Raw genomic sequence first — 54,194 nt, forward strand, 5'->3', positions numbered from 1 at the left:
ATGCGGCCAACCTTGCTCTCCAACCCCAGCACGGCCACGGTTGGCCGCATCAAGGCGCTGCTGTTCGTGCTGTGCCTGCTGCCGCTGGCCATCAGCCTGTGGCAGGCTCTTGGCGGCCAGGCGGTGAACCCGGTGGAAACGCTCACCCGCGACAGCGGCAGCTGGGCGCTGAACCTGCTGCTGGCTGGCCTGGCCGTTACCCCGTTGCGCCGCCTGGGCGCGCCCGGATGGCTGCTGCGCCTGCGCCGCATGCTGGGGCTGTATGCTTTCTTTTACGCCAGCGTGCACTTGCTGATCTACCTGTGGCTGGACCAGCTGTTCGACTGGCCCGCCATCGTGCACGACATCATCAAGCGCCCGTTCATTACCGTCGGCATGGCGGCGTTTGCGCTGCTATTGCCGCTGGCCATCACCTCGACCGACGGCTGGCTGCGGCGGCTGAAGCGGCGCTGGGGCCAGCTGCACCGGCTGGTCTACCTGCTGGCGGTGCTGGCGGTGATCCACTACCTGTGGCTGGTCAAACGCGATCTCACCGAGCCGCTGTTGTACGCGGCGGTACTGGGGCTGCTGCTGGGGCTGCGGCTGTGGTGGCGCTTGCGGCCAACCATGGGGCCGCGGGTACAATAGCGCCCTGTCTTACCCTGCCCTATCGATAGCCATGTCCAAGGAAAAAGCCCCGGTCACCCAGGCGGTGCGCATGCTGCGCGAACACCAGGTGGCCTATACCGAGCATCTGTACAAATACGAAGAAAAAGGCGGCACCCGCGTGTCGGCGCGCGAGCTGGGCGTAGACGAGCACGCGGTGATCAAGACGCTGATCATGGAGGACGAGCTGCGCAAGCCGCTGGTGGTGCTGATGCACGGTGACCGCGAAGTGGCCACCGGCGTGCTGGCCAAGCAGATCGGCGCCAAGAAGATCACGCCGTGCGACCCGAAAACCGCCGACAAGCACAGCGGCTACCAGGTAGGTGGCACCAGCCCGTTTGGCACCAAGAGCAAGCTGCCGGTGTATATGGAAGCCGGCATTGCCGGGCTGGAACGGATCTACATCAACGGTGGCAAGCGCGGTTTTCTGGTGGGCATGGCACCGGCCGAGCTGCAACGCGTGCTGCAGCCGGTACTGGTAAAAGCCTGCTGATTACACCGGCCGCAGGATACGGCGGCGATAAGCGCTGCGCAGCACAAAGCCCGCCACCAGGAAGCCCAGCATGGTCAGCGCCAGGCTCTGCACGCTACCCCATACCAACGGTGAAATCACCCCGGCCAGCAGCGTGGAAAACATGGTCTGCACAAAGCCCTGCACCGACGACACCGTGCCGCGCAGGTGCGGAAACTGGTCCATCAGCGTCAGTGTCATCGACGGTGCCGACATCGACATCCCAGTGGTGTACAGCGCCAGCGGCAATACTGCCCACGGCACCGACGGCGTCATCAGGAAAGCCTGCAGCAAGTTGGCCGCCGTGGCGGTAAACATCAGCACATAGCCGATATTGACGATGGTGCGGGTATCGCGCCGCCCGGCCAGCTTGCCGGACAGAAACGCGCCAAACATGATGCCGGACACGATGGGGCCGAACATCCACAGAAAATCGTTATGCCCCAAGCCCAGGTGCTGCATGACGAACACCGGTGCCGACGGGATGTACACGAAAAAGCCGGCAAAATTGCACGACACCGCCAGCGCCAGCAGCTGGAACTCGCGCTTGCGGCCAACCTCCAGATAATTGGCCAGCAGCTGTCGCCACGCAAATGGCGTACGCGCCGCCACCGGGTGCGTTTCCGGCAGGGCACGCCAGCACAAGGCAAAGATCACCACCCCCAGCAGGGCCAGGAACACAAAGATGGCACGCCAGCCCAGGGCCCCGAACAGCATGCCGCCGATCAGCGGTGCGATGGCCGGCGACAAGGAAAACAGCATGGTGACCTGCGACATCATGCGCTGCGCATCGTGGCCGTGGAAGGTATCGCGGATGATCGCCCGCCCTACTACCAGCCCGGCACCGCCACACAGGCCCTGCAGGCCACGGAACAACAGCAAGATACCCAGGTTGGGGGCCAGCGCGCAGCCTACCGAGGCCACGGCGAACACCAGCGTGGACGCCATAATCACCGCACGGCGGCCGACCGAGTCGGAAATGGCACCGTGCCACAGCATCATCACGGCATAGCAAAACAGGTAGATCGACAGGGTTTGCTGCATTTCGATGGGTGATGCCCCCAGCGAAGCCCCCATTTCGTGCATGGCCGGCAAAAAGGTATCGATGGAGAACGGCCCCAGCGATGCCAAAGCGGCCAGCATCAGCGCCAGCACGCCAAAACGGCGGTTAGATGAATCAGACATGTAAAAAAAGACTTTCTTGCCCAGAAAACTGCGATATAAAAGTGACACTCTCGCAGCACATGGAAAGCATCATGATTCGTTACTACCACAACCCGCGCTGCTCGAAATCCCGCGAAGGCTTGCAACTGCTGCAACAGCACGGCGCCCAGCTGGAGGTGATCGAGTACCTGAAAACCCCGCCATCGGCCGACGAGCTGGCCGCCATCATCGCCATGCTGGGGGGGGACCCGCGCAGCATGATGCGCAAGAAGGAAGAAGAATACGCCGCCCTGCACCTGGACGACGTGACACTGGAAAACAAGCACCTGATCCAGGCCATGCTGGCCCACCCCAAGCTGATCGAGCGCCCACTGGCGGTGAGCAACGGCAAAGCCGCTATCGGGCGGCCACCAGAAAACCTGCTGGCACTATTATAGTGTAAAGGGCGGCCAGGCCTGCCGCCTGCACCAGCCCATGGGCATACCTGCAGCCACCACCGGTGACAGCAACCAGAAAAACTATTGCAGTTCAAGCAGATAGAACAATCCCCGGCAAGCCGGGGATTGTTCTATCCAGCAGATCAGTGTGTTTACCGCCTTTTAGAACAGCTGGTCTTTCACGTTCTCCACTGCATCTTGCACAGGTGCCGCCGGCTCCTCGGCACCGGCACCGGATGCGTCACTATCTTCACTACGGTCAGCACCCGGTACCGAACCACGGTTATTGATACGCAGCTCAGGGTTGGTACGCTGGAATTCTTCCAGGTAATACTCATCATTGCCGCGCAAACCGGCCCCCGGTTTCACCACCACGCCGGCAGGCGGCGGCAGCTCGACATCCGGCACACCTTTCAGCGCATTGCTCATGTAATTGACCCAGATCGGCAAGGCGGCGGTGCCACCATAACCGTAACGCCCCAGGCTACGCGGCTGGTCAAAACCTACCCAGGTCACTGCCACCAGATTCGGATTGAAACCGGCAAACCACGCATCACGGAAATCGTTGGTCGTGCCGGTCTTGCCCGCGATATCGTTGCGACCCAGCGCCATGGCACGGTTGGCCGTACCGTAACGCACTACATCGCGCATCATGTTGCTGATAATGAATGCATTGCGCGGGTCGATGGCCTGCGGGGCATTCTGCCCGGCGATAGCGGGCAGTGTGCGCGCCAGCACACGGCCACCTGCGTCTTCGATACGGTCGATGAAGTAGGCGCGGGTGCGGAAGCCACCGTTGGCAAACACCGAGTAGCCTTCGGCAATTTGCATGGGCGTGGCGGTACCTGCCCCCAGCGCCATGGTGAGATAGGCCGGGATATTCTTGCCGTCAAAACCGAAATGCTGCACGTACTGCTGGCCAAAATCGGTACCGATGGACATCAGGATACGGATAGACACCAGGTTCTTGGACAAGGCCAGCGCCCGGCGCATGGTAATCATGCCCGCATAGCGGCCATCATCGTTTTTCGGGTCCCAGCTCTGGCCGCCTATGGTTTGCGGGTCTACCGTGATCGGCGCATCGTTGATCATGGTGGAAGGTGTAAAGCCCCGGTCCAGCGCAGCGGAGTAAATAAACGGTTTAAAGGTGGAGCCCGGCTGACGGATAGCCTGGGTCACGTGGTTGAACGGGCTGCGGTTAAAATCAAAACCGCCCACCAGCGAACGGATGGCGCCAGTACGCGGGTCCATCGAGACAAAGCCGCCTTCTACCTCGGGCATCTGGGTAATCTGCCAGCCACCCTTGGCATCCTGCACCACCCGCACATGGGCACCGGGGCGCAGGCGCTGTGCCGGTGTAACGCGCTCGGAGAGCGCAGAGCGGGCAAAGCTCAGGCCACTACCGGTGATGTCTACTTTTTTGCCGCCGCGCAGGTACACGCGTACGCGCGACGGGCTCGCAGCCAGCACGATGGCCGGCTGCATATTGCCGCTGTCGCGAATGGCAGCCAGCGACTCGTCCAGCGCCTCTTCCAGCTCATCCGGTGCAATGGCAGACAGGTCGGTAAACGCTTCCGGGCCACGATAAGCCTGGCGGCGGTCATAGTCTATCAGGCCGGCACGCAGCGAATCGAATGCCCACTGCTGATGCTTGCTGTCCAGCGTGGTGTACACGCGATAGCCCTCGGTATACGCCGCCTCTTTGTAGCGGCCATACATGGCCTGGCGCACCATTTCGGCCATGTACTGCGCAGGTAGACTGGCCTCCAGCGTGGGCTTGGCCAATACCGTGGGCTCGGCCTTGGCCTGCTCGTATTCGTCACCATTGATAAAGCGCAGCTCGTGCATGCGGCGCAACACATACAGCTGGCGCAAGCGCGCACGTTCCGGATTAACAACAGGGTTGTAGCTGGAAGGGGCTTTGGGCAAACCCGCCAGCATGGCCATTTCGGCCACGCTCAGATTGGCCAAAGGCTTGCCATAATAGGCTTGCGCGGCCGCAGAAAAGCCGTAAGCACGCTGTCCGAGGTAGATTTGATTGATATACAGTTCTAAGATCTGGTCTTTCGATAAAGTATGCTCAATCTTGAACGCCAGCAGCGCTTCATTGAATTTTCGCGTGAACGTGCGCTCGCTGGATAAGAAGAAATTTTTTGCCACTTGCATAGTAATGGTGCTTGCACCAGAGTGCGCGCGACCGGATACTATATTGCCAACTGCAGCACGCAACACGCCCAGATAATCAATACCGCCATGCTGGTAAAAGCGTTCGTCTTCTGCGGCCAACAGTGCCTGTTTCATATGCTGCGGCACATCCTGGATGCGGGTAAAAGAGCGGCGCTCTTCACCGAATTCGCCAATCAGGACATTATCGGCAGAATAGACACGCAGTGGCATCTTGGGACGATAGTCGGTCAGTACATCCAGGCTGGGCAAGCGTGGATAGGTAATCACCACGGCAATCAGCATCAGGCCCGCTACAATAACGGCCAAGCCGGCAAGCAGGCCTGCGGTAACGGTAAAAAAGCGCTGGAGCATCATTGTTCTAGCCTATAAAAGTGATGGCGCATTATAACCGCAAGGTGGCGCCTTAAGACGAATAGCAAACGTACACCCCGGTGTGCACTGCAACAAGGAGGTTGGTGACCAGCCGATTACGGCGGCACCTGATAATGATGCCTGGAGAAAAAAGTCGTTTCGATAGAAACCGCCTTCAACAGCTATTCAGCAGTTGGCTCCCCTCATCACGCCAATCCATGCTTGGCCTGGACATCAGCTCCACCTCCATCAAAATGGTAGAACTCAGCCGCAGCGGACGCACCCCGCAGCTGGAACGCTACGTGGTGGAACCGCTGGCCAAAGACCTGATTACCGACGGCAACATCAATAATATGGACGAGGTAGCCGATGCTATCCGTCGCGCCTGGCACCGCCTGGGCTCCCCGACACGCCGCGCAGCCATTGCCCTGCCTACGTCCATGGCCATCTACAAGAAAATCCTGGTACCCGCCGCCGCGCTGGGGGACGACCTGGAAATGCAGGTAGAAAATGAAGCCAACCAGTACATCCCTTTCCCGCTGGATGAAGTCAATCTGGACTATCAGGTGCTGGGGCCATCCAGCAATAGTGCAGACGACCTGGACGTCATGATTTGCGCTTCCCGCAAAGAGAAAGTGGAAGAACGCGTGGCGGTAGCCGAGATGGCCGGCCTGAAGGTAGAAATTGTCGATATCGACGCCTTTGCCATGATGACCGCCTTCGAGCAGATTCAGCAGCAGCTGCCTGATCAAGGCATGAACCAGACCTTTGCCCTGTTCGATATCGGCGCCAGCAAAATACACTGCTCGGTCATCCGTAACGGCCAGCAGCTTTACTACCGCGAACAGGTGTTTGGTGGCGTACAGCTGACACGCGATATCCAGCGCCGCTATGGCTATACCTACGAAGAAGCCGAAGCCGGCAAACGCAGCATGTCGCTGCCAGACGGCTACGAGGCCGAGCTGCTTTACCCATTTGTGGATTCGCTCGCGCAGGAAATCCAGCGTGCCTTGCAGTTTTTCTACACCACGGTAAGCGTGTCGCAATATCTGCGCGTGGACTACATCCTGCTAGCCGGTGGCTGCAGCATGCTGTCCGGCCTGGATGACGCCATTCTGAACCGTACACAGATCAGCACCATGATTGCCAACCCGTTTACCACCATGACACAGGCACCGGGCATACAGCTGAAGGCGTTACTACTAGACGCGCCATCGCTGCTGGTATCATGCGGCTTGGCCCTGCGGAGATTTGACTAGATGATCCGCATTAACCTGCTGCCGCATCGCGAACAGAAAAAGGCTGCCCACCGCAAACGCTTCCAGACTCTGCTACTGGGCAGCATCTTGCTCGCCTTGGGCGTGACTTACCTGTGCCACATGGCGCTGGAAGACCAGAAAGCCAGCCAGCTGGCGCGTAACCAGCGCCTGGAAACAGAAATCAACAAAATCAACAGCAAACTCAGCAATATCGAGTCGCTACGCCAGAAGAAAGCCGTTTTGCTATCGCGTAAGCAGCTGGTAGAAAAACTGCAGTTTGACCGAACCCAAGCGGTATACATTTTTGACGAACTCATCCGCCTCGTACCGGAAGGGGTGTACCTGAAAGACTTCCGCCAGACAGGCAGTAGCATTGCACTCAGTGGCTACTCTCTGTCCAGCGCGCGCGTATCGGCTTTCATGCGTAACCTGGCCGAGTCCGGTACCTTTGCCGAACCAGTGCTGATCGAGGTCAGTGCGGCCAACGTGGACAAGATACGCGCCAACCAGTTCAGCCTGAGCGTGGCGCTAAGAGCCCAGCACGCACCCAGCACCGGAGCACCACAATGACCCTAGACGACGTGCGCAACCTTGATTTCAAGGACATGCCCAACTGGCCGCTTCCCGGCCAGCTCGCGGCTCTGTGCCTGCTGGTTTTGCTGGTACTGGGTGCCGCCTACCTGGCGGTGTTTTCGTCGGTTCAGGATGAAATCGAACAGGCCCGTCTGCAGGAAGAACAGCTACGCCAGACTTTCGTCGACAAAAAGCGCCAGGCCAGCAACTTGGTCGCACTGGAAAACCAGCTAAAGCAGATTGAAGTCTCGTTTGGCACCCTGCTCAAACAGCTGCCTACCAAGTCCGAGATGGACTCGCTGCTGACCGAGATCAACCAAGCCGGTATTGGCCGCGGCTTGCAATTCGAGCTATTCCGACCCGCAGGCGAAGTCAAAACCGACCAGATGGCCGAGCTGCCCATTCAGATCCGCCTGACCGGCACCTATAACGAGCTGGCAGCATTTGTTACCGACGTGTCCCAGCTCTCCCGCATTGTCACCATCAGCGACATTTCGCTCACCCCGGTGGGTGATGCCAAACTCAGCCGTCTGGTCATGATGGCCACCGCTAAAACCTATCGCGCGCTGGAGGCAGAAGAGAAACTCTCTGCACCGAAATGATCATGACGCGACTCATTCCACTGCTGTTCCTGCTGGCAGGCTGCAGCTTTACCGAACAAGACGATCTGGAGCAATGGATGCAGCAAGCCGGCAGCGGCTTGCACGGCCAGGTGGAGCCACTGCCACAGATCGAACCCTACAAACCGTATCAGTACCGCGGGCAAGACCTGGTTTCACCGTTTGAAACCAACCGCCTGCAGGTGGCACGCAAGAATACGGCGGGTAATCTGCCCGATACTGGCAGGCCGCGCGAGATACTGGAAAATTACGAGCTGGACAAGCTCAAACTGGTCGGCACCATATTACTGAAATCGGAACGGCTGGGGCTGATCCAGACGCCGGAAGGGGGGATCTACCGTGTTCGCACGGGTAGCTTCATCGGCCCCAACTACGGCATCGTGCGCTCGGTGGCAGAAACCGAAATCAAACTGGAAGAAACAGTCGAGGATGTGAACGGCGAGTGGGTAAAACAGGACAACAGCCTCTACCTGCTTCAGGAACAAGGAAAAACACCATGAAAACAATGACCCTGACGCATCTCGCTTGTGCCCTGTTACTTGCCGGCCTCACCCAGGCCGTATGGGCTGCTAATGGTATTACCGGTATCGAGCTGGTCAAGAACAACCAGGATCAACAGGTTTTGTCGCTGACCTTTAATACTGCCCTGCCAGCGGCACCTAACAGTTTTGCCATATCGAACCCGCCACGTGTCGCCTTCGACTTCCCCGACACACGTAATCTCACCGGTAAGAATCAGCTACCCTTTGCCGCCAGCCTGCTTAACACCGCCACCTTGGTAGAAGGTCAGGGCAAAGCACGCCTGGTACTAAACCTGAGCAAATCCACCGCCTATACCAGCGTCGTGCAGGACAACAAGCTGCTGATCACCCTGAATGGCCCCAGCAACGCCAGCCCGCAGAACACAGCCGTGGGCCGCACAGAAACGCCGACCGAGATCCTGCCCCCTGTCGTCACTGCGGCACCACACGCCATTGCACCCAATGGCGTGGTGCAGAATGTTGACTTCAAACGCGGTGACAACGGCGAGGCACGCATCCTGATCGACCTGAACAGTGCCAATACCCCAGTCGATATCAAACGCGAAGGCAAGTCCGTCATCATCGACCTGGCAGGCGTGAAAGTACCGCGCCATCTGGAGCGGCGCCTGGACGTTACCGACTTTGCCACCCCGGCACGCCGAATCGACGCCACAAACCAGGGCAGTGGCAGCCGTATCGCCGTGCAATCCGAAGGCGACTGGGCCTACTCCTCCTACCAGACCGACAAACGACTGGTAGTCGAAGTGCGAAAGAGCTCGGCAGAAGAAGTGGAAACCGCACTCCAGGCCCAGGGCAAAGCCAACTACAAAGGCGAAAAACTGTCGCTGAACTTCCAGAACGTGGAAGTACGCTCCCTGTTGCAGGTCATCGCCGAGTTTACCGGCATGAACATCATTACCAGCGACTCGGTCAACGGCACGCTGACGCTGCGCCTGAAAGACGTGCCCTGGGACCAGGCACTGGACCTGATCCTGGCGCAGAAAAACCTGGAAAAACGCCAGATCGGCAACGTGGTACGCATCGCACCGCGTGAAGAGCTGCTGGCCATAGAGCGCCAGGCTGCCGAATCGCAAAAGCAGCGTACCACCAATGAGCCCATCATTACCGAAACCTTCCAGATCAAATACCGCGCCGCCGAAGAAATTCGCGAAGCACTGAAAGACCTGGCCGGCTTCTACAGTGAAAGTAGCACTTCGGCCCAAGGTAGCAGCAGCACCAGCAACAGCACCAAGGCCGCCATTCTGGTTGACCCGCGTTCCAACAAGATCATCATCCGCGAGCGCATTTCCGTGATCGAGGAAATCCGCAAGGTGATACAGACGCTGGACATGCCACTACGCCAGGTGCTCATCGAGGCGCGTATTGTCGAAGCCAAAGACAACTTCCAGCGTGACCTGGGCGTGCGGCTGCAATACACACGGGCCGGCGGCGACACCTCGGTAGGCTCGCTGGCCAATGGCACCAAGATCCCCCTTGGCGGCATTCCCGATGGAGACGTTACCTTCAACCCGAACGTCAGCCTGCCATCCTCGCTGTCTGGTGCGTCGATTGCAGCCATTTTCAAGGGCGCCAGCTCGATTATTGGCCTGGAACTTTCGGCCATGCAGGCTGAAGACCGCGGCAAGGTAGTCTCCAGCCCGCGTATTCTCACCGCAGACCGCACCAAGGCTACTATCACGGAAGGGACCGAAATCCCCTACCAGACCGTCGACGAAAATGGCAAATCGTCCACCACCTTCAAGAAGGCCAACCTGAGCTTGTCCGTCACCCCGCAGGTGACACCTGAAGATGATATTGTGCTGAAGCTGAATATCACCAAAGACACGCCCAACACCAAGCTGAAAGTAGGCGAAAACCCGGCCATCGACAACAAGACTGTCGATACCGAGGTGCGTGTAGAAAATGGCGGCACTGTAGTGATTGGTGGCATTTATATCCAGGAACAGAACACGGTAGAAAACCGTGTGCCTCTACTGGGCGACCTGCCTGTGGTAGGGGCCTTGTTCCGTAACAACTCCAATACCAGTAATCGCCGTGAACTGCTGGTTTTCATAACACCGCGTATCGTGGAGAATGAGTTCATCAGCCGCTAAGCTAGCAGACACGTCATGAAGTCATCCGATACAATGCCTGCCATGGAACTGGCAGGCAATTTTTTTCTGGTGGGCCTGATGGGCTCGGGCAAAACCACGGTTGGCCGCACACTGGCAAGGCACACGGGCAAAACCTTCTACGACTCTGACCATGAAATCGAGCGTCGTACCGGTGTGCGCATCACCACGATTTTTGATATCGAAGGTGAGCCGAAATTCCGCGAACGCGAACGCGATACCATCGCCGAGCTGTGCCAGCTGCAGGGCATCATACTGGCCACCGGTGGTGGCGCCATCCTGGCACCAGAGAATCGCCAGGCACTGCGCAAGCACGGCACCGTGATTTACCTGCGAGCCCAGATAGACGACATCCTGGCCCGTACCCAGCATGACAAGAGCCGCCCCCTGCTACAAACCGCAGACCCACGCAGTAAGCTAGAACAGCTATTTGCCGTGCGCGACCCGCTCTACCGTGAAATCGCCGACATCGTGATAGACACCTCGCACCAGAACGTCAACGTACTGATTCACCGGCTGGAACAACGGCTGCTATCCCTTCAAAGCAAAACCCGCTAAAACGCCATGATCACGCTCAACCTTTCCCTGCCAGACACTAGCTACCCCATTCACATCGGCCAGCACATCCTGGGCAATGCCGAACTGCTGCTACCCTACCTGAAGCAGAAGAAGGCGGTGATCATCAGCAATACCACGGTCGCCCCACTTTATCTGGCACCACTGAAAGCGGCACTGGAGCAGCACGGGGTCAGCATTCTCACCGTCACCCTGCCCGACGGCGAAGACTTCAAAACCTGGGAAACCCTGAACCTGATCTTTGATGCCTTGCTGAATAATAAGTGCGAGCGCAGCACTACCCTGATTGCTCTGGGGGGTGGCGTCATCGGGGACATGGTGGGGTTTGCTGCAGCGTGCTACCAGCGCGGCGTACCATTCATCCAGGTGCCCACCACCCTGCTCTCGCAAGTGGATTCGTCGGTCGGGGGCAAAACTGCCATCAATCACCCGCAGGGCAAAAACATGATTGGCGCGTTTTATCAGCCCAAAGTGGTGATCGCCGACATGATGCTGCTGGATACCCTGCCGGAGCGCGAGCTGTCGGCAGGCCTGGCCGAGGTGATCAAATACGGCCTGCTGGGCGACGCCGGCTTTATCAGCTGGCTGGAAGAGCATATGGCTGCGCTGCGGGCCAAGGATAAAACCGTGCTAGCCGAAGCAGTACGCCGCTGCTGTGCCATGAAGGCAGATATCGTGAGCCAGGACGAGCGCGAAAGCGGGGTACGTGCCTTGCTTAACCTGGGTCATACCTTTGGCCATGCTATCGAAGCCGGACTGGGGTTTGGCACATGGCTGCACGGCGAGGCCGTGGCAGGCGGCATGATGCTGGCGGCAGAAGCCTCCCGCCAGCTGGGCTATCTGAATGACAGCGACGTCAGCCGCATCGAAGCCCTGCTGCACGCCGCCGGCTTGCCTACCGTCAGCCCGAACCTGGGCTATGAAGCATGGCTGGAGCACATGAGCCATGACAAAAAAGTGAGCGACGGCGCCATCCGCTTCGTACTGATGCGCGAACTTGGCCATGCCATTGTCGCAGCGCTACCTGAGCCAGTACTTCACGCCACCCTGCATAGCCGCTTCATCGCCAAATAGCTGCGTATGGGTACTACGAATTTCTACGAATAGGCAGCGTCCCGTGAAGGCCGGACAATAGCAATACTCGCTCAGGAGATTGCCATGTTAGGCCTTGTCAAAAAACTTGCCGATAAAATGCAGACCAGCCAGGAAATGGGCCTGCTTAGCCATACCCCGTGGCGCTATGTACCACCACGAGAAAGGCTGATCGACCCCATTGGCGAAGCGGAAGTCTTCCTGGCTTACGGCAAACGCCGCGAAGCCTTGCAGGTCCTGAGCCATACACTGCGCCACGAGCCCGATAATCTGGCAGCAAAGATGCTGCTACTGCAGACGCTAGCCTACCTGCGTGATATACCGGCCTATTGCAAGCTGGCGCGTGAGCTGGCTCCACAATTGGCCGGTCAGGGATCGTGGCACACGATCTGCGCAGAAGGGCAAGCGCTGGCCCCCTATGAACCACTGTTTATGTACCGTGCCTGAGCTATAGCAAGCGGCAGCGCTCCTTGCTGCCATCGGGTGCGCAATATTTCATGATGCCGGTCTGCGTCAGCTCTACATAACCTAGCAGCCCATCTGTTGCCGTGGCCCGTAAAACAAAATAGCCGTTATCGGTATTCCGTGCCGTAGCAGCAAAGCCGATCGTGTAGCGCGCAGCACCCTGCTCCGGGTGCTGCGTGTACGGCAAGGCCGGCCAGCGCGAAGCGGTTTCTTTGTAACCACCCCGCTGGCTATAGTAGGCCTCCAGAAACACGGCATCATGCTGTAGCAGTGCCGCTACAGCGCCCCGGTCAGCGCGTACTTGTTCGTCCCGGTAAAGCCATGCAGACAACATGGTCAGAATGGCAGCGATCGCCAGCACCACCATCAGTTCCAGCAGGGTAAAACCGCGGCTCGCCATCAACAGTCACTCACTTGACGAAAGCCTGTGGCCCACACCTGCAAACGCCGGCACAAACCGCTACTCTTGCCGCGTGCGGTATAGCTGACGCCCGCATGAACGGATAGCACGCCACTAGGCCGTATACGGTAACGATCTACGCTACTGGAGAGTGCGACCTGTATGTCAGGGGGTAAAGTCAGCACATCCAGCGCTTCCTTGCTGTCGTACCCTCCCGCCACGCCACCAGCCTTATCGATGAAAAACAGCACGCCCTCGGCCAGCGGGTAGCCATCGGCTGCTCTGGCTACTACCTGGCAGCCCTGTACGTCCAGGTTAGCTTTCAGGTTGGCGATACAGATATGTACCGAGGTATTGCGGGTGATCGCCTCGCTGCGCATCCGCATCAGGCCAGAAGCAATGCGAGACAGCTGAGTATCCAGTGCCTGCTGCTCCTGGAAGCGGGCATACGGCGCCGCAGACCACGTCCATAGCAAGAGTAGCAAGGCCATCACCAGCAACAGCTCCAGCAAGCCTATTCCATATTGTGTACGAGACATAGCGCCCCCGCGTCACCACGGCAGCACAGGCTTAGCCGCAATGCCGTGTGAATGAGATGAGGCAGCTTAGGAAAGACTTTTTATGCATGTCAATGTATTTTTCACATCATGTAATATGCCCAGCTTTCATTCATTACAATGATTCACACAGCACGCTCAATTCAATAAGCAAGCCCCAATAAAAAGCCGCAGCACGTGGCTGCGGCTTGTTGCGTCCGAGGTAAGACTATTCGGTAAATTGCATACTGTGCAACCTGGCATAAAACCCCGCCGCGGCCAGCAGGGACTGGTGTGTGCCGCTTTCGACAATCTCGCCTTGATGCATCACCACAATGCGGTCGGCTTGCTCAATGGTAGACAGGCGATGCGCAATGACCAGCGTGGTGCGGTTCTTCATCAGGTTATCCAGCGCAGCCTGCACCAGACGCTCGGACTCGGTGTCCAGTGCCGACGTCGCCTCATCCAGAATCAGCAAAGGCGCATTCTTCAGCAAGGCTCTGGCAATGGCTAGACGCTGACGCTGCCCACCCGACAGGCGGGTACCGTTCTCGCCGATTTCGGTATCAAACCCCTGCGGTAGTGCCTCGATAAAATCCAGCGCGTTGGCCGCACGCGCCGCCTCGATAACCTCCTCGCGGCTGACCTGGTTCAAGGCGCCGTAGGCAATGTTGGCCGCAACCGTATCGTTGAACAACACCACGTCCTGGCTCACCAGGGCAATCTGCTGGCGCAGCGCTGGCAGCGCGTAGTCGGACAGCGGTTTGCCATCCAGTAACAGCAGGCCACTATCGGGTTCGTAAAAACGCGGCACCAGGCTAGCCAGTGTGGTTTTACCCGAGCCGGACGAGCCAACCAATGCAACGGTTTCACCAGCCCGTATCGCCAGATTGATCCCTTGCAGGGCGCGCTTTTCTACCCCGGGGTAGCTGAACGACAAGTTCACCATCTCCAGCTCGCCACGCGTCCTATGCAACATGGTCGCACCGGCATTCTTTTCTTCCGGCTCATCCAGGAACTGGAAAATGGTTTCGGCGGCAGCCAAGCCACGCTGCAGCGCCTGCGAGATACCGGTGATGCGCTTGATCGGCGCAAACAGCAGCATCATGGCAGTGAGGAAAGACATGAAGTCGCCCGCACTGAAATCACCATGCTGCGCACGCAACGCGGCGAAATACAGGATGGCAGCCAGCGCACAGGCAATCATCAGCTGGGTCACGCCAGTATTGGCCGAGCTGGCCGCACTTTGCTTGACCTGGTTACGGCGCAGCGCATCGGCGGCCTCGTGAAAACGGCCGATTTCATAGCTTTCGCCACCGTAAATCTTGACCACCTTCTGACAATCAATACTTTCACTCACCACTTGCGTCATCTGGGCCATGCGCAGCTGGTTCTCACGCGCCAGACCACGCAAACGTTTGCCGACAAAATGCATGCAGGCCGTCACCGCCGGCATCACCACAAAGCAGATCAGTGTGAGCTGCCAATCGGTATACAGCAGCAATGCCAGCAAGCCTAGCGTGGTGACACCATCTTTTACCGCCACGGTAATCACGTTAAAACCAGCTTCCGTTACCTGGTTCACGTCGTTGGCAATACGCGAAATCAGCCGCCCGGACTGGCTCTCGTCGTAAAAGCTCACCGGCAGGCGCAAGAGCTTGGCAAACATCTCTTCGCGCAGCGTCTGCACCAGGCGGCCGGTCAGCCAGCTGGCGGTGTATTCATTGATGAAGCTGGTCAAACCACGCAGCATGAATACGCCGATGATGGCCAGTGGCACCCAGCGTATGGTGTCCGGGTCTTTGCTGACAAAACCACCATCGATCAGCGGTTTGAGCAGGCGCGCAAACGCTGCCTCGGTCAGGGCTGCGATGGTCATGGAAATCAGCGACAGGATCAGTACTTTCCAGTAACGCTGGATATAGGCAAGCAGCCGGCGATACACCTGCCAGCTGTGTTTGAATGAATCGTTCATGGTTCTTTCGCAGCAGTAGCGGCCAACCCGGCCAGCGCCAGCAGGCGGGTGGTATTGGTATGAGGTGAAAAGCGCTGACGCACGTCCTGGCAGCCCGCCTGTGCCAGACGCTGCATCCGCTCAGGCTGTTGCAAGGCTTCGTCAATGGCATGAGCCCAGGCAGGTACATCGCCCGGTGGCAGCAAACAGCCGGTTTGGCCGTCGGTAATGGTTTCCGGTATCCCGCCGGTGCGGCTGGCCAGCACCGGGATACCCAGCCCCAGAGCTTCGATCTGCGACATGCCCAGGGGCTCGTAACCGGATGGCATCAGCACCAGGTCAGCGCTGGCCAGCAAGGCGGCGACCGGTTGCACCATCCCGGCCAGCAACACATGCTGCGTCAGCCCAAGGCGGGTGATTTCCGACTGCAAGCGGGCAAGCTCCGGGCCCTCGCCCGCGATGACATAGCGCAGTTGCGGCCAACGTGCCACCAACAAGGCCATGGCCTGCAAAATCGTCTGGTGCCCTTTCTCGCCACGCAGCATGGCAGCCTGCACCATCAGCGGGCCGGGGTGTTCGTCCAGCCACTGCTGTACTGGCGCAGGCAAGGCCGCGTGGGCATCGCTGTCGATACGCTCAAAGTCGATACCCGGGTACACCACGTGCAAGCGGTCGGCGTGTATCGCCGGGTTCCGCAGCAGTGCATCGCGCAGGTACTGGCTAGGCAGCATGGTGGCATCCACCAGCTGGTTGTACGACCATGCCGAGGCTTTGCCCGGCTGATAAGTCCGCGAGCGCAACAGAAAGGGCCGGTGCCGCACCAGGCGCGCGGCAATAGCCAGATTGTTGCTATCGTGCCCGCTATGGCAAACAGCCAGCCGTGGGCGGTAGGTCGCCATCCAGCGGCGCAGAATGGCAATAGATGGCAGATGCACGCTATTACGGAAGCGCACAGGCAGCACTTGCAAGCCCTGCTGTTGCGCCACCGCTGCCACGCGGGTGCCAGGCCGGCAAGCCAGTACCGGCTGATACCCGAGCTTTGCCAGCTGACGCATTTGCTGCATCAGCTGCAGCTCTTGGCCGCCGACATTAGGGGAGGATTCGGTAAAAAGTACGTGATTAGACATGTGATTTCCCGGTTTGGCCCTGGTGGATCCACGCCAGCAGTGCCGCTACCGTAAACAGGAAAATATGCAGCATGTGGTCCTTGTTGACACTCTCCAGCACCATGCGCCCGAGAAAGCCACAGGTCACCAGCATCAATGCCAGGCCCGCCACGTCACGACGCACAACAAAAGCCTTTAAGCCGATCACGATCAGGCTCATGCAGAAAGATAGCCATAACAGGACACCCGGCACGCCAAGCCCGACACCAAGATCGACAAAACCGCTGTGACTATGCCCAACCTGGTTGGGCTTACCCACCGCAAACAGTGCCTGGCTAAACGCCCTGCGGTCATAGCCATAACCCATGGGCCGCTCCGCCATCAGATCCAGTCCGGCACGAATCCACGCTACGCGCTCATAGGCAGAACCATCCACCTCCCGGCCATCAAACTTGGGATACGGCCCCATGCGCAGCCACCCCAAGCCATCCCTGTCTTGCCAGGCGATGGTCGCGGACTGCACAAATATCTGGTTACGGGCATCTTTCTGCACCGCTTTGTAAACGAAGCCGGCCATACCGCCCCCCACCAGCAACAATAAAACCAACAGCCGGGTGCGAGACAGTTGCTGGCGATGCGTCAGCACATAGATCAAGGTAAACGACAAGACCAGATAGCTCAAACCGATCAGGCCATTGCGAGCCCCGGCATGAAAGCTGGCAAAGAACATCAAGGCACCAATGGCCAGCAGGCTCCATAGCGGGAAACGTGTCTTATCCTGGCCAAATCCGGCCAACACCGCAACGAATGCCATGGCAAAGTTCACAAAGAAGGTAAACTCCAGCTTGGTCGCGGTAGTAAAAACTTCCATATACGGCCATGCCCCATGCTGGTAGTAGTAGCGCGCAGCCATGAATACCTCTGCGGATACCAGCAAAATCCCGGCGGTTACCACACAATCCAGAATGGACAAAGGGCGCTGGCGACTAAACAGTACCGTCCCGGCGATAAACCACAAGCCGCCCATTAGCAATTGGCTACGCCATTCCGCCAGCGATATGCTCGTCCAGCCGGATAGCACCACACTGTGTAGCAGGGCATACAGTAAAAAGCCCGCTAACAGCAAGCTAGGTAGAGGCCAACTGGAGAGCGTACGCAAGAGTACCTGCCTCTGGACACCAGCCCAGCACAGAAAAACAGCCAACAGCACATAACGCAGTGCGATCGTATGAGAAACGTTGGATACAGTGAGAAAGAGAATGGCCAGCAGAACCGCCCAGACACCCGGTTGACGCCACAGAGCAAGCCACTTCATGTGAAATTTCCTGCAGTCAGAATGGATTGAAGCACCGCCTCCGGCCGTACCGCCGCCATACATTGCACCTGTTTACAGCCACCCGGCTGCGCACCAACAGGCCGGAAGCAGCGTAGCGCCCAGTCTACCGGGCGGTGGTGCACACTGCGTTGAAAGCGGCAGGGAAACAAGGCCGGGCCAGCCCCCAGGCAGGTATACCGGCTAAAGAAATGGCTGGTGCCGAACAGCTCTTCACTGCCTGGGCCAAACAGCATGACCAGCGGCACACCCGCGGTTTTGGCCAGGTGGGCAATGCCGGTATCCGGGCACACGCACGCCTGGGCTGCGGCCAACACGGCGCGTAGCTGCGGCAGGGTTAATGAGCCCGAGATGACGATATCCTGCGGCAGCGGGGTAACCCGCTCGATCAGGTGATGCTCGCCCGGCCCACCGGACCACACCACAGCCAAGCCTCGCTCGCGCAATGAAGCCGCCAGGCTTTGCCAGTATTCGCTCGGCCAATAGCGTGTGGGCGAACTCGCCCCCACGTGCAGCACCACGTATCGTGCTGGCAGCGCAGGAACACGCTGCTCGCCCAGCGGCCAATGCGCCAGGTCGAATGGCTGGGGTGCAGGGCCGTCTACCAGCCTGGCGGCAGTATCTGTCCACGCTTCCGGCTCTTGGGAGTAGGGGATGCGCTCGTCCACCAGCCAGTTCTTGTAATGCGGCATCTCGCCATCAAAACCGACAATCCAGCGCGCACCGATGGCGCGCGCCAGGTAGCTCAAGCGGTTCTCGCCCATCAAATACACCATGTCGACACGCGGCAGGGCAAACAGGCGGCGGATGCTGGCAAAGTCGCGCGGGTGCCACGGCATGGCACGGATGCCATAGGGCTGGCTATCGTACAGCCCGGCCTGCAGCGGCGGGCAGGCCAGCACGATGTCGGCGGCGGGGAAACGCTCGCGCAGCTTGGCCAGCAGGCTGGTGGCCATCAGGGCATCACCCAGCAAAAACTGGTGCAGAACCAGAATGCGCTGCACGCTCTGCGGCTGCGGTTTGCGACGTAGCCACTGCCACGGCAAACGGAACAACAAGGTAGCAAAAATCAGCACACGGCCCGGGAAGCGCCCTTTCATGCCAGGCCCTCCGCGTCAGGCAGCAAGGTGGCGAACAGGGTCAGCATCTGCCCGACCATGCGCGGCTCGGTATAGGGCAATACAGCTTGACGCGCTTGCTCGCCCCGTTGCGGCCAACTGGCGCGTGCGGCCAACCATTGCCCCACATTGTGTTGCCACGCGGCCTTGTCATCCGGTGCCGCCAGCCAGCCGGTTTGCCCCGGCTGCAGCAGCTCGCCACCGCCGCAGCGCGTACTGGTGAGTACCGTCAGGCCGCAGGCCATGGCTTCCGCCACCACCAGGCCAAATGGCTCATAAATGGACGGCAGGATGAAGCCATCGGCCATACCGTAGTAACTGCGTACATCGCGCTGCGCGCCGGCGAAGTGAACGCGCCCGGCCACGCCCAGCTGGCTGGCCAAAGCCTGGTAGTGCCGGCTTTTCTTGTCGCTGCCGACTACCACCAGCTGCACTGCCGGGTGCGGCACGATGGCGTGCAGCGCCTGTGCCAGCCCTTTGCGTTCGAAGCCGGAACCCACGTACAGCAATACCGGTGCATCCGCGCTTAAACCATACTGCTGACGCAAGCTATCGCGCTGCGCACGGGCATCCCGCGGGTTGAAAAACGCGCTATCGATACCGTTGTAAACCACGTGGCAACGCTCGGCCGGCAGGCCGGTGTACTGCATCACGTCGCGTTTGACCATGTCGGAGATACATACCACCCCGCGAAATGCCGGGTCGCGGTACATGCGCTGCTCCATGGCCAGCATGTAATGATGATACGGGTTCAGCGCCATGGATACGCGGGCGGCGATACCGCCACGCTGGCGGCGCACGTCCAGCCAGGCAGCGTGCACGCCGTCGTCCGCGCGGTATACATGGCAGCCCGGGATGCGCTCGTGCGAGAGCACCAGGGCGGCATCCAGCGCCTGCCACAAGCGGCGTGCCGCACGGGCAAAGCCCCAGTCGCGCCACACACTGCCCAGATAAAACGGGTTGACGCTATGCGCCTCGATGCCCGGCACGGCTTCCCATTTGCGGTTAATCAGCAGGGTATGCAGCGCCGCATGGCCTTGCAGCTGGCGCAAAATAGCGCTCACAACGCGCTCGGCACCGCCAGCAGGGTTGAATTTCTGGCGGATGATGGCAATACGCTTCATGCCAGCGCCTCTTGCAAGCTGTCTACTGCGGCCAACACCTGCTGTACGCTGATTTTTTCCAGGCATTCGCTGCGCCAGCTGCCACCGCAACCGGCATTGCCGCAGGGGCGGCAGGCCATGTTGGCCGCCACCACACGGTGCGGCACCTGCCACGGGCCCCATTCGATATCGCCGGACGGGCCAAACAAGGCCACACAAGGCGTTTGCACTGCAGCAGCAATATGCATGGGTACCGAGTCCACTCCGATATACAAACGCGCCGAGGCAATGGCCGCCGCCAGTTCTTTCAGGCTGAGCTGGCCCGCCAGGCTGGCCACCGGCCGCTGCAAACGCGCGCTAATGTCAGCCAGCATGGCCATTTCGTCCGCGCTGGGGGCCGCAGTCAGCAAAATCCTCTCGCCACGCGCGGTGAGCTGGTTGATCAGCTCGGCCATTTTTTCAGCCGGCCAGCTCTTGAATAACCAGCGCGAGGTGGGATGCACCAGGATATAGCCACCAGGAACCAAGCCCGATGCGGCCAACTTGGCCGCCAGGCTGGCCTCGGCATCGGCACCGGGCAGCAGCGTCAGGGCGCGGGCATCCGGCGCAGGGTAAATACCGATGCGGCGCAAGGCATCCAGGTGCACCTCTACCGTGTGGCGGCGGTTACCCGGCACCTGCAGATAGCGGTGGGTAAAGGTTTTCTTGAAGAAACGGCCATACGGCCCCTGCGGGCCTACCGACCAGCGCGGCTTGAGCAAGCGCACCAGCCAGGCGCCGCGATTATGCTCGGTCAGCGTGATGACCAGATCGTACTGACGCGACTTCAGCACTGACAGCAGCTGCCATTCGGCACGCAGCTGGCCCAGCGGGCCCAGCTTTTTCCACTGCCGGTCTATGGTGTGCAGCTGCGACAACGCCGGGTGGCCAGACAGCATCTCGCGCGTGTCGTGGTACACCAGCGCGTCTATCTCGGCGTGAGGGGCGTGCGTTTTCAGCGCCGTCAAAACCGGCGAGGACAATAGCACGTCGCCGTGGTGGCGCAGCTTGATCAGCAATACGCGGCGCACGGCCGTCAGATCGATGGCGTCTATGAGCATGAAAAGAAAAAAGCCGGATCAGGCATCCGGCCCGGCATTCAGTTGTGTCAACAAGTCGGCGATTCTATCAGGGTCTTCACTGCGCAGGATACGCGCAACCTGCGGCGCCAGTATGTCGAGGTGGCTGTTGAGCACATTCTGCTTCACCGCCAGCAGGTTGGCCGGGTGCATGGAGAAGCGGCGCAGCCCCATGCCCAGCAGCAAACGGGTCAGGCGCTCGTCACCTGCCATCTCGCCGCATACCGACACCTGCACGCCGGCTTTGGTGGCCGTCTTGATGGTATGGGAAATCAGCTTCAGTACCGCCGGGTGAACCGGGTCGTACAGATGGCTCACCGAGTCATCATTACGGTCTACCGCCAGCGTGTACTGGATCAGGTCGTTGGTGCCGATGGACAGGAAGTCCACGTATTTGACAAAGCTGCCCACTACCAGCGCAGCAGAGGGGATTTCGATCATCGCCCCGACTTCCACCTTGTCGGCGAAAGGGATGTTCTCTTCGCGCAGCTCTTTCTTGGCGTACTCCAGCTGCGCCAGCGCCTGTTTCAGCTCCCCCAGGCCATTGATCATGGGGAACAGGATACGGATCTTGCCGTACACGGTAGCGCGCAGCAGCGCACGCAGCTGGGCACGGAACATCAGTGGCTCGGCCAGGCACAGTCGCACGCCAGTCAGGCCCAGCGCCGGGTTTTCCGCAGCGCCGTGGTTGAGCCAGCGCGGGTTCTTGTCGGCGCCCAAGTCCATGGTACGCACCGTAACCGGGGCGCCATTCGTAGCCTCGGCCACCTCGCGGTAGGCGGCAAACTGCTCGTCTTCCGACGGCAGGCTGTCGCGCCCCAGAAACAGGAATTCGCTGCGGAACAGCCCTACGCCCACCGCGCCGGATTCCAGCACGTTGGCCGCATCCTGCGGCAGCTCGATATTGGCCAGCAGCTCGATAGGCGTGCCGTCCTGGGTCAGGGCGTCGGTCTTGCGGATGCTGGACAGCTTGCGTCGTGCTTCTATCCAGTTGCGCTGGCGGCGTCGGTATTCGGCCAGTACCGTTTCTTCGGGGTTGATGATCAGCACGCCTTGCTGGCCATCCACCACAATCAGTTCGTCCTCGCGGATCAGCTCGCGCGCGTGGTGCAGCGCAATCACCGATGGCAGGTCCAGGCTGCGGCCCAGAATGGCCGTGTGGCTGGTGGCGCCGCCCACATCGGTCACAAACGCGGCAACGCTGGAATCCTTGAAATACACCATATCGGCCGGCGACAGGTCGTGCGCCACCAGAATGGCGTCTTCGTCCATGTCCTCGACAAACTGCAAGTCGGTGCTGTGGCCGGCCAGGTTCTTGAAGATGCGCTCCACCACCTGCAGCACGTCGTGCTTGCGCTCGCGCAGGTAGTCTTCCTCGATGGCGTCAAACTGCTCCACCAGGGTATCGCACTGCAGCTTCAGCGCCCATTCGGCGTTGCAGCGCTGGCTGTCGATCAGGTCGCGCGGGTCGCGCGAGATGGTCACGTCGGACAGCAGCATGATGTGCAGGGACAAAAATGCCCCCAGCTCGGCCGGGGCATTTTCGGGGATGCTGCCCCACAGCAGCTCCAGCTGCTTGCGTGTATCGCGCACGGCGCTATCGAAACGCTGCTGTTCCGCGGCGATCTCGCTGTCTTCCAGCACCAGATGCACCACGTCGTCCATGCTTTGCGATAGCAAATGTGCCCTGCCGATAGCCACACCGCCACCGATCGGTACACCGTGCAACACGATACTCATGCTTGCTCCCCTGCCTGTTTATTATCGCGGGCGTTTATTCCGCCTCGTCGAAGCGGTTGTTGATCAGTTCGACCAACGCCGCCATTGCCTGCTCTTCGTCTTCCCCATTGGTTTCCAGCTCGACCGTGGCGCCTTTGGCCGCAGCCAGCATCATCACACCCATGATGCTTTTACCGTTGACACGGCGGCCGTTGCGGGCAATCCATACCTCGGCCTTGAAGCGGCTGGATATCTGGGTAAATTTGCTCGAAGCACGGGCGTGCAGGCCCAGTTTATTGATGATTTCAATCTGTTGTTTTTGCATGTTTCCCCTCCGGAAGCATATAGAAGACCCCTTCCAGGCCCCCGGTAATGGCCTTGCTGACCACGATTTCCAGTGGCTGGCTGCTATAACTCAGCGCGCGCACCAGCATGGGCAGGTTCACCCCTGCCACGGCCTCTACCCGGCCGGCCTGTACCAGGCGGCCGGTAATGTTGGCCGGCGTGCCGCCTACCATATCGGTAAGTACCACTACGCCGTCCCCTTGTTCCAGCTGTGCAATCAGGCCTTGGGCCTCCAGACGCTTGGCTTCGGGGTCGTCGTGTTTTTCCACGCCCATGATCGCCAGATTGTCCGGCACCCGGCCCAGCACGTGGCGGGCACAGTCAGCCAGGCTCAAGCCCAGATTGCCATGCGAAATTAGTAGTACACCAACCATATTCTTCACCCCGGCGCATGCCGGCTATTGCCAACGCGTCACACACTACCCTACAGGCAGCCCCTGGAGGCTGTGCCCTCAGGCACCTTCTGCCGAGCTGCGATACCAGCCCAGCTGCGGTGCCAGCGACACCACCTCACCCACGATGATCAATGCAGGTGAGCTGATACTATTCGCACGAATCAAGGCAGGCAAGGTTTCCAGTGTCCCCAGCACGGTTCTTTGCCGGGGTGTCGTAGCCTGCTCTACTACAGCAGCAGGCGTATCGCGGGCTTTTCCATGACTGATGAATGCCTGGCAAAGTTCCTCAGCCATGGCCAGCCCCATGTACACCACCACGGTTTGTCCACTACGCGTTAACGCTGGCCAGTCTAACGAAATGCTGCCGTCTTTTTTATGACCTGTGACAAAGGTCACCGACTGGGCATGATCGCGGTGCGTCAGCGGGATGCCGGCATACGCCGCCGCGCCACTGGCCGAGGTAATACCGGGCACCACTTCGAACGGTATCTGCTTGGCCGCCAACAGGGCAATTTCCTCGCCACCGCGCCCAAAGGTAAACGGGTCCCCTCCTTTGAGGCGCAATACGCGCTTGCCTTCCTGCGCCAGCCGCAGCAGCAGTGCGTTGATCTCTTCTTGCGGCAAGGTGTGGTTGGCGCGCTGTTTGCCGACAAACATGCGCTCCGCGTCACGGCGTACCAGCGCCAGCAGCTCGGGGGCCACCAGGTTGTCGTACAGCACCACATCGGCCTGCTGCATCAGGCGCAGCGCGCGGAAGGTCAGCAAATCGGGGTTGCCGGGGCCGGCGCCCACCAGGTAAACCGCGCCGGCAGGCGCCGTATCCGCTGCGGCCAACCTGCGCTGCATATCGTCGCGTGCCGCGGCCTCGTCGCCATTCATTACCTGCTCGGCCAGCGGGCCTTCCAGCACCGCCTCCCAGAACGCACGGCGCTCTTCTACATTACCGAAACGGGCTTTCACCTGATCGCGAAAGCCGGCAGCAAAGCGGGCCAGCCGGCCAAAACCGGCCGGAATCATGCTTTCCAGCCGTGCACGCACCAGGCGCGCCAGCACCGGCACGCCACCGCCGGTAGAGACCGCGATCACCAGCGGGGAACGGTCCACAATGGCCGGCGTGATGTAGCTGGACAGCTCTGGGTCATCCACCACGTTTACCGGGATATTGCGGGCCTGTGCCGTGTCTGACACCACACGGTTTACCGCCCGTACGTCAGTTGCGGCCACCACCAGTTTGTAATCGCCGATATGCGCCGGCTCGAAGTTGGCCGCAAGATGCACCAGCTCGCCACGCGCCGCCATCTGCATCAGCTCCGGTGCCAGCTCGGGGGAAACCACGGTCAGCCGGGCTCCAGCCGATAGCAACAGCCGGGCTTTGCGCAGGCCGACCTCCCCCCCGCCTACCAGCAAGCAGGGCTCGCCCTGCAAGCGCATGAAAATCGGAAAATACTCCACATAGCCTCCTGCCAGAATGCGCCCGAGCATAACCCGCAGCGTGACGCTTGGCGACCGCTACGCGACAGACAAACCCTGCCTGGCCATGAAAAAGGCATGATGCGGCACACAATTCATGACATACCGCCTTTTATCGCTACAATCCAGAGTAAGCACGGTTGTCCCGTGCGCGCCCAGCCATGGAGAACAATGTGCCGGCCACTGCCACACTGGAACATGCCCTCGGTGCCCTGCCGGGTGGCTACTTGCTGCTGGATGAAAAGCAGCGGGTCCGTTTTGCCAGCACGCGCTTTTACCAGCTTCTGCACTGCGCCCCACTGCAGTACGGCCAAGCGCTGCCCGCCGGCCTGCTACCAGACGAGCTGCAGCCGGCCTTGCGGGCAGGGCATGCGCACGCCAGCCAGCAGCTTTATGCCGGCCGGCTGCTGGACTGGCTAGTGACCCCCTTGCCGGATGGCACCATGCTGAGCATCCGCGAAGACCGGCAGAGCTTTCGCAACCTGATTGAAAACTCGCCCGACATCATCAGCCGCTACAGCCCGCAGCTAGTCTGCCTGTACGCCAATAGCGCCCTGGCACGCTACTCCCCCATCCCCCCTGCGCTGCACGTGGGCCTGGGTATAGAAGAGCGCGGCCTGCCTGCGCACGTGTGCGATGCGTTTCGCCACGCCAGCAGCCAGGTGCTGGCCAGTGGCAAACCCCTGGTATTTGAAAACCAGCTGAACCACCAGGACAAGCACTACGTGTTTGAATCGCGGCTGTTCCCAGAAACCGACGAGCACGGCCAGATACAATCGCTGCTGTGCATTGACCGCGACATCAGCGAAGAGCACGCCATGCGGCTATGGCAGGCCGACGAAAACCGCCTGCTGGAAATGATTGCCAACGACCGCCCCATGAAAGAAGTCATGGTGTGGACCTGCCATATGATCGAGTCGCAGATCGAAGGCTCGATGTGCTCCATCATGTTACTGGACGACGAAGGCCTGCACCTGCGCGTAACAGCCGGCCCCAGCCTGCCTGACGAATACAAGGCGCAAATTGACGGTGTGGCCATTGGCGCCAGCGTCGGCTCTTGCGGCACAGCGGCCTTTACCGGTGAAACCGTGATCGTGACGGACATACAGCAGCACCCGTACTGGGCCGACTTCGCTGCGCTAGCCGAGCTGCACAAGTTGCGCAGCTGCTGGTCCTATCCCATCAAGTCACACGATGGCCGCGTACTGGGCACCTTTGCCATCTACTTTGCCCACCCTTGTGCACCGGACAGCCATAGCGAATACATCACCCTGCGTACCACGCACCTGATGGCCATTGCCATCCAGCAAGAGCGGCGCGCCAGCCAGTTATTCCAGCTGGCCACACAAGACTCGCTGACCGGGCTGTACAACCGTCGCCACTTCATGACCTTGGCAGAAGAAGCATGCGATAGCACCCTGCTGCTGTCCAAGCCGCTATGTATGCTGATGTTTGACCTGGACCACTTCAAGCAAGTGAACGACCGCTACGGCCATGCCGCTGGCGACGAGGCACTGCGCTCCTTTGCCCGCATCCTGCAAGACAGCCTGCGCGTGCAAGATCTGGTATGCCGCATGGGCGGCGAAGAGTTTGCCGCCCTGCTGACCGACACCAGTGCAGAAGCGGCCCTGAGCGCAGCACAGCGCATCTGCCGCCTGGTGGCACAAACCCCCGTGCTAAGCCATGGCCAGAGCATTGCGCTGACAGTCAGTATCGGGCTGGCCAGCTGCGTACCCGGCCAGGCGCTAGGCGACATGATGCGCCAGGCCGACAAGGCACTCTACGAAGCCAAGAACGCCGGGCGCAACCGCGTCCATGTCGCTCAATACCCCTGATGGTTCGGCTCAGCCGCCACGGCAATACAGTTGCGGCCGGCCCGCTTGGCCTGATAAAGCAAATCATCCGCCTGGTGTAGCAGCTTGTCCGGGTTGACTTCGGCATTGTCCCAACACACCAGCCCGGCAGAAAACGTGCAATGCAGCACCCCCTCCCCGGCTGGTATGGCCAGCGCGGCAAACTGCTCGCGCAAGCTATCGAGCTTGCGCTGCGCATCGGCCAGGCTGGCACCGGGCAGCAACAGGCAGAACTCCTCGCCACCGTAGCGCGCAAACACATCCTGCTCGCGCAGCGACTGGCAAAAGAAGCGTACCAGCTGGCGCAATACTTCATCCCCCGCAGCATGGCCGTAGCGATCGTTGACCTGTTTGAAATGATCCACATCCAGCATGGCAATGGCGACGTGCCGGAACGGCGGCACACTCTGTCGTAGCTGCAGCATGGTCTCGTCCAGGCCACGACGGTTCAAGGCGCCGGTCAGGCTGTCTTGCAGGGTTTCGCGTACCAGGTGCTGGGTGCGCCGCCGCAGGATCACCATCAAAAAGCCAAAGCTGCCGTAGATGGTGGCGGTGGAGGCAAACAGGTACAACAGTGGCTCTACCAGGTCCAGCAGGGCCTGGTCTTGCCCACCCGGCAAGCCTAGCGCCAGGCGGGCCACAAACGCCACCGTACCCAGGCCGTACAGCGTAGTCAGGATGGGGTAACCCTGGCGGATGGCCCGTTCTATCTGCCAGTGTAGCCAGGACAAACGGCCATACACCAAGGCCAGCACCGCCGCGTTCCAGCTATCGGCCCACGCCTGCGGCAGCCACGGGGTATTAAGCAGCCCCGTCAGCAACAGCAACAGCACGCCTGGCAGATAGTGTGCCCGTTGTTGCTGCAGACGCGACAACACCAGCGCAAGCTGCTGGTAACCGCCCAGTAGCAAGCCCATGCTGAGCACGCTCAGCCAGCGCCAGTGCACGATCGGCTGCGCCTCCAGCACCAGGCCGCAAGCGATGCACAGACAGCCTTGCAGCCAGATACGCCGCTCGCGCAGCAGCTCGGTCTGGCCTGCGGCAAAGCGCCAGCTACTCCAGCCCACCAGAATAATGGTGAGGGCGATGGGCAGAATATGGATATCGAACATGCCTGTCTCCGTGCGGCAATGTTACCTTGTTATAGCGCAGCCCCGACGGGTGCTGCGGCCAACCTCGGCGCACCGGGCGCCCGGCAGGCCAAGTGCCACATGTCGTGCCATTGCCCGTGCAGGCAGAACGACTGCTCGCTATGGCCATACTGGGCAAAGCCGTTGCGCAGCAATACGGCCCGCGAGGCCGGATTATGCTGGCCCACGTGCGCCTCCAGCCGCCACAAACCCAGCACATCGAAAGCGTACTGCTGCAATCGGGCCACGGCGGCCGACGCCCAGCCGCGCCCGCAGGCGTATTCGGCCAGGCGGTAACCCAAGGTGGCGCGGTTGAAGTACGGTCGCTCGACGGCGGTAAGGTTGATGCGGCCAACGATGGCATTTTGATGCAGGATCAGGAAAGCATAACCGTGATCGCTGGCCGCGCCTTGCTGCAAGGCCAGGATGCTGTCGGCTACCGCGTCCGGCTGGTAGAACGCCGGGGCACGGGCGTTGATCCAGCGTTCGAAGAAGGCACGGTTGGCCAGCTCGAACGCCAGCAGTTCGTCCACGTCATCCAGCGTGGGCTGGCGTAGCTGTAGATCGGGCATGCAAATTCCTTAAACATGTCGCGACAGCGCCAAAGACGCCGCCGCAAGACAAAGAAAAACCCTGGCTGCCGGGCAAGCCAGGGTGCGGTAGATCGGTAGCAAGGCCGCCCGCCGGGCGGCCTTGCACGCTGGCCTGCGGCCAACCTTGTGCACGGGCGCGGGCTTAGTGCGCCGCCTCCCAGCTGTCGCCCACGCCCACTTCGGCCAGCAGCGGCACCTTCAGCGCCGCCACGCCGGCCATCAGCTGCGGCAGGCGGGTACGCACCAGGTCCAGCTCGTCCTGCGCCACTTCCAGCACCAGTTCATCGTGTACCTGCATGATCAGGCGGCTACGCAGGCTGTCCTGCAGCAACCAGCCCTGCACCGCAATCATCGCCAGCTTGATCAGGTCGGCCGCGGTGCCTTGCATCGGCGCGTTGATGGCGGCGCGTTCGGCACCGGCACGACGCGCCTGGTTGCCGGCACGGATGTCAGGCAGGTACAGGCGGCGGCCGAACACGGTTTCCACGTAGCCCTGCTCGGCGGCCTGCTCGCGGGTACGCTGCATGTAGTCGGCCACGCCGGGGTACTTGCGGAAATAGCTGTCGATATACAGCTGCGCCGCGTCATTGGTGATGCCCAGCTGCGAGGCCAGGCCGTATTTGCCCATGCCGTAGATCAGGCCAAAGTTGATGGCCTTGGCAGCGCGGCGCTGCTCGCTGCTGACCTCGGCCAGCGGCGTGGCGAACACCTCGGCGGCGGTGGCCTTGTGGATGTCTTCGCCGCTGGCAAAAGCCGCCAGCATGCCTTCGTCGGCAGACAGGTGCGCCATGATGCGCAGCTCGATCTGCGAGTAGTCGGCGCTGACAATCACGAACCCCGGCTCGGCGATGAAGGCCTCGCGCACGCGGCGGCCCTCGGCGGTACGCACCGGGATGTTCTGCAGATTGGGCTCGCTGCTGGCCAGGCGGCCAGTAATGGCCACCGCCTGTGCATAAGTGGTGTGCACACGGCCGGTCTGTGGATTAATCAGCGTCGGCAGCTTGTCGGTGTAGGTGGACTTCAGCTTGGCCAGGCCGCGGTACTGCAGAATCAGCTTGGGCAGCGGGTGGTCCAGCGCCAGTTTTTCCAGCACTTCCTCGTCGGTAGAGAAACCGCCCGACGGCGTCTTGCGCACACCCTTGGTGGGGATACCCAGCTTGCCGAACAGGATTTCCTGCAGCTGCTTGGGAGAATTCAGGTTGAACGGCTGGCCGGCCTGCTCGTAAGCCTGCTGTTCCAGCTGTAGCATCTCGCTGCCCAGCTGGTGGCTTTGTGCGGCCAACTTGTCGCGATCGATCAGCACGCCGGTGCGCTCCATGGCAAACAGCACCTCGGCCACCGGCAGCTCCATATCGCGGTACACGCTACCCAGCGCACCATCGAGCTGCGGCGCAAAGTGCTGCGCCAGGCGCAAGGTGATGTCGGCATCTTCGGCGGCGTAGTTGGCCGCAACGTCCACCGCCACTTCGACAAAGCCGATCTGCTTGGCGCCCTTGCCGCAGATTTCCTCGTAGGTAACGGTGGTTTCACCCAGGTGGCGCCGCGCCAGGTCGTCCATGCCGTGGCGTTCGTGGCTTTCGATCACATAAGACGCCAGCAGCGTATCGTCCACCACGCCGCGCAAGGTAATGCCGTGGTTGGCCAGCACGTGGCGGTCGTACTTCAGGTTTTGCCCCAGCTTGGGCCGGCTGGCGTCTTCCAGCCACGGCTTCAGTTGCGCCAGCACCGCATCGAAATCCAGTTGTTCCGGCGCATCAGGGCCGCAGTGCGCCAGCGGCAGGTAGGCGGCTTCGCCGGCCTGCACGGCAAAGCTGAGGCCGACAATACGCGCCTGCATCGGGTCCAGGCTAGTGGTTTCGGTGTCTACCGACACCACCCCGGCCGTGGCCAGCTTGTGCAGCCAGGCGTCCAGCTGGGCTTGCGTGAGAATGGTCTCGTAGCGGCGTTCCACCGCCGGCGGCGGCGCCAGTTGCGGTTCGATGCCGGCGGCCAATGCAGACACGGTGTCCAGATCGTCGCCAAACAGGCTGCCGCTCACGTGTAGCGGTGCCTGCGCCGGCACCGGCTTGGCCGCCACCGCACCACCCAGCTTGTCGTTCACTTCGCGCAGGAAGGTACGGAAGCCGCACTGTGCAAACAGTACCGCCAGCTGCGCGTACTGCTTGCTGCCGTGGCGCAGGCTGTCCATGCCCTGCGGCAGCTCGTGGTACAGCTCCACGTCGCACTTGATGGTGATCAGCTCGCGCCCGCGCGGCAGCCAGTCCAGCACCGCGCGCAGGTTTTCGCCCACCTTGCCGCCCACGTTGGCCGCATTGTCGATGACCGCGGCCAGCGAGCCGTACTGCTCCAGCCATTTCACCGCCGTTTTCGGGCCGCACTTGTCCACACCCGGCACGTTGTCCACCTTGTCGCCGATCAGCGTCAGGTAATCGATGATCAGGCTCGGCGGCACACCGAATTTTTCTTTTACACCGGCTTCGTCCAGGTTTTCGTTGGTCATGGTGTTCACCAGGCTGACCGCCGGGCTCACTAGCTGCGCCATGTCCTTGTCGCCGGTGGAGATGATCACCTGCAAGCCGGCCGCCTCGGCCTGGCGCGCCAGCGTGCCGATCACGTCGTCGGCCTCCACGCCCTCTACCATCAGCAGCGGCCAGCCGCTGGCGCGCACCACCTCGTGCACGGTCTCGATCTGCGCGGCCAGCTCAGCCGGCATCGATGGCCGGTTGGCTTTGTATTCGGGGTACAGCGCGTCGCGGAAAGTCTTGCCCTTGGCGTCGAATATGCAGGCGCTATAATCGAATTGGACTTCCTTTTCCAAACGGGCCAGCATGTTCACCATGCCGTAGATGGCACCGGTGGGCTCCCCCTGCGGCGAACGCAAGTCGGGCATCGCGTGAAAAGCGCGATACAAATAAGAAGAGCCATCGATCAATAACAGGGTTTTCATAATCAAAAAGGGCTAAGGTATGGGCTTGCACGATAAATTACCGCAAACAAGCGACCGTTACGCGATGATGCAACGCTTCCGGGCGCGCGAAGCGTGGCACGTGATGAAGATTTTGTCGGAATTCGTCGAATCCGCCGAAGAGCTGCAAACCATTACACCCGCAGTGAGCATCTTTGGCAGCGCACGAATCCCGCGTGACCACCCGTATTATAAGCTCACCGAAGACATCGCCCGCCTGCTTTCCGACGCAGGCTTCTCGGTGATCTCCGGCGGCGGCCCCGGCATCATGGAAGCGGCCAACAAGGGCGCCTTTTATGGCAAGAGCCCGTCTGTGGGCCTGAACATCGTACTACCGCACGAACAGCGCCCCAACGAATACCAGGACCTCAGCCTGAAATTCGACCACTTCTTCAGCCGCAAAGTCATGTTCGTCAAACATGCGCTGGCCTATGTGGTAATGCCCGGCGGCTTCGGCACGCTGGACGAGATGTTCGAGGCGCTGACACTGATCCAGACCGGCAAGAGCCGCAAGATGCCCATCATCCTGTGTGGCAGCGCCTTCTGGGGCGGGCTGCTGGACTGGGTGCGCGAGCGCCTGGCCGGCGAAGGCATGATCAACCCGGCCGACCTGGACCTGCTGCAGCTGATCGACGACCCGCAAGAAATCGTGGAAACCATTTTCCGTTTTTATGAAACCCGCGGCTTCGAAACACTGCCGGAAGAGCGCGAACAGCTGCTAAACCTGTAGAATTGGCCGGACAGAGGGGGCAACAGCCCCCCGCCACCAAGCCCAGGACCAAGGAAACCCCTCATGCAGCGCCTTTTGCTGGCTACCCTCATGGCAGCCTCGCTCGCGGCTTACGCCGACACGCCCCCCGCCAACGTCCCGCCGCCGCCGGCCACGCTCAGCGGCCCCCAGCCGGAAGTCCGCGTTTACCAGAACGGCCCGGACACGGTGGAAGAGTACCGGATGAACGGCAAGGTCTATATGGTGAAAGTCACCCCGCAGGGTGCACCGGCCTACTTCATGATGGATGAAGACGGCAAAGGCGTGATGCAGCGTGTTTCCCCCTCCCAGCAGCAGGTTACCCCGCGCTGGGTACTGATGACGTTCTAGGAGGCCGCCATGTCCGTGTACACCTCGGTTTCCAACGATGACATGCAAGCCTGGCTGCAGCGCTACGCGCTGGGCGAGCTGGTAGAACTCAAAGGCATCGCCGCCGGCATCACCAATACCAATTACTTTGTGACCACCACGCACGGCCGCTACGTGCTGACGCTGTTCGAGGTACTGCAGCTGGCAGAGCTGCCCTACTTCCTCAAGCTCAAAAGCCACCTGTCGCGCCACGGCGTAGCCTGCCCGGCCCCCATTGCCGACCACAACGACCAGTTTGCCTCGCTGCTATCAGGCAAACCTGCCTGCCTGGTGAGCTGCCTGCACGGTAGCGATGTCAGCGCCCCCAATGCGGCACAGTGCCGCGCAGTAGGTGAAATGCTGGCTCAAATGCACTTGGCTGGCGCAACCTTCCCGCTGCGCATGGACAACCCGCGCGGCCCGGCCTGGTGGGCACATACTGCCAGCACGCTCTACGACGCCATGCCGGCTGCCGACGCCGCCATGCTGCGCGACGAGATCGCCTTTCAGGCCAGCCACCGCTTCGACTTTCTGCCACACGGCGTCATTCACGCCGACTTGTTCAAAGACAACGTGCTGATGGATGGCGACCGCATTGCCGGCTTTATCGACTTCTACTACGCCTGCAACGACATCCTGTTGTACGACATTGCCATTGCCGTGAACGACTGGGCCCGCCTGCCCGATGGCAGCATCGACGATACGCTGGCTAGCGCCTTGCTAGCCGGCTACCAGACCGTGCGCCCGCTCAGCACCAGCGAAGCCGATGCCTGGCCGGTAATGCTGCGCGCAGGGGCACTACGCTTCTGGGTATCGCGCTTGCTGGACTTCTACCAGCCTGCCAGTGGCGAGCTGACCTTTACCAAAGACCCAGGGGTTTTCCAGCAGCTGTTGGCCGCACATCGCCAGCGCAACAGTTTCTGGCTTTAATTTCATAGGGTATCTATCGAAACAAGCAGCTGCAAACAAGCATACATAAGTCATATTGCGACTGAAACCGCTTGCTACTAACATGCAGCACTCCCCCCAACGCTTGGAGCATCAACATGAAAAAGAACCTGCTATTGCTGGCTCTGCTGGCACCGCTGGCGGCCTACGCGGTTGACAGCAGCAAAGACGAATACATTGGCGGCAACCTGTCGCTAAGCCGCCACAGCGTGACCATGCCTGGCTACACCACCACCAAGACCGACAACAATAGCAACGGCTACGGCCTGCGTGCCGGCTTCTACAGCCACGACCAGCTGTCGTGGGAGCTGGACTACCAGAACTACGGCAAAAGCGAGCGCACCCTCAGCAACGGCAGCAAAGTGGAATCCGAGCTGTCCAGCGTAGGCATCAGCGCCATTGGCCACCTGCCGCTAAACGAGAAACTGGGTCTGTACGGCCGCGCCGGCATGGCGCGCGTAGAAAGCAAAACCACCGGTGCCAACAGCTTCAAAGCGCGCAAAACCGTACCGGTGATCGGCATTGGCGTAGAATCCCAGATTCAGCCCGATCTGCGTGCTTTCGTAGAAGTCGCCCAGACCGGCAAGGTAAAATCCAGCACCGGCGGCCAGGAAGATACCCACTCCGGCACCCGCCTGAGCGGTGGCATCACCTATCATTACTGATAGCGGCATGCCTGACACAACAGCCCGCCTGGCGGGCTGTTTTGCATTTATCGCGCCCGACCACCCACTGACACGAGACCCCGTATGCCCCCACGCCTGTTACTAGTAGAAGATGACCAACGCCTGGCCGACCTGGTACGCGTCTATCTGGGCAAACACGGTTACGAGGTACTGCACCATGGCCGGGGCGATACCGCAGCCGAACAGATCCTGGCGGAAAACCCGGACCTGGTCATACTGGACGTGATGCTACCGGGCAAGGACGGCTTTGAAGTCTGCCGCGATATCCGCCCGCGCTACCATGGCCGCATCCTGATGATGACCGCACGCGACGAGGAAATCGACGAGATCCTGGGCCTGGAGCTCGGTGCCGACGACTACCTCACCAAGCCGGTAGAGCCGCGCCGTCTGCTGGCGCGCATCCGCGCCCTGCTACGCCGTAGCGAAGGCGAAAGCAGCCAGGCCAGCGAAGAGGGCCGCATCGTGTTTGGCCAGTTCACCATCAGCCAGGCCACCCGCGAAGCCGCACTGGGTAGCGACACGCTGGAGCTCACCACCGCCGAATTCGACCTGCTGTGGCTGCTGGCCAGCCACGCCGGTGAAATCCTGTCGCGCGACGACATCATGAATGCGCTGCGCGGCATCGGCTTTGACGGGCTGGACCGTTCCATCGACGCCCGCATCTCGCGCCTGCGCAAAAAGCTGGGTGACAACCCCGACACACCAACGCGCATCAAGACCGTGCGCGGCAAAGGCTACCTGTTCTCGCGGAGCGATTGGGAGTGAAACCGCCCGCCACGTTGGCCGCATTGTTTGCCCGTTATTTCGTGCAAACCATGGTGGTACAGTTCATCCTGCTGCTGGGCTTTGTCGCCCTGCTGATCTTCCTGACCTCCGGTGCCGACCGCGACCGCATAGAGCAGCAAATGGATGGCACCGTGCGCATGATCCAGCGCCAGCTGCTGGCACAGCCCCCCGCCCGCCGCCCGGCCGAGCTAACCACCATCAACGAGCTGTTCGCCTACCCCATCAAACTGCTGCCCGCCATACCCGCCGGCCTGGGCGACGATGCACGCGCCAGGCTAGCCAGCGGCCAGAGCTGGCTGGATTACGGTAACGAACTGCTGTACGCCCCCTTGCCCGGCACGCGCCAGGTACTGCAGCTAGGCCCGCTCAACCAGGAGGCCGAGCCGCATAACTTCCTGCAGACCGAATGGGGCTTGTTCCTGTTATGGTTCGGTTTCTTTGGCGTACCCATGGGCGTATTGGTCTACCTGAACCTGCGCCCGCACTGGCAGTCGCTCACCGCCCTGCGCCGCACCGCCAACCAGCTGGCCGAGGGCGACCTGTCCGCCCGCGCCGCCACGCTGAAAAGCCCCTTGTTCGCCCCCTTGGGCAGCGTCATCAACGATATGGCCACCGCGCTGGAACGCCAGGTAGAAACCCGCCAGGCACTGGCGCACGCCGTGGCACACGAGCTGCGCACCCCGGTGGCACGCCTGCGCTTTGGCCTGTCCATGCTGGACGAGGCAGAAGACGATGACGAACGCCAGCAATACCGCGAAGGCATGGAGCGCGACCTCACCGAGCTGGACGAGCTGCTGAACATCAGCCTCAGCTACGCCAAGCTGGACCGTGGCGAAGTGGCACTGCAGTACGAAACCGTGGACCTGAACGAATGGTTCGACGACCTCATCGACCTGATGCAGCCGCTACGCCCCGACCCGCTACAACTCAGCCTGGACTGTCAGCCCGGCAGCGCCACCTTCGACCGCAAACTGATGTACGTGGCCACGCGCAACCTGCTGCTGAATGCCTTCAAGTACGCCAGCAGCCGGGTACACATGACCGTCAGCCTGGGCAGCGGCCAACTGTACATTGCCGTGGAAGACGACGGCCCGGGTATTCCCGCCGCAGAGCGCGAGCGCATTTTCGAGCCTTTCCAGCGCCTGGACCGCTCGCGCGACCGCGCCACCGGCGGCCACGGCCTGGGGCTGTCGTTTGTCCGCCTGATCGCCCTGCACCACGGCGGCCACGCCCACGCCGGCGTCGCCAGCCTGGGCGGTGCCCGCATGGCCATTACCCTGCCGCAGCACCCGGCGGCCAACTAGCCGCGCCCTCTACCCTGGGCCGCCCGCCATGGGTGGCCCTGTCACACAGCGTCACACAACGGCATGTTGGCCGTACATTCCCCGCACGCAAGCGACATAGTGTTAACACGCCCCGCTGGGCACAATGGCTCCATCGACATCGCAGATGACCCAACAGGAGCCTCACATGAAAAAGCTGATTATTGCCACCCTCTTCGCCGCTGCCGGCACCACCGCATTCGCAGCCGATACCGGCACCTATGCATTCGGCAACCTGGGTGTGTCCGCCAACCAGTGGACCCTGAAAGACGGCTCCGCCGCCAAAGCCGGCGTGAGCGACAAGAAAGTCAAGAATGACGATGCCACTTCCGGCATGTTTGAAGTGGGTGTAGGCCAGCGCGTAAACGACAACTTCGCCGTAGAAGGCAGCTATCTGAGCCACGGTGATGCCACCGAGCTCAAAGGTGCAGGCAAGCTGGACTACGACGCCTTTCGTGTCGCTGCACTTGGCATTATCCCTGTAAACGACCAATTCGAAGTGTACGGCAAGGTATCGGCCAACCACATCCGCAGCAAATTCACCAGCAGCACCACCGCGCTGCAGGGTAGCAAGGACAGCACCTTCGGCATGGGCCTGGGTGTGGGTGCCAACTACAAGCTGAACAAACAGGTGAGCCTGCGTGCCGAGTACGACGGCATCGGCAACATCAAGCATAAAGAGATCACTGACACCGCCCCGGTTGGCGCGCTGAAAGTGGGTATGACTTACCGCTTCTAAGCCCGACGGCGGCCTGATACAAGGCAACAGGCCGCCTGCATGACCCGTTTTACCCCGTTTCTCCTCGTGTGTATTCCCTGCCCGCCTCGCGGTGGGCATCTCCTTAGTGAGTGCTAGTGCGTTGCTTGGCCCGTCCCCTGGACGGGCATTTTTTTTGCGGCCAACTTCAGGCCGGTGCGCCCTCTGGCTGGCGGCGCTGGCGTATCCACGACTCGAACTGCGCCGGCGGCAACGGTTTGGCGTACAAATAGCCCTGCCCCAGCACGCAGCCACGATTATTCAGGCATAGCTGGTCGCCCTCGGTTTCTATGCCCTCGGCCACCGTGGTCAGGTTCATGCGTTTGGCCAGCTCGATCACGCTATGCACCACGTTTTCCAGGTGCGACTTATGGCTGATGGACTGCACCAGCGACTGGTCGATCTTCAGCTCGGTAAACGGAAAACGCACCAGTTGCTGCATGGTGGCAAAGCCGGTGCCGAAATCGTCTATCGACAAGCCAAAGCCTGCCAGGCGCAGGCGCGCAGCCACGCCCATGGCCTCGGCCAAGTTGTCGGCAACAGCGGTCTCGGTAATCTCGAAAATGATATAGCGCGGCGGCACTTTGCTCTGCGCCACCTGCTGCTCGATGCGCCCCACCAGCTCGCCACTATCCATGGACAGCGCCGACAGGTTGATGGACATGGGCAGGCGCAAGCCGCGCCGCGCCCACTGCTGCCACTGCGCCAGGCCTTGTTGCAGCATCAGCAGCGTCAGCTCGGTGCTCCAGCCGCAATGCTCGATTACCGGGATAAAGCGCGATGGCATCACCACATCGTCACCTTGCGGCCAACGTGCCAGCAGTTCGGCGCCTTTCAATAGCTGGCCATGCAAGGTCACCTTGGGCTGGTAGTAAGGCACGATCTCGCCATGGTCCAGCGCCAGACGGATATCGCTATCGGCACACAAAGGCTGGCTCTGCCCGCTGCTGGCACCCTGCTGGTACGCACGGCTTACCAGGTCACCCAGCTCGGCCAGGCTAATGGGCTTTTGCAAGGTACCCAGCACCGGCAAGCCCAGCTCGCGGCCCATCAGTTCTACCGTGGCGATCAGCATCGGGTCTTTGGCCGAGGCCACCACCACCGGCGTGACCAGGCCTTCGCGCGCCATGCGCTGCAGTACCTGCACGCCATCCACCTTGGGCATTTCCAGGTCGAGCAACAGCAAAGAGGGCAGACGCTCGCGCATGGCTTGCAGCGCTTCTTCACCGTTACGGGCAGTACGCACCTCGCTGATACGCATCTTGCGGCACAGCTCCGCCAGCAGCAAAAGCTGCGACGGGCTGTCATCCACGATCAGGACATCTTGCAATGTAAACTTGGGCATGGGCCGCCATCCTGCTAATGGAGTCATACACGGTGGCGCCTGGCCTCAAGCGCCATATCTATACCTGAATATTAAACACCGTTTATTAAAATTCAAGGATATAGCACGGGTTAGTGTTTACTAATGGCCCCCGGTAGTGCCTCCAGCGACAGCACATCGCGCGCCGCGCCCAGCTTGATGGCTTCTTTGGGCATGCCGAATACCACGCAGCTTTGTTCGTCCTGGGCAATGGTATGGGCACCGGTATCGTGCAGCTCTTTCAGCCCCTTGGCACCGTCGTCGCCCATGCCGGTCATGATCACGCCCAGCGCATTGCGCCCGGCAAACTTGGCGGCCGAGCGGAACAGCACGTCCACCGACGGTTTGTGCCGGCTTACCGGCGGGCCATCGACAATGTCCACGTGATAAAACGCCCCGCTGCGCTTGATCATCATGTGCTTGCCACCTGGTGCAATCAGCGCGCGGCCGGGAATGATACGGTCACCATTGGCCGCTTCTTTTACCTCGATCACCGACAGCCGGTTCAGCCGCTCGGCAAACGACGAGGTAAAACGCTCCGGCATGTGCTGCACAATGGCGATGCCCGGGCAGCCACGCGGCAGGCGGGTCAGAATATGCTCCAGCGCCTGCGTGCCGCCGGTAGAGGTGCCGATCACCACGATGCGCTCGGTGGTGCTGAACATCTCGCGCCCGGTCGGCGCGTCCAGCACGGCGTCGGCAGACAGCTTGCTTGGGGTCGCCAGCAATGGCTTGCCACTGGCAGGCGCACTGGCAGCTGGCGCGACCCGCACATTGCCCATGCGCGCAGAGGCGGCGGCTTTCACCGCCTGTACCAGCGCGTTACCGTTGGCCTCCAGAAACGCTTTTACCCCGCCGGTAGGCTTGGCAATCACTTCTACCGCCCCGGCTGCCAGCGCGTTCATGGCCATGTCCGAGCCTTTTTGCGTCAGCGACGAGCAAATCACCACCGGGGTTGGCCGCGTGCTCATCAGCTGCTTGAGGAAGGTAATCCCATCCATGCGCGGCATTTCCACGTCCAGCACGATCACATCCGGCCAGCGTGCCTTCATTTTTTCCATGGCCATGATGGGGTCGTGCGCCACGTCCGCCACCTCGATGCCCGAAGCCTGGGTAAAGACTGCGCTCAATACCTGGCGCACCACAGCGGAGTCATCTACCAGCATTACCTTGATTGTCATGTTGAAGCCCTTTTTCTATGGCTGGCGCGATGGCCGACCGGCGCATCACGCTCACTGCTCTGCCGCACCCACACATCGCCGCAGGCCACGTCAAACAACACCAGCCGTGCGCCGCTACCGCCAAAGTCCTCGGCCTGCACGTTCAGCCCCAGCTGGGTAGCCAGCAGCCTGGCCATCACGATGTTTTCACCGGGCACATCGGTGACCTTGGCGTCGCGCTCGCTCGCCGACAGCACCGACGCACCGCCGATCAGTTTTACCTGGAATTCGCGCAGCGGCCGCCCGCTACGCAGTGCCTCGCGTACCAGCAGCAGCATGGCCTCGTCAGCGTAGCGGCCGCTGAAGGTGTCGCTGATTTCACCGTTTTTGCGTTGCGACAGCAGGTAGTGGCACATGCCGCCCAGCTTTAGCCGCGGGTGCCACAGGGTGATGGACACACACGACCCCAGCAGGGTCTTGATCAGCGTTTCCTCGCCGCCGAAATACCACTCGCCGGGCTTCAGGAACACTTCGGTACGCTGGTGGGATTCACTCATGACAGCTTCCGGTAAATACCCGGCGCCACCAGCTGGATGGGCAGCGGCAGCCCGTGCAGGCTTTCGGAATGGCTCACCAGCAAAAAACCGCCTACCGACAAGCGGCCCAGCACGCGCTGCACCACTTGCAGCTTGGTGGCCGCGTCAAAGTAGATCAGCACATTGCGCAGGAAAATCACATGGTAGGGCCCGATAGTAGGCAGGTCCTTGTCCAGGTTGATCAGCTGGAAGTTCACCTTGCGCCGCAGCTCCTTGCACACCATGAAGGTGCCGGCGTGCTGGCGTACCCCTTTCAGGCAGAAGCGGCGCAGGTAGTCCGGCGGCATGCCTTCGCAGCGCTGCAGCGCGTAGTGGCCCTTTTCCGCGCGCGCCAGCACGCCCTGGCTGATATCGCTGCCCATCAGCGTCCAGTCGCCATCCAGCCCGCGGATATCGGCCAGCAGCATGGCAATGCTCCACACCTCCTCGCCGCTGGACGAGGCCGCGCTCCAGATGCGCAGCGTACCGGCTACCGGGTGCTGGCGCAGCTGTGCCTCCAGCCAGTGAAAGTGTTTGGGTTCACGAAAGAAAAACGTTTCGTGCGTGGTCAGCAGGTCGATGGCTGCCTCGCGCTCGGTGAGCTCGGCCGGGTCCTGCAGCATGCGGAAATACGCCTCGAAGGTAGCCACATTGCGTGCGGCCAACCTGCGGGTAAGGCGCTGGTGCACCAGGGTTTTCTTGCCGATGGGGAAATGCACCCCGGTCTGGGCCTTCATCCACACGGCAAAACGTGAAAACGTCGCATCGGATAACTGCATGCTCCCCTCCTTGCGGCCTGCCGGCAGGGCCGGTAGCCAGTGCGCTGTATGGCCCGCCCCGGCCACAGCCCGGGGCGGGCGCTTTTATACTTCGGCTTCGCGCAGGTCGGCTACCTCGCCACCATTCATGGCAGACAAGGTGGCCATTTCTTCTACCGACAAGACTTTTTCCACGTCCAGCAGCACCACAAAACGGTTGTCCACCCTGGCCATGCCCGAGATGAAATCCACGCGGATACGGCTGCCAAACTGCGGCGGTGGCTCGATGTCAGCCGCGCGTATCGCCAGCACCTCGTGCACCGCATCCACCAGAATGCCGATGTACTGCTGCATCTCCTCGTTGGCTACCTCGATAATCACCACGCAGGTACGGCGCGACACGCCGGTTTCGTGACGGCCAAAGCGCACCGCCAGGTCGATCACCGGTACCACGGCGCCGCGCAGGTTCATCACGCCGCGGATAAACGCCGGCATCAGCGGCACCTGGGTCAGCGTGGTGTATTCCAGAATCTCCTTGATCGACAAGATACCGATGGCGTAGGTCTCGCCGCTAAGCTGAAAAGTCAGGTATTGCAGGACGTCCTCGTGGACCTCCTCTACCAGGGCGGCTTCCCGCCCCCGGCGTATGGTGAGTGCACCCATGGTGGTCTCCCCGCTTAGAAGCGCACGAAATCGTTTTCGTCCGCCTCGCCGCCCGCACTGCCGTGCAGGTTGGCCGCAGGCTGACTGCTGGCCGTGCCGCGCCCGGTATTGCGACGGCGAGCCAGGCCCGAGGTTTCGATACGGAAGAACGAAATCAGGTCTTGCAGGTTTTCCGCCTGGCCGCTCATTTCCTCGGCCGTCGACGCCAGCTCCTCGCTGGACGACGCGCTTTGCTGGGTAGCCGAGTTGATCTGCTGTACCGAGGCGTTGATCTGGCCTACGCCGGTAGCCTGCTCCATCGATGCGGCGGAAATTTCTTGCACCAGGTCGGCGGTTTTCGAGCTGGAGCGCACGATTTCTTCCAGCAGCTGGCCGGCGCGCTCGGCCATGGACACGCTGCCGCTGGCCACTTCGCCGATTTCCTGTGCCGCTACCTGGCTGCGCTCGGCTAGCTTGCGTACCTCGGCCGCCACCACGGCAAAGCCTTTGCCGTGTTCGCCGGCACGGGCGGCTTCGATCGCCGCGTTCAGCGCCAGCAGGTTGGTCTGGTAGGCAATGTCGTCCACGATACTGATCTTGTCGGCGATCTGGCGCATGGCCACCACGGTCTGTTTCACCGCGTCGCCGCCCTCGGCGGCCTCGCGCGCGGCCTTGGTGGCAATGCTCTCGGTGAGCTTGGCGTTATCGCTGGTCTGGTTGATGGACGAGGACATTTCTTCTACCGACGCCGAGGTTTCCTCCACACTGGCAGCCGACTCGCTGGCCCCCTGCGCCAGCGACTGGGCGGTGGCGCTCACCTGCTGCGAGGCGGACGACAAGTTGTCGGCGTTGCTGCGTACCTCGGCCATGATGCCGCGCAGCTTGTCGATGGTGGCGGCAATGGACGCCGCCAGGCTGGTGGTGTCACCCGGTTTCACGGTGACATTCACCATCAGGTTGCCGTTGGCCACTTCGCGCATGGCGTCGGCCACATAGTGCGGCTCGCCACCCAGCGAGCGGGCGATATTACGGATGATCAGGATGGCCACCACGATACCCACCACCAGCGCGATGATGGACACGGTCAGCATCTGCATGAAGGCGGCGTTGTACTTGTCGTCCGCCTCTTTCGCCATGTCCACACTAAGCTGGGTTTCAAACGCCGCCAGCTCGGCAATCAGGCTGCGCAGCTTGCCCATGGCCGGGTTAGCCTGCTGCTGCATCATGGTGGCGGCTTCTTCGTTCTGGTTGGCCGCACCCAGCTGCACCACGCGGTCAACAATAGGAAAGGCCACCGCTGCCTGCGCCGCAATCTGGTTCATCAGGTCGCGCTCTTTCTCGCTCATCGGCTCTACCTGGGCGGCAAACAGGTCCTGCAGCTTGCGGTACACCTCCGGGTATTTGTTCTTGTTGCTGTTGTAGATTTCCACTGCTTTGCCCAGCTCGGCAGCGTCGGTAATGATGATCACGTTGCGGTACTGCACGCGCATTTCCTGCACCGCGTCGTTCATGGCGTTGATCTGCACCAGCTCGGGGCTGTTCTCCTTGGTGATGGCACTCATCTGGACATTGATCTGGCGAAAGCCATTCATGGCGATCAGAAACACCAGCAGCATGAAGAAAATCACCGCACCAAAGCCCAGGCCCAGGCGCATGGCGACAGACATCTGTTTTGTGCTCATTTTTACACTCCCCGCAGCCACCGGCTGCCATGGTTGATTTAGTGATTACCGTGGCCACCACGCTGCTGCGCGTGTTCGGCGTGGCTGGCAAAACGCTCTGCTTCCTGGCTTGTTGCAAAATGGATCAACGACGGTACATCCAGAATCAGTGCCACCTCGCCCGAGCCCAGAATGGTGGACCCGCTAATGGCGCGCAGGTGGCGGAACAGGTTACCCAGCGGCTTGATCACGGTCTGGAACTCGCCCAGCAGCTCGTCCACCACCAGCCCGGCCTTGCTGTCGCCGTAGCGCACCACCACCACGTTCTGGCGCTTGGCGTGCGGCTGGCCCAGCTCCAGGAAACGGTTCAGCCCCAGTAGCGGCAGCACTTCGCCGCGCAGGTTCAGGCAGTTGTGCGCGTCGCCCTGCAGCGCATCGGGCGGTAGCTCGATGCACTCGATCACGGTTTCCAGCGGTATCACGAAGGTGGCGTTGCCCACCGACACCAGGAAGCCATCGATAATGGCCAGCGTCAGCGGCAGGCGAATGCGGAAGGTGGTGCCCTCGCCCACGGCCGAGTCGATATCGATGGTGCCGCGCAGCTGTTCGATGCTGCGCCGTACCACGTCCATGCCTACGCCACGGCCGGAGATGTTGGTGACCTGCTCGGCGGTGGAAAAGCCCGGCTCGAAGATCAGCTTGTAGATGTCGCCGTCCGGCAGCACGCTGTCGGCGGGCACCAGGCCATTGGCCACGGCTTTGGCCAGGATCTTGTCTTTACGCAGCCCTGCGCCGTCGTCGGCGACCTCGATCACCACGCTGCCGCTTTCGTGGTAGGCGTTCAGCCATACATTGCCTTCGGCGGGCTTGCCTGCGGCCAACCTGGCCTCGGACGACTCGATGCCGTGGTCCATGGCGTTACGCACGATATGCATCAGCGGGTCGCCCAGCTTGTCCACCATGGATTTATCCAGCTCGGTGTCGGCACCGGACACATTCAGCTGGATGCTCTTGCCCAGCTCTTTGGATACATCGCGCACTACGCGCGGGAAGCGGCTGAAAATCTCGCCGATCTGTACCATGCGCATGCTTAGCGTACCGGCACGGATCTGCTCGATCAGGTTGGCAATGGCGATGGTGGATTCCACCAGCGCGCTTTGCGCCGAACGGCGCGCCATCAGGTTGGCCGCCGCCCCGGCGATCACCAGCTCGCCGATCAGGTTGATCAGGCTATCGAGCTTGGCGGCTTCTACCTTGATAAAACGGCTTTCGCTGGCGCGCGGCGGCTTGGCCTCGGCGGCGCCAGTGGCCGGCTTGTCGGCCTTCTCGCTGGCTTTGTCGCTGGCTTTGTCTGCGGCTTTGGCGGGCGGGGCGGGCTCCGGCTCGGCCGTGGCGTCCGGGTCCAGCCCCAGCGCCAGCCAGGCCTGGCGCACGGCGGCTTGCTCGGCCTCGTCGGCGTCGGCGATCAGCTGCGGCCAGTGCGCCGCGGCCTCGCCCACCGGAAAGATATGGATCTGGCTGTCTTCGCGCACGAACTCGAATACGTCCAGCAGCATTTGCTGGCTGGCGTCGCTGGAAAACAGCAGCTCGAAACGCAGGTAGCAGCTTTCCGGGTCGAAGCGCTCGGCCTGCGGCAGGCGGCACAGTACCGGCTGCACCACCAGGAATTCGCCCAGCAGCCGCAGGTAGCGGAAGAAGGCAGACGGGTCCATGCCGTTGCGCAGTACGTCTTCGTTAAAGCGCAGCGACATCACCCAGTCGCGCAGGCCGCCTTGTTCGGGCGCGCTGGCCTGGCTGCTGCCGGCGGGTTCGTCTACGGCAGCGGGCTGGGCGTAGTGGCGCAATTCGTCCAGCAGGCTGGTCTGCAGCATCTCCTGCTGCGTGGCTTTGTCGTCTACCACGGCCAGCATGGCTTTGACGTGGTCGTGGCAGCGCAGCAGCAGGCCGGACAGGTCTTCGCTCAGCGCCAGATGGCCACTACGCAGCAGGTCCACCACGTTTTCGGCTTCGTGGGTGAAGTGCACGATTTCGTCCATGCCAAACAGGCCGGCCGAACCCTTGATGGTGTGCATGGCGCGAAACAGGGCGTTGAGCTGCTCGTCGGTGGTGTCGGTGGCCTCCACATCCAGCAGGATGCGCTCCATGTCTTCCAGCAGCTCGCGCGCTTCTTCCAGAAACGTTTGCTTGGCGGCATCAAGATTCATGGCCGGCCTCCTCTTCCACGATTGGCAGGTAGATCAGCAGCCCCAGCATGGTGAACAGCTCGCGGGCAGCGGCCGATAACTGCACCAGCGCGAGCGTCTTTTGCAGCCGGGTGGCTTCGCTGTGCAGCCACAGCAGCACTTGCGCTGCCGAGCTGTCCATTTCACCGACCGCCGACAAATCCACGGTCAGGCTGTCGCTGGCCATCAGGGCATCGGCTAGCTGCTGGCGCAGCTGGGCCGCTTGGTAAATGGTGCATTCTTCGTCCAGCTTGATGGTGGATGACATGGCGTTCCTCCGGCAGCGTGGCAGTGTGTCCCTGGTGGCGTGCGGCCGGGGCTAGGGCAGAATCAGCTTGGAAATGGCAGACAGCAGAATGGGCGGCTGGAAGGGTTTGACCACCCAGGCTTTGGCACCAGCTTGCTGGCCGGCTTTTTTCTTTTCGTCGCTGGTTTCGGTGGTGAGCATGATCACCGGTGTGAACTTGTACGAAGCGTGCTGCTTCACGTTTTTCAGAAAGGTGATGCCGTCCATCACCGGCATGTTCACGTCGGACACGATCAGGTGAATCTTGCGGCCGTCCAGCTTTTGCAGGCCTTCCTGGCCATTACCGGCCTCGATCACGTCGTAACCGGCGTCCATCAGCGCAATCTTCACCACCTGGCGCAGGCTGGCGGAGTCGTCCACTATCAATATGGTCTTGGCCATGTTCTTGCTCCCCGTTAATCAGAAAAAGGTCACTTCTTCGCTGGCGCTACCACCTTGCGCCTTGCCACCGCTATGCAGCGAGTGCTGCTCGTGGGTGGTGTAGGTTTTTTTCAGCTCGGCCAGCCACTTGCGTGTATCCGGCACCGGTGGCAGCTGCCCGTCCGGCGCTTGCACGGCATCGTTCAGCGTGCTTTCCAGCCGCTGCATGTCCGCCATGACGTGGCCGAGAATCTGGCTGATGCGGTCCTGGAACTGCAGGTTTACCAGCACGTCCTGGATTTCATCGCGCACATGGCTGCCGCTGGCAGACAGGCTCTGCTGGCTGTCTTTCAGCTCATGGGTAACGTGCTGGTAAGTCTGGATGACGTCGGTAACCGAGCTGCTGGCCTCGCCCATCAGGGTTTTCTCTTCCTGCCCCAGTTGCTGGGCACGTTGCGCCGCAGACTCCAGCTCCCCCACAATCTGCTCTACCGCGCTGGCCATGCTTTTACCGGTGTCGTTGGACTGCATGGACAGCTTGCGTACCTCGTCTGCTACCACGGCAAAGCCGCGGCCGGCTTCGCCAGCGCGCGCGGCCTCAATCGCCGCATTCAGCGCCAGCAGGTTGGTTTGCCCGGCAATGAAAGACACCGACTCGGCCATGTCTTGCAGCTTTTGCGTGTGGCCCTGCAGCTGGGTAATGCGTTCGATCAGCTGGTTACGCTTGGTCACCGACTCGTCCAGCACCTTCAAGGTTTGCAGTAGCTTGTGCTCGGCCTGCTCCAGCTTGGCGAAATCGCTGATACCGGCGCTTTTGTCACCCAGCGACTGGCGAATGATGTCGTTCATGCTGGCAAAACGTGCTGCCAGCTTGCCAATGGCGTCTTCTACCTGGCAGGCGGCCAGCTGCACCTGGCCAGACCACAGCGGCAGCACCTGGGACACCAGCCGGCCGGCCTCTGGCCAGTACGGCGGCTGGGCGGGCTCCGGCAGCCCTGGCGGCTCGGCTTCGTTACCGTCTGCCGGCGGGCCTGGCAACAGGCATATCGCCAGCACGGGCACGACAAACAGTACGGCCGCCAGCCACCAGGCGCTGCCGGCAACCCAGACCAAGAGCGGGCCCAGCACAGCGGACCCGGCCAGATAAGCAATGTGCGGTGTGTTTTTTTGCAGGCTCAGCACGGTATGACCTTTTTGTTTTATGAGTTTACCTAGTGCTATAGCTGCCATTTTTTATAGTTTCAATGTAAGACTAGGCGCGACATGACGCACAATCACGCATAAATCCCGCTTGGTTTAGCTGGATCAACTATTTGCCCTGCAGCCATGCGCTCACGCCAATGGCAAACGCCTTTGCCGCATAAAATTTCAGGGTGATATCTTTGCAGAAAAGCATTGCCACACCCGGCGGGTAAAACAGCCATACCAGCGAGCATCCGCCGGGTATGCGCAGGCTTGCCCGCCATGGCCGACCCGAAAACCTGCGCCGCCCACCTTGCAGCCCAGTCGTTTACGCTGCGGTTTGCCATTACAATCCGGCATGACTTTCGAACCCGGACTACGCGCATGAGCCACCCGCACGCCAATCAGGTAAAACAGTTTCTTTTGGGTCTGCAAGACCATATCTGCCAGGGCCTGGCCACCGCCGACGGTGCGGCCAACTTTATCGAGGACAGCTGGCAGCGCCCGGCAGGCGGCGGCGGGCGTAGCCGCGTGCTGACAAGCGGCGCCGTGTTCGAGCAAGCGGGCGTGAATTTCTCGCACGTATCCGGCGATGCGCTGCCTGCCAGCGCCACCGCCCACCGCCCGGAGCTGGCGGGGCGCCGCTTCGAAGCCATGGGCGTGTCGCTGGTGATCCATCCGGAAAACCCCTACGTGCCAACCAGCCACGCCAATGTGCGCTTTTTCATTGCCGAAAAAGACGGCGAGGCACCGGTATGGTGGTTTGGCGGCGGTTTCGACCTGACGCCCTACTACGGCAATGTGGACGACGTGGTGCACTGGCACACCGTGGCGCGCGACCTGTGCGCGCCGTTTGGTGCCGACACCTACCCGAAATACAAGAAGTGGTGCGACGAATACTTCTACCTGAAGCACCGCAGCGAAGCGCGCGGCGTGGGTGGCTTGTTCTTCGACGATCTGAACCAGCCCGACTTCGACACCAGCTTTGCCTTCATGCAGGCGGTGGGTAATGGCTTTACCGATGCCTACCTGCCCATTGTGGCGCGCCGCAAAGCCACACCGTGGGGCGAGCGTGAGCGCCAGTTCCAGCTGTACCGCCGCGGCCGCTACGTGGAATTCAATCTGGTGTGGGACCGCGGTACGCTGTTTGGCCTGCAGACCGGCGGCCGTACCGAATCCATCCTGATGTCCATGCCGCCGCTGGTACGCTGGGAATACGGCTACCAGCCGGCAGCCGGCAGCCCGGAAGCGGCGCTGTACACCGACTTTTTGCCGCACCGCGAGTGGGTATGAGCCTGCTGCGGCCAACCCTGCGCCAGCTTGGCGCTGCGCTGATGCTGCTCGCGGCACAAACCAGCCAGGCAGCCAAGCCGCTGCCCGCCGAGGTCAAGGCCACGCTGCAGGCCGGCCAGGCACTGCTGGCCTGGGAGGCGGCCGACCTTAACCGCGATGGCCGTGTCGATCTGGTCACCGTCAGCGAAGCCAGTGCCCGGCAAGACGACGACGGCCCCAGGCTGCTGCAAATCTTGCTACGCCTGCCCGACGGCAAGCTGAAAGCCGCCGCCCGCAGCGAACGCGCGGTGATGTGCCGCCAGTGCGGTGGCGTGTTTGGCGACCCGTTTGAAGGCATCCAGACGCAGGCGGGTGGCTTTACGCTGCTGCACTACGGCGGCAGCAACTGGCGCTGGCGCGAGGACTTCCGCTTTGCCTGGTCGCGCCGCGACCAGACCTGGCAACTGGTAGCGGTCGACAGCCTGAGCTACCACACCAGTGACCCGGACAAACAAAGCCAGAAACACGCGCGCCCGCCTCGCGACTTCGGCCTGATCAACCTGGCCGACTTCGATTATGAAAACTGGCAAGGCCGCGGCCAACGTTAAGCCCGTAAAGGACACCCCATGCACTGTGAACTATGCCACCAGGACGGTGGCGACATTCTGTACCGCGACGACAAACTGCGCGTGATTCTGGTGGCCGACGCCGACTACCCAGCGTTCTGCCGCGTGATCTGGCATGGCCATGTGAAGGAAATGACCGACCTGGCCCCAGCCGACCGTGCCCACGTGATGGACTGGGTGTACCGCACCGAAGCCGCATTGCGCACCCTGCTGAAGCCGGACAAGATCAACCTGGCCAGCTTCGGCAATATGGTGCCGCACCTGCACTGGCACGTGATCCCGCGTTTTGCCGACGACAAGCACTTCCCGCAGCCGCTATGGGGCCAAGCCCAGCGTGACGGCGTGGCGCACGGCATGCCACAGTTGGCCGCCGCACTGCGCGCCGCGCTGGCCGGCTGAAGCCCGGCCGTGCTATGGTGGTCAACGTTTAATATTTCAAACAACGCTTGACCACCGTCAACGGCAGCCCGCCTGCCAGGACGCCTTGCGAAGCCGGCCACCGGCTGGCTTCGCAAGGTGCCCAAGCGTGTGCAAAGGAGAACCCCATGTACCGTACCCTGATCAGCGCAGCAGACCTGCTGCAGCACGACACCGCCGACCTGGTGCTGCTGGACTGCCGCTTCCAGCTGGCCGACCCGTCCTATGGCCCCACCGTTTACGAAGCCGGCCACCTGCCCGGCGCCCACTACCTGCACCTGGACTATCACCTGTCCGGCGCCAAGAACGGCAATAACGGCCGCCACCCGCTGCCGGACGGCCAACGCCTGGCGGTGAACTTTGGCGCGCTGGGCATCGGCCCGAATACCCAGGTGGTGACCTACGACGACGCCGGCGGCATGTACGCCGCACGCGCCTGGTGGCTACTGCGCTGGCTGGGCCACGAGGCGGTGGCAGTGCTGGATGGCGGCTTCCAGGCCTGGCAAGCCGCCGGCGGTGCGACCAGCACCGATGCGCCCGAGAAAAACAGCACCCGTTTCGTGATGCGCCCGGCGCTGGAGCAGCTATTCGATATCGACATGGTGGCGGCTAACCTCGACAAAGCCGAACGCGTGCTGATCGATGCCCGCGCCCCCGACCGCTTTGCGGGGCAGAACGAAACACTGGACCCGGTAGGCGGCCACATCCCCGGCGCGCGTAACCGCTTTTTTCAGCTCAACCTGCAGGATGGCCGCTTCAAACCAGCCGAGGCATTGGCCAGCGAATGGCAAGCGGTATTGGGTGACACGCCAGCCAGCGACGTGGTGCTGTACTGCGGTAGCGGCGTCACCGCCTGCCACAACCGCCTGGCCATGGCCCACGCCGGGCTGGACGGTGCCGCGTTATACGCCGGCAGCTGGAGCGAATGGTGCAGCGACGACAGCCGCCCGGTAGCGACCGGCGCCTGATCACTGCCCGCAGCAAAACAAAAAGGTTGGCCGCATGCGGCCAACCTTTTTTGCGTCTTAAGCCAGCGTCAACCCAGCATCAACTGCTGGATCAGCTTCTGCCCGGCCTTCCAGTCGCCCAGGCCGCTGTGGCTGCCCATATGGCCGGCGTTACCGGCGTCCAGCAGCGGTACACCCCAACACGCCGCCATCGCCTCGCTACTGGCATAGTCGCAGAACAGGTCATCGCGGCTGGCTACCATGCGCGCCGGTACCGGCACACGCACATCACGCGGCGCGGCAAAGCCATCAAACGCCGGTAGGGGCGCGGCGTCCGGCAGCTCGCCGCTGGCACGCGCCCGTGCCTCGGTTATCGGCAAGGCCGGTGGTGCTACCAGCAGCAGGCCTTTTATCTTGCGCTGCTGCAGCAGGCTAGCCTGCCCCAGCCATTCCACTGCGGTATGGCAGCCCAGGCTATGCGCCGCCAACACCACCTTGCCGCTGCAGCCGTCTACCGTGTCGGCCAAGCGCTGCACCCAGGCATCGCGGCTGGGGTACAGCCAGTTATCCTGCTCCACACGGCGCGCCAGCGGGTACAGCATTTCCCAATAGCTTTGCCAGTGTTTGGGGCCGGAGTTGCCCCAGCCCGGCACGGTGATCAGGAAAATATCGTCGTCATCCCACATTACAGGCTCCGTTCGTAGTCAACGGTCAGTGGGGCGTGGTCGGAAAACTTCTCGTCTTTATAGATGCTGGCGCTACGTGCCTGCGCCATCAGGCCGGGGCTAACGATATGGTAGTCGATACGCCAGCCCACATCCTTGGCATAAGCCTGGCCGCGGTTGCTCCACCAGCTATAGCCCGGTGCGTCGGGGTACAGCGTGCGCCACGCATCGCACCAGCCGCTGCCCAGCAATTGCGTCATCCAGGCGCGCTCTTCTGGCAGGAAACCGGAATTCTTCAGGTTGCCCTTCCAGTTTTTCAGGTCGATCTCTTGATGGGCAATGTTCCAGTCGCCGCAGATCACCACGTCGCGGCCGCTGGCGCGTAGCGCTTCCATATGCGGCATGAACACGTCGAGAAAATCAAACTTCACCTGTTGGCGCTCGTCGCTGCTGGAACCGGATGGCAGGTACAGCGATACCACAGACAGGTTACCGATATCCAGTTGCAGGTAGCGGCCTTCGGCGTCGATCCAGTCCACACCCAGCCCGGTAATCACACGGTCCGGCGTGTGGCGGGTGTAAATCCCCACCCCGCTATAGCCTTTTTTCTCGGCGTAGTGGAAGTAACCGGTCAAGCCATCCGGATTCTGCATGCGCGGGCTCAGGTCGCCCGCCTGCGCCTTCAGCTCCTGCAGGCAGACAAAATCGGCCTGGTGGCCAGCCAGCCAGTCAAAAAAACCTTTCTTGTCCGCCGAACGGATGCCGTTCAGGTTGGCGGAAACGATTCGAAGCATGGGGTCTCCCGTGGTATCCTTGCGGCGATTTTTCAGCCACGTCAACGCGTTAAAAGTATATAAGGGGTATTCAGATGAGCGATTTCCGCCAGGATTTTATTCGTTTTGCGCTTAAGAAGCAGGTATTGCGCTTTGGCGCCTTCGTCACCAAGGCTGGCCGCACTTCCCCTTACTTCTTCAATGCCGGCTTGTTCAATGACGGCGAAAGCACACTGCAACTGTCCCGCTTTTACGCCAAGTCTATCAGCGAGAGCGGCGTAGCATTCGATATGATCTTCGGGCCTGCCTATAAAGGTATTATCCTGGCCGCCGCCGCCAGCATGGCACTGGCCGAACAGGGCCACAACGTACCGTTTGCCTATAATCGCAAAGAAGCAAAAGACCACGGCGAAGGTGGCACCCTGGTAGGCGCGCCGCTGCAAGGCAAGGTACTGATCATCGACGACGTGATCTCGGCCGGTACTTCGGTACGCGAATCGGTTCAGCTGATCCGCGCCGCCGGCGCAGAGCCAGCCGGCGTAGCCATCGCACTGGACCGCATGGAGCGCGGCACGGGGGAACTGTCCGCAGTACAAGAAGTGGCTCGCGAGTACAATTTACCCGTCATTGCCATCGCGAACCTGAAAGACCTGCTCGGTTTCCTTGAAGATAGCCCGGAACTGGCAGACAATCTGGAAGCGGTGCGTGCTTATCGCGCCCAATACGGAGTCAACGACTAATCATGCGCCCTCACCACCTCGCTCTGCTGATCACCCTGCTTGCCTCGGCAGCAGGGGCCGAAGGTCTGTACAAATGGACCGACGAGCGCGGGGTGGTGCACTACAGCGACTACCCGCCACCAACCGAGCAGAAAAGTGGCGTCAGCAAATTGAACAAACAGGGCATTCTGCTGCGCAAAGGTGAAAGCGAGGCGGACAAACGCGCCCACGAAGCCGAGCTGGCCAGACAAAAGCAGGAACAAGCCCAACGCGCCGAGCAAATCCGCTACGACCGCGCACTACAGGAGCGCTACCGCTCTACCGCAGACATTGCCGCCGAGCGCGACAAGCAGGTAAAAGCCCTACAGACCGGCCTGCGCACGCTGGAAAGCCAGCTACGCATGGCAAGTGCCCAGCTCACCGACCTGAATAACGAAGCCAATAAACTACGCAGTAGTGGTAAAAGCATCTCCCAAGGCCTGAGCAGCCAGCTGGAAGAGAAACAGCACCTGCAGAATGAAACGCAGGCACTGATCCAGTCGCGCCGGGCTGAAATAGAGCGCCTGCGCCTTAAGGCTGCGCAAGACATGCTGCGCTTTCAAGAGCTGAACAAACCTAACCCGGCACCAGCCCGCTAAAACCGCTTACTGCCCTTCTTTCTGCTGCCAGGCATCCCGTAAACGCTGCGTAGCCTGCTGCATCAAGGCATCTGCAGCTGCTTTATCGGCTAGCGCCTGCTGCTGTGCCATCTCAGCTTGCTGTTGCAGTTGCTGAGCATCAAGCAAACGCTTTTGTGCCTGTTTCAACTCCTCCTCCACCTGCAACAAACGCCGGCGAGCCTGATCCTGCTTGCTATCAGCGTCTTGATATGCCATCTGTGCTGATAGCAACAGGGCATCAACATTAGCCGTTTGTGCCCACACCGGCAGGCTTGCCAGGCAGCAAAGCAAGATCGCAGCCTTCTGTTTCATGACGTACCCCCAACAATAAAAGAATCAAGCTTAACGTATCTGCCCATTGGCTGCCCAGCCGCACGCTAACGGAATAGCCGGCTACTCTAACGCCAATGCATAAAGCCCGCGATAGCGGGCTTTATGTCAGGGTCGGCAGGCTGCGGCCAACGTTGGCCGCGGAGTGCGTGCGCGGTGTTTTCGCCGCACCAAAGCACAAAGCCCAGCTCGTCTGAGCTGGGCTTCGGTATCGGGCGTCTGGCGGTGTCCTACTTTCACACAGGTATCTGCACTATCATCGGCGCTGA

Annotated in this window: 56 protein-coding genes (1 of these 56 cut by a window edge); 26 read left to right on the forward strand and 30 right to left on the reverse strand. The window is 61.2% G+C overall.

The window, feature by feature from the left end:
- A protein-coding gene (msrP, locus tag PQU95_RS12605) for a protein-methionine-sulfoxide reductase catalytic subunit MsrP (protein WP_272752350.1) crosses the window boundary here: on the forward strand, position 1 shows a 1-nt sliver of it. Its footprint begins 908 nt before the window's first position; a 1-nt sliver of its 909-nt coding sequence is all that appears in the window; the start codon falls outside the window, past its left edge; its stop codon straddles the left edge of the window (only 1 of its three bases is visible, at position 1).
- The gene (gene msrQ / locus PQU95_RS12610; protein WP_272752351.1) at positions 1-627 is read left to right on the forward strand and encodes a protein-methionine-sulfoxide reductase heme-binding subunit MsrQ; all 627 of its coding nucleotides are present in this window, start codon (positions 1-3) and stop codon (positions 625-627) included. Before msrP ends, msrQ begins: the two co-directional genes overlap by 1 nt.
- Before the next feature lie 31 nt (positions 628-658).
- Entirely contained in the window at positions 659-1,138 is a 480-nt protein-coding gene (ybaK, locus tag PQU95_RS12615; protein WP_272752352.1) for a Cys-tRNA(Pro) deacylase, read from the forward strand.
- On the opposite strand, the gene PQU95_RS12620 is transcribed toward ybaK, so the two are convergent.
- A complete protein-coding gene (locus tag PQU95_RS12620; RefSeq protein ID WP_272752353.1) occupies positions 1,139-2,341 on the reverse strand; it encodes a multidrug effflux MFS transporter in 1,203 nt (400 codons plus the stop codon).
- A gap of 71 nt (positions 2,342-2,412) precedes the next feature.
- Here PQU95_RS12620 and arsC point away from each other — a divergent pair, with 71 nt between their 5' ends.
- Positions 2,413-2,757, forward strand: a complete 345-nt coding sequence (gene arsC, locus PQU95_RS12625; RefSeq protein ID WP_272752354.1) for an arsenate reductase (glutaredoxin) — start codon at positions 2,413-2,415, stop codon at positions 2,755-2,757.
- 162 nt (positions 2,758-2,919) lie between these two features.
- Here the strand turns inward: arsC and PQU95_RS12630 are convergent, their stop codons facing one another.
- A complete protein-coding gene (locus PQU95_RS12630; RefSeq protein ID WP_272752355.1) occupies positions 2,920-5,295 on the reverse strand; it encodes a penicillin-binding protein 1A in 2,376 nt (791 codons plus the stop codon).
- A 218-nt stretch (positions 5,296-5,513) separates the two neighbouring features.
- On the opposite strand from PQU95_RS12630, the gene PQU95_RS12635 reads away from it, so the two are divergent.
- From PQU95_RS12635 to PQU95_RS12670, 8 genes are all read left to right on the forward strand, one after another.
- The gene (locus PQU95_RS12635; protein WP_272752356.1) at positions 5,514-6,554 is read left to right on the forward strand and encodes a pilus assembly protein PilM; all 1,041 of its coding nucleotides are present in this window, start codon (positions 5,514-5,516) and stop codon (positions 6,552-6,554) included.
- The gene (locus PQU95_RS12640; protein WP_272752357.1) at positions 6,555-7,124 is read left to right on the forward strand and encodes a PilN domain-containing protein; all 570 of its coding nucleotides are present in this window, start codon (positions 6,555-6,557) and stop codon (positions 7,122-7,124) included.
- Positions 7,121-7,729, forward strand: a complete 609-nt coding sequence (locus PQU95_RS12645) for a type IV pilus inner membrane component PilO (RefSeq protein ID WP_272752358.1) — start codon at positions 7,121-7,123, stop codon at positions 7,727-7,729. Before PQU95_RS12640 ends, PQU95_RS12645 begins: the two co-directional genes overlap by 4 nt.
- A gap of 2 nt (positions 7,730-7,731) precedes the next feature.
- A complete protein-coding gene (locus PQU95_RS12650; RefSeq protein ID WP_272752359.1) occupies positions 7,732-8,247 on the forward strand; it encodes a pilus assembly protein PilP in 516 nt (171 codons plus the stop codon).
- Positions 8,244-10,382: a type IV pilus secretin PilQ gene (locus PQU95_RS12655; protein ID WP_272752360.1), complete on the forward strand. Its 2,139-nt coding sequence runs from the start codon at positions 8,244-8,246 to the stop codon at positions 10,380-10,382. The genes PQU95_RS12650 and PQU95_RS12655 overlap by 4 nt, the downstream gene beginning before the upstream one ends.
- Before the next feature lie 33 nt (positions 10,383-10,415).
- On the forward strand, positions 10,416-10,958 hold the full coding sequence (gene aroK, locus PQU95_RS12660) for a shikimate kinase AroK (protein WP_272752404.1): 543 nt from the start codon (positions 10,416-10,418) through the stop codon (positions 10,956-10,958).
- 6 nt (positions 10,959-10,964) lie between these two features.
- Positions 10,965-12,050, forward strand: a complete 1,086-nt coding sequence (gene aroB / locus PQU95_RS12665; RefSeq protein WP_272752361.1) for a 3-dehydroquinate synthase — start codon at positions 10,965-10,967, stop codon at positions 12,048-12,050.
- An 84-nt stretch (positions 12,051-12,134) separates the two neighbouring features.
- Positions 12,135-12,515 carry a type IV pilus assembly protein FimV gene (locus PQU95_RS12670; protein ID WP_272752362.1) on the forward strand — a complete coding sequence of 127 codons (381 nt, stop codon included), beginning with the start codon at positions 12,135-12,137 and terminating at the stop codon, positions 12,513-12,515.
- 1 nt (position 12,516) lies between these two features.
- On the opposite strand, the gene PQU95_RS12675 is transcribed toward PQU95_RS12670, so the two are convergent.
- The 12 genes from PQU95_RS12675 to cysG form a co-directional block, all read right to left on the reverse strand.
- Positions 12,517-12,933, reverse strand: coding sequence for a type IV pilin protein (locus PQU95_RS12675; RefSeq protein ID WP_373321402.1), 417 nt, complete (start codon positions 12,931-12,933; stop codon positions 12,517-12,519).
- Entirely contained in the window at positions 12,933-13,472 is a 540-nt protein-coding gene (locus PQU95_RS12680) for a GspH/FimT family pseudopilin (RefSeq protein WP_272752364.1), read from the reverse strand. Before PQU95_RS12680 ends, PQU95_RS12675 begins: the two co-directional genes overlap by 1 nt.
- Before the next feature lie 226 nt (positions 13,473-13,698).
- Positions 13,699-15,444, reverse strand: a complete 1,746-nt coding sequence (gene msbA / locus PQU95_RS12685) for a lipid A export permease/ATP-binding protein MsbA (RefSeq protein WP_272752365.1) — start codon at positions 15,442-15,444, stop codon at positions 13,699-13,701.
- Positions 15,441-16,550: a glycosyltransferase family 4 protein gene (locus tag PQU95_RS12690; protein ID WP_272752366.1), complete on the reverse strand. Its 1,110-nt coding sequence runs from the start codon at positions 16,548-16,550 to the stop codon at positions 15,441-15,443. The genes msbA and PQU95_RS12690 overlap by 4 nt, the downstream gene beginning before the upstream one ends.
- Complete coding sequence (locus PQU95_RS12695) at positions 16,543-17,844, reverse strand: O-antigen ligase family protein (RefSeq protein ID WP_272752367.1); 1,302 nt, start codon at positions 17,842-17,844, stop codon at positions 16,543-16,545. Before PQU95_RS12695 ends, PQU95_RS12690 begins: the two co-directional genes overlap by 8 nt.
- Positions 17,841-18,962 (reverse strand): glycosyltransferase family 9 protein, encoded by a 1,122-nt coding sequence (locus tag PQU95_RS12700; RefSeq protein WP_272752368.1) that lies wholly within the window; start codon positions 18,960-18,962, stop codon positions 17,841-17,843. Before PQU95_RS12700 ends, PQU95_RS12695 begins: the two co-directional genes overlap by 4 nt.
- The gene (locus tag PQU95_RS12705) at positions 18,959-20,104 is read right to left on the reverse strand and encodes a glycosyltransferase family 4 protein (RefSeq protein WP_272752369.1); all 1,146 of its coding nucleotides are present in this window, start codon (positions 20,102-20,104) and stop codon (positions 18,959-18,961) included. The genes PQU95_RS12700 and PQU95_RS12705 overlap by 4 nt, the downstream gene beginning before the upstream one ends.
- Entirely contained in the window at positions 20,101-21,183 is a 1,083-nt protein-coding gene (rfaQ, locus tag PQU95_RS12710; protein ID WP_272752370.1) for a putative lipopolysaccharide heptosyltransferase III, read from the reverse strand. The genes PQU95_RS12705 and rfaQ overlap by 4 nt, the downstream gene beginning before the upstream one ends.
- An 18-nt stretch (positions 21,184-21,201) precedes the next feature.
- A complete protein-coding gene (ptsP, locus tag PQU95_RS12715) occupies positions 21,202-22,941 on the reverse strand; it encodes a phosphoenolpyruvate--protein phosphotransferase (RefSeq protein WP_272752371.1) in 1,740 nt (579 codons plus the stop codon).
- Between the two features lie 34 nt (positions 22,942-22,975).
- A complete protein-coding gene (locus PQU95_RS12720; protein ID WP_017508632.1) occupies positions 22,976-23,245 on the reverse strand; it encodes an HPr family phosphocarrier protein in 270 nt (89 codons plus the stop codon).
- Positions 23,226-23,639: a PTS sugar transporter subunit IIA gene (locus PQU95_RS12725; RefSeq protein ID WP_272752372.1), complete on the reverse strand. Its 414-nt coding sequence runs from the start codon at positions 23,637-23,639 to the stop codon at positions 23,226-23,228. Before PQU95_RS12725 ends, PQU95_RS12720 begins: the two co-directional genes overlap by 20 nt.
- A gap of 78 nt (positions 23,640-23,717) precedes the next feature.
- Positions 23,718-25,112, reverse strand: coding sequence for a siroheme synthase CysG (cysG, locus tag PQU95_RS12730; protein WP_272752373.1), 1,395 nt, complete (start codon positions 25,110-25,112; stop codon positions 23,718-23,720).
- A 191-nt stretch (positions 25,113-25,303) separates the two neighbouring features.
- Between cysG and PQU95_RS12735 the strand changes: the two genes are divergently transcribed.
- Positions 25,304-26,965 carry a sensor domain-containing diguanylate cyclase gene (locus PQU95_RS12735; protein WP_272752374.1) on the forward strand — a complete coding sequence of 554 codons (1,662 nt, stop codon included), beginning with the start codon at positions 25,304-25,306 and terminating at the stop codon, positions 26,963-26,965.
- Here the strand turns inward: PQU95_RS12735 and PQU95_RS12740 are convergent.
- From PQU95_RS12740 to polA, 3 genes are all read right to left on the reverse strand, one after another.
- Positions 26,953-28,095, reverse strand: a complete 1,143-nt coding sequence (locus PQU95_RS12740; RefSeq protein WP_272752375.1) for a GGDEF domain-containing protein — start codon at positions 28,093-28,095, stop codon at positions 26,953-26,955. The genes PQU95_RS12735 and PQU95_RS12740 overlap by 13 nt on opposite strands.
- Before the next feature lie 29 nt (positions 28,096-28,124).
- Positions 28,125-28,685, reverse strand: a complete 561-nt coding sequence (locus tag PQU95_RS12745) for a GNAT family N-acetyltransferase (RefSeq protein ID WP_272752376.1) — start codon at positions 28,683-28,685, stop codon at positions 28,125-28,127.
- A 163-nt stretch (positions 28,686-28,848) separates the two neighbouring features.
- Positions 28,849-31,653, reverse strand: a complete 2,805-nt coding sequence (gene polA, locus PQU95_RS12750; protein ID WP_272752377.1) for a DNA polymerase I — start codon at positions 31,651-31,653, stop codon at positions 28,849-28,851.
- A gap of 19 nt (positions 31,654-31,672) precedes the next feature.
- Between polA and PQU95_RS12755 the strand changes: the two genes are divergently transcribed.
- The 7 genes from PQU95_RS12755 to PQU95_RS12785 all read left to right on the forward strand — a co-directional run bounded on the left by PQU95_RS12755 (position 31,673) and on the right by PQU95_RS12785 (position 37,269).
- Entirely contained in the window at positions 31,673-32,401 is a 729-nt protein-coding gene (locus tag PQU95_RS12755; protein WP_272752378.1) for an LOG family protein, read from the forward strand.
- A gap of 63 nt (positions 32,402-32,464) precedes the next feature.
- A complete protein-coding gene (locus tag PQU95_RS12760) occupies positions 32,465-32,770 on the forward strand; it encodes a DUF2782 domain-containing protein (protein ID WP_272752379.1) in 306 nt (101 codons plus the stop codon).
- Between the two features lie 9 nt (positions 32,771-32,779).
- On the forward strand, positions 32,780-33,718 hold the full coding sequence (gene thrB / locus PQU95_RS12765; protein WP_272752380.1) for a homoserine kinase: 939 nt from the start codon (positions 32,780-32,782) through the stop codon (positions 33,716-33,718).
- 116 nt (positions 33,719-33,834) lie between these two features.
- Positions 33,835-34,401 carry an outer membrane beta-barrel protein gene (locus tag PQU95_RS12770; protein WP_272752381.1) on the forward strand — a complete coding sequence of 189 codons (567 nt, stop codon included), beginning with the start codon at positions 33,835-33,837 and terminating at the stop codon, positions 34,399-34,401.
- Between the two features lie 84 nt (positions 34,402-34,485).
- Positions 34,486-35,187, forward strand: coding sequence for a response regulator (locus tag PQU95_RS12775; RefSeq protein WP_272752382.1), 702 nt, complete (start codon positions 34,486-34,488; stop codon positions 35,185-35,187).
- Positions 35,184-36,512: an ATP-binding protein gene (locus PQU95_RS12780; protein ID WP_272752383.1), complete on the forward strand. Its 1,329-nt coding sequence runs from the start codon at positions 35,184-35,186 to the stop codon at positions 36,510-36,512. The genes PQU95_RS12775 and PQU95_RS12780 overlap by 4 nt, the downstream gene beginning before the upstream one ends.
- A gap of 166 nt (positions 36,513-36,678) precedes the next feature.
- Positions 36,679-37,269: a porin family protein gene (locus PQU95_RS12785; RefSeq protein WP_272752384.1), complete on the forward strand. Its 591-nt coding sequence runs from the start codon at positions 36,679-36,681 to the stop codon at positions 37,267-37,269.
- A 166-nt stretch (positions 37,270-37,435) separates the two neighbouring features.
- Here PQU95_RS12785 and PQU95_RS12790 read toward each other — a convergent pair whose 3' ends face one another.
- The 10 genes from PQU95_RS12790 to PQU95_RS12835 form a co-directional block, all read right to left on the reverse strand.
- Positions 37,436-38,632 carry an EAL domain-containing response regulator gene (locus PQU95_RS12790; protein ID WP_272752385.1) on the reverse strand — a complete coding sequence of 399 codons (1,197 nt, stop codon included), beginning with the start codon at positions 38,630-38,632 and terminating at the stop codon, positions 37,436-37,438.
- Positions 38,633-38,742: 110 nt separating this feature from the next.
- Complete coding sequence (locus PQU95_RS12795; RefSeq protein ID WP_272752386.1) at positions 38,743-39,831, reverse strand: protein-glutamate methylesterase/protein-glutamine glutaminase; 1,089 nt, start codon at positions 39,829-39,831, stop codon at positions 38,743-38,745.
- A complete protein-coding gene (locus PQU95_RS12800; RefSeq protein ID WP_272752387.1) occupies positions 39,828-40,367 on the reverse strand; it encodes a chemotaxis protein CheD in 540 nt (179 codons plus the stop codon). The genes PQU95_RS12795 and PQU95_RS12800 overlap by 4 nt, the downstream gene beginning before the upstream one ends.
- Complete coding sequence (locus PQU95_RS12805) at positions 40,364-41,164, reverse strand: CheR family methyltransferase (RefSeq protein WP_272752388.1); 801 nt, start codon at positions 41,162-41,164, stop codon at positions 40,364-40,366. Before PQU95_RS12805 ends, PQU95_RS12800 begins: the two co-directional genes overlap by 4 nt.
- Positions 41,165-41,248: 84 nt before the next feature.
- On the reverse strand, positions 41,249-41,806 hold the full coding sequence (locus PQU95_RS12810) for a chemotaxis protein CheW (RefSeq protein WP_272752389.1): 558 nt from the start codon (positions 41,804-41,806) through the stop codon (positions 41,249-41,251).
- Between the two features lie 14 nt (positions 41,807-41,820).
- Positions 41,821-43,467, reverse strand: a complete 1,647-nt coding sequence (locus PQU95_RS12815; RefSeq protein ID WP_272752390.1) for a methyl-accepting chemotaxis protein — start codon at positions 43,465-43,467, stop codon at positions 41,821-41,823.
- A gap of 38 nt (positions 43,468-43,505) precedes the next feature.
- Entirely contained in the window at positions 43,506-45,650 is a 2,145-nt protein-coding gene (locus tag PQU95_RS12820) for a chemotaxis protein CheA (protein ID WP_272752391.1), read from the reverse strand.
- Positions 45,640-45,936 carry an STAS domain-containing protein gene (locus PQU95_RS12825; RefSeq protein WP_272752392.1) on the reverse strand — a complete coding sequence of 99 codons (297 nt, stop codon included), beginning with the start codon at positions 45,934-45,936 and terminating at the stop codon, positions 45,640-45,642. Before PQU95_RS12825 ends, PQU95_RS12820 begins: the two co-directional genes overlap by 11 nt.
- Positions 45,937-45,987: 51 nt before the next feature.
- Positions 45,988-46,356, reverse strand: a complete 369-nt coding sequence (locus PQU95_RS12830; RefSeq protein WP_272752393.1) for a response regulator — start codon at positions 46,354-46,356, stop codon at positions 45,988-45,990.
- 18 nt (positions 46,357-46,374) lie between these two features.
- Entirely contained in the window at positions 46,375-47,517 is a 1,143-nt protein-coding gene (locus PQU95_RS12835; RefSeq protein WP_272752394.1) for a methyl-accepting chemotaxis protein, read from the reverse strand.
- A 384-nt stretch (positions 47,518-47,901) separates the two neighbouring features.
- Here PQU95_RS12835 and hemF point away from each other — a divergent pair, with 384 nt between their 5' ends.
- The 4 genes from hemF (at position 47,902) to PQU95_RS12855 (ending at position 50,800) form a co-directional block, all read left to right on the forward strand.
- Positions 47,902-48,810 (forward strand): oxygen-dependent coproporphyrinogen oxidase, encoded by a 909-nt coding sequence (hemF, locus tag PQU95_RS12840; RefSeq protein WP_272752395.1) that lies wholly within the window; start codon positions 47,902-47,904, stop codon positions 48,808-48,810.
- A complete protein-coding gene (locus PQU95_RS12845) occupies positions 48,807-49,397 on the forward strand; it encodes a hypothetical protein (RefSeq protein WP_272752396.1) in 591 nt (196 codons plus the stop codon). Before hemF ends, PQU95_RS12845 begins: the two co-directional genes overlap by 4 nt.
- 18 nt (positions 49,398-49,415) lie before the next feature.
- Positions 49,416-49,814, forward strand: a complete 399-nt coding sequence (locus PQU95_RS12850) for an HIT family protein (protein WP_272752397.1) — start codon at positions 49,416-49,418, stop codon at positions 49,812-49,814.
- A 146-nt stretch (positions 49,815-49,960) separates the two neighbouring features.
- Positions 49,961-50,800, forward strand: a complete 840-nt coding sequence (locus tag PQU95_RS12855) for a sulfurtransferase (RefSeq protein WP_272752398.1) — start codon at positions 49,961-49,963, stop codon at positions 50,798-50,800.
- Between the two features lie 68 nt (positions 50,801-50,868).
- On the opposite strand, the gene PQU95_RS12860 is transcribed toward PQU95_RS12855, so the two are convergent.
- Complete coding sequence (locus tag PQU95_RS12860; protein ID WP_272752399.1) at positions 50,869-51,465, reverse strand: RBBP9/YdeN family alpha/beta hydrolase; 597 nt, start codon at positions 51,463-51,465, stop codon at positions 50,869-50,871.
- The gene (locus tag PQU95_RS12865) at positions 51,465-52,238 is read right to left on the reverse strand and encodes an exodeoxyribonuclease III (RefSeq protein WP_272752400.1); all 774 of its coding nucleotides are present in this window, start codon (positions 52,236-52,238) and stop codon (positions 51,465-51,467) included. Before PQU95_RS12865 ends, PQU95_RS12860 begins: the two co-directional genes overlap by 1 nt.
- A gap of 74 nt (positions 52,239-52,312) precedes the next feature.
- Between PQU95_RS12865 and pyrE the strand changes: the two genes are divergently transcribed.
- Together pyrE and PQU95_RS12875 are read left to right on the forward strand one after the other, a co-directional pair.
- Complete coding sequence (gene pyrE / locus PQU95_RS12870) at positions 52,313-52,957, forward strand: orotate phosphoribosyltransferase (protein WP_272752401.1); 645 nt, start codon at positions 52,313-52,315, stop codon at positions 52,955-52,957.
- Between the two features lie 2 nt (positions 52,958-52,959).
- Positions 52,960-53,574: a DUF4124 domain-containing protein gene (locus PQU95_RS12875; RefSeq protein WP_272752402.1), complete on the forward strand. Its 615-nt coding sequence runs from the start codon at positions 52,960-52,962 to the stop codon at positions 53,572-53,574.
- A 6-nt stretch (positions 53,575-53,580) separates the two neighbouring features.
- Here PQU95_RS12875 and PQU95_RS12880 read toward each other — a convergent pair whose 3' ends face one another.
- Positions 53,581-53,907 carry a hypothetical protein gene (locus PQU95_RS12880; RefSeq protein ID WP_272752403.1) on the reverse strand — a complete coding sequence of 109 codons (327 nt, stop codon included), beginning with the start codon at positions 53,905-53,907 and terminating at the stop codon, positions 53,581-53,583.
- Between the last annotated feature and the right edge of the window lie 287 nt (positions 53,908-54,194).

The sequence above is a fragment of the Vogesella aquatica genome (genome assembly GCF_028548455.1).
In the GTDB taxonomy this organism is placed as follows: Bacteria; Pseudomonadota; Gammaproteobacteria; order Burkholderiales; family Chromobacteriaceae; genus Vogesella; species Vogesella aquatica.

Coding starts and splice junctions, on each gene's coding strand:
- msrQ (WP_272752351.1), top strand. CDS start 1: ATGCGGCCAACCTTGCTCTCCAACCCCAGCACGGCCACGGTTGGCCGC.
- ybaK (WP_272752352.1), top strand. CDS start 659: ATGTCCAAGGAAAAAGCCCCGGTCACCCAGGCGGTGCGCATGCTGCGC.
- PQU95_RS12620 (WP_272752353.1), bottom strand. CDS start 2,341: ATGTCTGATTCATCTAACCGCCGTTTTGGCGTGCTGGCGCTGATGCTG.
- arsC (WP_272752354.1), top strand. CDS start 2,413: ATGATTCGTTACTACCACAACCCGCGCTGCTCGAAATCCCGCGAAGGC.
- PQU95_RS12630 (WP_272752355.1), bottom strand. CDS start 5,295: ATGCTCCAGCGCTTTTTTACCGTTACCGCAGGCCTGCTTGCCGGCTTG.
- PQU95_RS12635 (WP_272752356.1), top strand. CDS start 5,514: ATGCTTGGCCTGGACATCAGCTCCACCTCCATCAAAATGGTAGAACTC.
- PQU95_RS12640 (WP_272752357.1), top strand. CDS start 6,555: ATGATCCGCATTAACCTGCTGCCGCATCGCGAACAGAAAAAGGCTGCC.
- PQU95_RS12645 (WP_272752358.1), top strand. CDS start 7,121: ATGACCCTAGACGACGTGCGCAACCTTGATTTCAAGGACATGCCCAAC.
- PQU95_RS12650 (WP_272752359.1), top strand. CDS start 7,732: ATGACGCGACTCATTCCACTGCTGTTCCTGCTGGCAGGCTGCAGCTTT.
- PQU95_RS12655 (WP_272752360.1), top strand. CDS start 8,244: ATGAAAACAATGACCCTGACGCATCTCGCTTGTGCCCTGTTACTTGCC.
- aroK (WP_272752404.1), top strand. CDS start 10,416: ATGCCTGCCATGGAACTGGCAGGCAATTTTTTTCTGGTGGGCCTGATG.
- aroB (WP_272752361.1), top strand. CDS start 10,965: ATGATCACGCTCAACCTTTCCCTGCCAGACACTAGCTACCCCATTCAC.
- PQU95_RS12670 (WP_272752362.1), top strand. CDS start 12,135: ATGTTAGGCCTTGTCAAAAAACTTGCCGATAAAATGCAGACCAGCCAG.
- PQU95_RS12675 (WP_373321402.1), bottom strand. CDS start 12,933: ATGGCGAGCCGCGGTTTTACCCTGCTGGAACTGATGGTGGTGCTGGCG.
- PQU95_RS12680 (WP_272752364.1), bottom strand. CDS start 13,472: ATGTCTCGTACACAATATGGAATAGGCTTGCTGGAGCTGTTGCTGGTG.
- msbA (WP_272752365.1), bottom strand. CDS start 15,444: ATGAACGATTCATTCAAACACAGCTGGCAGGTGTATCGCCGGCTGCTT.
- PQU95_RS12690 (WP_272752366.1), bottom strand. CDS start 16,550: ATGTCTAATCACGTACTTTTTACCGAATCCTCCCCTAATGTCGGCGGC.
- PQU95_RS12695 (WP_272752367.1), bottom strand. CDS start 17,844: ATGAAGTGGCTTGCTCTGTGGCGTCAACCGGGTGTCTGGGCGGTTCTG.
- PQU95_RS12700 (WP_272752368.1), bottom strand. CDS start 18,962: ATGAAAGGGCGCTTCCCGGGCCGTGTGCTGATTTTTGCTACCTTGTTG.
- PQU95_RS12705 (WP_272752369.1), bottom strand. CDS start 20,104: ATGAAGCGTATTGCCATCATCCGCCAGAAATTCAACCCTGCTGGCGGT.
- rfaQ (WP_272752370.1), bottom strand. CDS start 21,183: ATGCTCATAGACGCCATCGATCTGACGGCCGTGCGCCGCGTATTGCTG.
- ptsP (WP_272752371.1), bottom strand. CDS start 22,941: ATGAGTATCGTGTTGCACGGTGTACCGATCGGTGGCGGTGTGGCTATC.
- PQU95_RS12720 (WP_017508632.1), bottom strand. CDS start 23,245: ATGCAAAAACAACAGATTGAAATCATCAATAAACTGGGCCTGCACGCC.
- PQU95_RS12725 (WP_272752372.1), bottom strand. CDS start 23,639: ATGGTTGGTGTACTACTAATTTCGCATGGCAATCTGGGCTTGAGCCTG.
- PQU95_RS12740 (WP_272752375.1), bottom strand. CDS start 28,095: ATGTTCGATATCCATATTCTGCCCATCGCCCTCACCATTATTCTGGTG.
- PQU95_RS12745 (WP_272752376.1), bottom strand. CDS start 28,685: ATGCCCGATCTACAGCTACGCCAGCCCACGCTGGATGACGTGGACGAA.
- polA (WP_272752377.1), bottom strand. CDS start 31,653: ATGAAAACCCTGTTATTGATCGATGGCTCTTCTTATTTGTATCGCGCT.
- PQU95_RS12755 (WP_272752378.1), top strand. CDS start 31,673: ATGGGCTTGCACGATAAATTACCGCAAACAAGCGACCGTTACGCGATG.
- PQU95_RS12760 (WP_272752379.1), top strand. CDS start 32,465: ATGCAGCGCCTTTTGCTGGCTACCCTCATGGCAGCCTCGCTCGCGGCT.
- thrB (WP_272752380.1), top strand. CDS start 32,780: ATGTCCGTGTACACCTCGGTTTCCAACGATGACATGCAAGCCTGGCTG.
- PQU95_RS12770 (WP_272752381.1), top strand. CDS start 33,835: ATGAAAAAGAACCTGCTATTGCTGGCTCTGCTGGCACCGCTGGCGGCC.
- PQU95_RS12775 (WP_272752382.1), top strand. CDS start 34,486: ATGCCCCCACGCCTGTTACTAGTAGAAGATGACCAACGCCTGGCCGAC.
- PQU95_RS12785 (WP_272752384.1), top strand. CDS start 36,679: ATGAAAAAGCTGATTATTGCCACCCTCTTCGCCGCTGCCGGCACCACC.
- PQU95_RS12790 (WP_272752385.1), bottom strand. CDS start 38,632: ATGCCCAAGTTTACATTGCAAGATGTCCTGATCGTGGATGACAGCCCG.
- PQU95_RS12795 (WP_272752386.1), bottom strand. CDS start 39,831: ATGACAATCAAGGTAATGCTGGTAGATGACTCCGCTGTGGTGCGCCAG.
- PQU95_RS12800 (WP_272752387.1), bottom strand. CDS start 40,367: ATGAGTGAATCCCACCAGCGTACCGAAGTGTTCCTGAAGCCCGGCGAG.
- PQU95_RS12805 (WP_272752388.1), bottom strand. CDS start 41,164: ATGCAGTTATCCGATGCGACGTTTTCACGTTTTGCCGTGTGGATGAAG.
- PQU95_RS12810 (WP_272752389.1), bottom strand. CDS start 41,806: ATGGGTGCACTCACCATACGCCGGGGGCGGGAAGCCGCCCTGGTAGAG.
- PQU95_RS12815 (WP_272752390.1), bottom strand. CDS start 43,467: ATGAGCACAAAACAGATGTCTGTCGCCATGCGCCTGGGCCTGGGCTTT.
- PQU95_RS12820 (WP_272752391.1), bottom strand. CDS start 45,650: ATGAATCTTGATGCCGCCAAGCAAACGTTTCTGGAAGAAGCGCGCGAG.
- PQU95_RS12825 (WP_272752392.1), bottom strand. CDS start 45,936: ATGTCATCCACCATCAAGCTGGACGAAGAATGCACCATTTACCAAGCG.
- PQU95_RS12830 (WP_272752393.1), bottom strand. CDS start 46,356: ATGGCCAAGACCATATTGATAGTGGACGACTCCGCCAGCCTGCGCCAG.
- hemF (WP_272752395.1), top strand. CDS start 47,902: ATGAGCCACCCGCACGCCAATCAGGTAAAACAGTTTCTTTTGGGTCTG.
- PQU95_RS12845 (WP_272752396.1), top strand. CDS start 48,807: ATGAGCCTGCTGCGGCCAACCCTGCGCCAGCTTGGCGCTGCGCTGATG.
- PQU95_RS12850 (WP_272752397.1), top strand. CDS start 49,416: ATGCACTGTGAACTATGCCACCAGGACGGTGGCGACATTCTGTACCGC.
- PQU95_RS12855 (WP_272752398.1), top strand. CDS start 49,961: ATGTACCGTACCCTGATCAGCGCAGCAGACCTGCTGCAGCACGACACC.
- PQU95_RS12860 (WP_272752399.1), bottom strand. CDS start 51,465: ATGTGGGATGACGACGATATTTTCCTGATCACCGTGCCGGGCTGGGGC.
- PQU95_RS12865 (WP_272752400.1), bottom strand. CDS start 52,238: ATGCTTCGAATCGTTTCCGCCAACCTGAACGGCATCCGTTCGGCGGAC.
- pyrE (WP_272752401.1), top strand. CDS start 52,313: ATGAGCGATTTCCGCCAGGATTTTATTCGTTTTGCGCTTAAGAAGCAG.
- PQU95_RS12875 (WP_272752402.1), top strand. CDS start 52,960: ATGCGCCCTCACCACCTCGCTCTGCTGATCACCCTGCTTGCCTCGGCA.
- PQU95_RS12880 (WP_272752403.1), bottom strand. CDS start 53,907: ATGAAACAGAAGGCTGCGATCTTGCTTTGCTGCCTGGCAAGCCTGCCG.